At 45.3% G+C, this 54279-nt stretch carries 73 protein-coding genes and 2 pseudogenes (1 of these 75 only partly in view); 33 read left to right on the top strand and 42 right to left on the bottom strand.

The genetic code is table 11. The features are described from left to right. The 21 genes from AAC855_RS04075 to AAC855_RS03975 all read right to left on the bottom strand — a co-directional run. On the bottom strand, positions 1 to 419 hold the 5' portion of the coding sequence (locus AAC855_RS04075; RefSeq protein ID WP_340608340.1) for a TipJ family phage tail tip protein. It extends 2851 nt beyond the left edge of the window; the window shows 419 of its 3270 coding nt (coding positions 1–419); its start codon is at positions 417 to 419; its stop codon lies off the left edge, out of view. A 53-nt stretch (positions 420 to 472) separates the two neighbouring features. After that, entirely contained in the window at positions 473 to 1048 is a 576-nt protein-coding gene (locus AAC855_RS04070) for a tail assembly protein (protein ID WP_340608537.1), read from the bottom strand. After that, positions 1048 to 1752 carry a C40 family peptidase gene (locus AAC855_RS04065; protein ID WP_340608339.1) on the bottom strand — a complete coding sequence of 235 codons (705 nt, stop codon included), beginning with the start codon at positions 1750 to 1752 and terminating at the stop codon, positions 1048 to 1050. The genes AAC855_RS04070 and AAC855_RS04065 overlap by 1 nt, the downstream gene beginning before the upstream one ends. Positions 1753 to 1825: 73 nt before the next feature. Next, entirely contained in the window at positions 1826 to 2389 is a 564-nt protein-coding gene (locus AAC855_RS04060) for a hypothetical protein (RefSeq protein ID WP_340608338.1), read from the bottom strand. A 100-nt stretch (positions 2390 to 2489) separates the two neighbouring features. Continuing rightward, positions 2490 to 3227, bottom strand: a complete 738-nt coding sequence (locus tag AAC855_RS04055; protein WP_340608337.1) for a phage minor tail protein L — start codon at positions 3225 to 3227, stop codon at positions 2490 to 2492. Positions 3228 to 3238: 11 nt separating this feature from the next. Next, positions 3239 to 3571: a phage tail protein gene (locus AAC855_RS04050; protein ID WP_340608336.1), complete on the bottom strand. Its 333-nt coding sequence runs from the start codon at positions 3569 to 3571 to the stop codon at positions 3239 to 3241. After that, complete coding sequence (locus AAC855_RS04045; protein ID WP_340608335.1) at positions 3568 to 6921, bottom strand: phage tail tape measure protein; 3354 nt, start codon at positions 6919 to 6921, stop codon at positions 3568 to 3570. The genes AAC855_RS04050 and AAC855_RS04045 overlap by 4 nt, the downstream gene beginning before the upstream one ends. 227 nt (positions 6922 to 7148) lie before the next feature. Continuing rightward, complete coding sequence (locus AAC855_RS04040) at positions 7149 to 7496, bottom strand: phage tail protein (RefSeq protein WP_340608334.1); 348 nt, start codon at positions 7494 to 7496, stop codon at positions 7149 to 7151. After that, positions 7493 to 7957, bottom strand: a complete 465-nt coding sequence (locus tag AAC855_RS04035; protein ID WP_340608333.1) for a phage tail protein — start codon at positions 7955 to 7957, stop codon at positions 7493 to 7495. Before AAC855_RS04035 ends, AAC855_RS04040 begins: the two co-directional genes overlap by 4 nt. A gap of 18 nt (positions 7958 to 7975) precedes the next feature. Further along, complete coding sequence (locus tag AAC855_RS04030; protein WP_340608332.1) at positions 7976 to 8380, bottom strand: HK97-gp10 family putative phage morphogenesis protein; 405 nt, start codon at positions 8378 to 8380, stop codon at positions 7976 to 7978. Further along, complete coding sequence (locus tag AAC855_RS04025) at positions 8377 to 8763, bottom strand: hypothetical protein (RefSeq protein ID WP_340608331.1); 387 nt, start codon at positions 8761 to 8763, stop codon at positions 8377 to 8379. The genes AAC855_RS04030 and AAC855_RS04025 overlap by 4 nt, the downstream gene beginning before the upstream one ends. Continuing rightward, a complete protein-coding gene (locus AAC855_RS04020) occupies positions 8750 to 9076 on the bottom strand; it encodes a phage head closure protein (protein ID WP_340608330.1) in 327 nt (108 codons plus the stop codon). Before AAC855_RS04020 ends, AAC855_RS04025 begins: the two co-directional genes overlap by 14 nt. Positions 9077 to 9085: 9 nt before the next feature. Continuing rightward, complete coding sequence (locus tag AAC855_RS04015) at positions 9086 to 9388, bottom strand: head-tail connector protein (protein ID WP_340608329.1); 303 nt, start codon at positions 9386 to 9388, stop codon at positions 9086 to 9088. 83 nt (positions 9389 to 9471) lie between these two features. Next, entirely contained in the window at positions 9472 to 10686 is a 1215-nt protein-coding gene (locus AAC855_RS04010) for a phage major capsid protein (protein WP_340608328.1), read from the bottom strand. A 9-nt stretch (positions 10687 to 10695) separates the two neighbouring features. Beyond that, the gene (locus AAC855_RS04005) at positions 10696 to 11295 is read right to left on the bottom strand and encodes an HK97 family phage prohead protease (RefSeq protein WP_340608327.1); all 600 of its coding nucleotides are present in this window, start codon (positions 11293 to 11295) and stop codon (positions 10696 to 10698) included. Continuing rightward, complete coding sequence (locus AAC855_RS04000) at positions 11288 to 12511, bottom strand: phage portal protein (protein ID WP_340608326.1); 1224 nt, start codon at positions 12509 to 12511, stop codon at positions 11288 to 11290. Before AAC855_RS04000 ends, AAC855_RS04005 begins: the two co-directional genes overlap by 8 nt. Further along, positions 12501 to 12662: a hypothetical protein gene (locus AAC855_RS03995; protein ID WP_340608325.1), complete on the bottom strand. Its 162-nt coding sequence runs from the start codon at positions 12660 to 12662 to the stop codon at positions 12501 to 12503. Before AAC855_RS03995 ends, AAC855_RS04000 begins: the two co-directional genes overlap by 11 nt. Continuing rightward, positions 12659 to 14392 (bottom strand): terminase large subunit, encoded by a 1734-nt coding sequence (locus tag AAC855_RS03990; protein ID WP_340608324.1) that lies wholly within the window; start codon positions 14390 to 14392, stop codon positions 12659 to 12661. Before AAC855_RS03990 ends, AAC855_RS03995 begins: the two co-directional genes overlap by 4 nt. Before the next feature lie 2 nt (positions 14393 to 14394). Continuing rightward, positions 14395 to 14856 (bottom strand): phage terminase small subunit P27 family, encoded by a 462-nt coding sequence (locus AAC855_RS03985; protein WP_340608323.1) that lies wholly within the window; start codon positions 14854 to 14856, stop codon positions 14395 to 14397. 236 nt (positions 14857 to 15092) lie between these two features. Then, entirely contained in the window at positions 15093 to 15461 is a 369-nt protein-coding gene (locus AAC855_RS03980; protein WP_340608322.1) for an HNH endonuclease, read from the bottom strand. Positions 15462 to 15465: 4 nt separating this feature from the next. Continuing rightward, entirely contained in the window at positions 15466 to 15828 is a 363-nt protein-coding gene (locus AAC855_RS03975; protein ID WP_340608321.1) for a hypothetical protein, read from the bottom strand. An 82-nt stretch (positions 15829 to 15910) separates the two neighbouring features. Here AAC855_RS03975 and AAC855_RS03970 point away from each other — a divergent pair, with 82 nt between their 5' ends. Together AAC855_RS03970 and AAC855_RS03965 are read left to right on the top strand one after the other, a co-directional pair. Then, positions 15911 to 16057, top strand: coding sequence for a hypothetical protein (locus AAC855_RS03970; protein WP_169926692.1), 147 nt, complete (start codon positions 15911 to 15913; stop codon positions 16055 to 16057). A 417-nt stretch (positions 16058 to 16474) separates the two neighbouring features. Next, the gene (locus AAC855_RS03965) at positions 16475 to 17314 is read left to right on the top strand and encodes a hypothetical protein (protein ID WP_340608320.1); all 840 of its coding nucleotides are present in this window, start codon (positions 16475 to 16477) and stop codon (positions 17312 to 17314) included. Between the two features lie 80 nt (positions 17315 to 17394). Here the strand turns inward: AAC855_RS03965 and AAC855_RS03960 are convergent, their stop codons facing one another. The 13 genes and pseudogenes from AAC855_RS03960 to AAC855_RS03900 form a co-directional block, all read right to left on the bottom strand. Beyond that, on the bottom strand, positions 17395 to 17604 hold the full coding sequence (locus AAC855_RS03960) for a crAss001_48 related protein (protein ID WP_340608319.1): 210 nt from the start codon (positions 17602 to 17604) through the stop codon (positions 17395 to 17397). Further along, positions 17601 to 18062: a lysis protein gene (locus AAC855_RS03955; protein WP_340608318.1), complete on the bottom strand. Its 462-nt coding sequence runs from the start codon at positions 18060 to 18062 to the stop codon at positions 17601 to 17603. Before AAC855_RS03955 ends, AAC855_RS03960 begins: the two co-directional genes overlap by 4 nt. Beyond that, positions 18059 to 18493: a lysozyme gene (locus AAC855_RS03950; protein WP_340608317.1), complete on the bottom strand. Its 435-nt coding sequence runs from the start codon at positions 18491 to 18493 to the stop codon at positions 18059 to 18061. The genes AAC855_RS03955 and AAC855_RS03950 overlap by 4 nt, the downstream gene beginning before the upstream one ends. Continuing rightward, positions 18477 to 18809: a phage holin, lambda family gene (locus AAC855_RS03945; protein ID WP_340608536.1), complete on the bottom strand. Its 333-nt coding sequence runs from the start codon at positions 18807 to 18809 to the stop codon at positions 18477 to 18479. The genes AAC855_RS03950 and AAC855_RS03945 overlap by 17 nt, the downstream gene beginning before the upstream one ends. Positions 18810 to 19038: 229 nt before the next feature. Then, positions 19039 to 19764: a Thoeris anti-defense Tad2 family protein gene (locus AAC855_RS03940; RefSeq protein ID WP_340608316.1), complete on the bottom strand. Its 726-nt coding sequence runs from the start codon at positions 19762 to 19764 to the stop codon at positions 19039 to 19041. Positions 19765 to 19964: 200 nt separating this feature from the next. Then, positions 19965 to 20201, bottom strand: coding sequence for a hypothetical protein (locus AAC855_RS03935; protein WP_340608315.1), 237 nt, complete (start codon positions 20199 to 20201; stop codon positions 19965 to 19967). Between the two features lie 133 nt (positions 20202 to 20334). Further along, positions 20335 to 20744: pseudogene (locus AAC855_RS03930) on the bottom strand (antiterminator Q family protein). Further along, positions 20737 to 21600, bottom strand: coding sequence for a helix-turn-helix domain-containing protein (locus AAC855_RS03925; RefSeq protein ID WP_422824351.1), 864 nt, complete (start codon positions 21598 to 21600; stop codon positions 20737 to 20739). Before AAC855_RS03925 ends, AAC855_RS03930 begins: the two are co-directional and overlap by 8 nt. A 52-nt stretch (positions 21601 to 21652) precedes the next feature. Further along, positions 21653 to 21919 carry a hypothetical protein gene (locus AAC855_RS03920; protein ID WP_340608313.1) on the bottom strand — a complete coding sequence of 89 codons (267 nt, stop codon included), beginning with the start codon at positions 21917 to 21919 and terminating at the stop codon, positions 21653 to 21655. Then, positions 21916 to 23304: a replicative DNA helicase gene (locus tag AAC855_RS03915; protein ID WP_340608535.1), complete on the bottom strand. Its 1389-nt coding sequence runs from the start codon at positions 23302 to 23304 to the stop codon at positions 21916 to 21918. The genes AAC855_RS03920 and AAC855_RS03915 overlap by 4 nt, the downstream gene beginning before the upstream one ends. Then, the gene (locus AAC855_RS03910) at positions 23297 to 24148 is read right to left on the bottom strand and encodes a replication protein (RefSeq protein ID WP_340608312.1); all 852 of its coding nucleotides are present in this window, start codon (positions 24146 to 24148) and stop codon (positions 23297 to 23299) included. Before AAC855_RS03910 ends, AAC855_RS03915 begins: the two co-directional genes overlap by 8 nt. Next, the gene (locus tag AAC855_RS03905; protein ID WP_340608311.1) at positions 24141 to 24329 is read right to left on the bottom strand and encodes a hypothetical protein; all 189 of its coding nucleotides are present in this window, start codon (positions 24327 to 24329) and stop codon (positions 24141 to 24143) included. Before AAC855_RS03905 ends, AAC855_RS03910 begins: the two co-directional genes overlap by 8 nt. A gap of 123 nt (positions 24330 to 24452) precedes the next feature. After that, a complete protein-coding gene (locus AAC855_RS03900; protein WP_340608310.1) occupies positions 24453 to 24719 on the bottom strand; it encodes a helix-turn-helix transcriptional regulator in 267 nt (88 codons plus the stop codon). A gap of 97 nt (positions 24720 to 24816) precedes the next feature. Between AAC855_RS03900 and AAC855_RS03895 the strand changes: the two are divergent. From AAC855_RS03895 to AAC855_RS03810, 18 genes and pseudogenes are all read left to right on the top strand, one after another. Then, positions 24817 to 24981: pseudogene (locus AAC855_RS03895) on the top strand (helix-turn-helix transcriptional regulator); the annotation flags it as partial. A gap of 114 nt (positions 24982 to 25095) precedes the next feature. Beyond that, a complete protein-coding gene (locus AAC855_RS03890) occupies positions 25096 to 25812 on the top strand; it encodes a LexA family transcriptional regulator (protein ID WP_340608533.1) in 717 nt (238 codons plus the stop codon). Positions 25813 to 26065: 253 nt separating this feature from the next. Next, positions 26066 to 26239, top strand: coding sequence for a hypothetical protein (locus AAC855_RS03885; RefSeq protein ID WP_340608309.1), 174 nt, complete (start codon positions 26066 to 26068; stop codon positions 26237 to 26239). Positions 26240 to 26306: 67 nt separating this feature from the next. Next, positions 26307 to 26468, top strand: coding sequence for a host cell division inhibitor Icd-like protein (locus AAC855_RS03880; RefSeq protein WP_141554545.1), 162 nt, complete (start codon positions 26307 to 26309; stop codon positions 26466 to 26468). Positions 26469 to 26479: 11 nt separating this feature from the next. Continuing rightward, complete coding sequence (locus AAC855_RS03875; protein ID WP_340608308.1) at positions 26480 to 26686, top strand: hypothetical protein; 207 nt, start codon at positions 26480 to 26482, stop codon at positions 26684 to 26686. 15 nt (positions 26687 to 26701) lie between these two features. Then, a complete protein-coding gene (locus AAC855_RS03870; RefSeq protein WP_340608307.1) occupies positions 26702 to 26953 on the top strand; it encodes a hypothetical protein in 252 nt (83 codons plus the stop codon). A gap of 112 nt (positions 26954 to 27065) precedes the next feature. Beyond that, complete coding sequence (locus tag AAC855_RS03865) at positions 27066 to 27476, top strand: hypothetical protein (RefSeq protein WP_340608306.1); 411 nt, start codon at positions 27066 to 27068, stop codon at positions 27474 to 27476. A 71-nt stretch (positions 27477 to 27547) separates the two neighbouring features. Continuing rightward, the gene (locus tag AAC855_RS03860; RefSeq protein ID WP_340608305.1) at positions 27548 to 27886 is read left to right on the top strand and encodes a hypothetical protein; all 339 of its coding nucleotides are present in this window, start codon (positions 27548 to 27550) and stop codon (positions 27884 to 27886) included. Next, positions 27883 to 28179: an ANR family transcriptional regulator gene (locus tag AAC855_RS03855; RefSeq protein WP_340608304.1), complete on the top strand. Its 297-nt coding sequence runs from the start codon at positions 27883 to 27885 to the stop codon at positions 28177 to 28179. Before AAC855_RS03860 ends, AAC855_RS03855 begins: the two co-directional genes overlap by 4 nt. Next, the gene (locus AAC855_RS03850) at positions 28166 to 28354 is read left to right on the top strand and encodes a PerC family transcriptional regulator (protein WP_099123250.1); all 189 of its coding nucleotides are present in this window, start codon (positions 28166 to 28168) and stop codon (positions 28352 to 28354) included. The genes AAC855_RS03855 and AAC855_RS03850 overlap by 14 nt, the downstream gene beginning before the upstream one ends. A gap of 6 nt (positions 28355 to 28360) precedes the next feature. Continuing rightward, positions 28361 to 28837, top strand: a complete 477-nt coding sequence (locus AAC855_RS03845; RefSeq protein WP_340608303.1) for a hypothetical protein — start codon at positions 28361 to 28363, stop codon at positions 28835 to 28837. A 10-nt stretch (positions 28838 to 28847) separates the two neighbouring features. After that, positions 28848 to 29711 carry an ORF6N domain-containing protein gene (locus AAC855_RS03840; RefSeq protein ID WP_340608302.1) on the top strand — a complete coding sequence of 288 codons (864 nt, stop codon included), beginning with the start codon at positions 28848 to 28850 and terminating at the stop codon, positions 29709 to 29711. Then, positions 29708 to 30310, top strand: coding sequence for a hypothetical protein (locus tag AAC855_RS03835; RefSeq protein WP_340608301.1), 603 nt, complete (start codon positions 29708 to 29710; stop codon positions 30308 to 30310). The genes AAC855_RS03840 and AAC855_RS03835 overlap by 4 nt, the downstream gene beginning before the upstream one ends. Positions 30311 to 30322: 12 nt before the next feature. After that, entirely contained in the window at positions 30323 to 30667 is a 345-nt protein-coding gene (locus tag AAC855_RS03830) for a hypothetical protein (protein WP_340608300.1), read from the top strand. Then, a complete protein-coding gene (locus AAC855_RS03825) occupies positions 30664 to 30891 on the top strand; it encodes a hypothetical protein (protein ID WP_340608299.1) in 228 nt (75 codons plus the stop codon). The genes AAC855_RS03830 and AAC855_RS03825 overlap by 4 nt, the downstream gene beginning before the upstream one ends. A gap of 216 nt (positions 30892 to 31107) precedes the next feature. After that, positions 31108 to 31365, top strand: a complete 258-nt coding sequence (locus tag AAC855_RS03820) for a hypothetical protein (RefSeq protein ID WP_340608298.1) — start codon at positions 31108 to 31110, stop codon at positions 31363 to 31365. After that, positions 31362 to 31652, top strand: a complete 291-nt coding sequence (locus AAC855_RS03815) for a hypothetical protein (protein WP_340608297.1) — start codon at positions 31362 to 31364, stop codon at positions 31650 to 31652. The genes AAC855_RS03820 and AAC855_RS03815 overlap by 4 nt, the downstream gene beginning before the upstream one ends. Continuing rightward, positions 31642 to 31962 carry a hypothetical protein gene (locus tag AAC855_RS03810; protein ID WP_340608296.1) on the top strand — a complete coding sequence of 107 codons (321 nt, stop codon included), beginning with the start codon at positions 31642 to 31644 and terminating at the stop codon, positions 31960 to 31962. The genes AAC855_RS03815 and AAC855_RS03810 overlap by 11 nt, the downstream gene beginning before the upstream one ends. A gap of 135 nt (positions 31963 to 32097) precedes the next feature. Here AAC855_RS03810 and AAC855_RS03805 read toward each other — a convergent pair whose 3' ends face one another. Next, on the bottom strand, positions 32098 to 33348 hold the full coding sequence (locus tag AAC855_RS03805; RefSeq protein ID WP_340608295.1) for a tyrosine-type recombinase/integrase: 1251 nt from the start codon (positions 33346 to 33348) through the stop codon (positions 32098 to 32100). A 192-nt stretch (positions 33349 to 33540) separates the two neighbouring features. On the opposite strand from AAC855_RS03805, the gene AAC855_RS03800 reads away from it, so the two are divergent. The 4 genes from AAC855_RS03800 (at position 33541) to AAC855_RS03785 (ending at position 35815) form a co-directional block, all read left to right on the top strand. After that, complete coding sequence (locus tag AAC855_RS03800; RefSeq protein ID WP_340608294.1) at positions 33541 to 33903, top strand: hypothetical protein; 363 nt, start codon at positions 33541 to 33543, stop codon at positions 33901 to 33903. Positions 33904 to 34215: 312 nt separating this feature from the next. Further along, entirely contained in the window at positions 34216 to 34962 is a 747-nt protein-coding gene (ydfG, locus tag AAC855_RS03795) for a bifunctional NADP-dependent 3-hydroxy acid dehydrogenase/3-hydroxypropionate dehydrogenase YdfG (RefSeq protein WP_340608293.1), read from the top strand. A gap of 133 nt (positions 34963 to 35095) precedes the next feature. Beyond that, positions 35096 to 35464, top strand: coding sequence for a DUF1283 family protein (locus AAC855_RS03790; protein WP_340608292.1), 369 nt, complete (start codon positions 35096 to 35098; stop codon positions 35462 to 35464). Positions 35465 to 35497: 33 nt separating this feature from the next. Further along, positions 35498 to 35815, top strand: a complete 318-nt coding sequence (locus AAC855_RS03785; RefSeq protein ID WP_340608291.1) for a DUF1161 domain-containing protein — start codon at positions 35498 to 35500, stop codon at positions 35813 to 35815. A gap of 64 nt (positions 35816 to 35879) precedes the next feature. On the opposite strand, the gene bioD is transcribed toward AAC855_RS03785, so the two are convergent. The 3 genes from bioD to AAC855_RS03770 all read right to left on the bottom strand — a co-directional run bounded on the left by bioD (position 35880) and on the right by AAC855_RS03770 (position 38825). After that, a complete protein-coding gene (gene bioD, locus AAC855_RS03780; RefSeq protein ID WP_340608290.1) occupies positions 35880 to 36431 on the bottom strand; it encodes an ATP-dependent dethiobiotin synthetase BioD in 552 nt (183 codons plus the stop codon). 125 nt (positions 36432 to 36556) lie between these two features. After that, on the bottom strand, positions 36557 to 37777 hold the full coding sequence (gene mlc, locus AAC855_RS03775) for a sugar metabolism global transcriptional regulator Mlc (protein ID WP_340608289.1): 1221 nt from the start codon (positions 37775 to 37777) through the stop codon (positions 36557 to 36559). 145 nt (positions 37778 to 37922) lie between these two features. Beyond that, positions 37923 to 38825 (bottom strand): LysR family transcriptional regulator, encoded by a 903-nt coding sequence (locus AAC855_RS03770; protein ID WP_340608532.1) that lies wholly within the window; start codon positions 38823 to 38825, stop codon positions 37923 to 37925. A 176-nt stretch (positions 38826 to 39001) separates the two neighbouring features. On the opposite strand from AAC855_RS03770, the gene AAC855_RS03765 reads away from it, so the two are divergent. After that, positions 39002 to 40270: an MFS transporter gene (locus AAC855_RS03765; RefSeq protein WP_340608288.1), complete on the top strand. Its 1269-nt coding sequence runs from the start codon at positions 39002 to 39004 to the stop codon at positions 40268 to 40270. 129 nt (positions 40271 to 40399) lie between these two features. Here AAC855_RS03765 and AAC855_RS03760 read toward each other — a convergent pair whose 3' ends face one another. Then, complete coding sequence (locus tag AAC855_RS03760) at positions 40400 to 41032, bottom strand: helix-turn-helix domain-containing protein (protein ID WP_340608287.1); 633 nt, start codon at positions 41030 to 41032, stop codon at positions 40400 to 40402. Positions 41033 to 41362: 330 nt separating this feature from the next. On the opposite strand from AAC855_RS03760, the gene tus reads away from it, so the two are divergent. Next, entirely contained in the window at positions 41363 to 42289 is a 927-nt protein-coding gene (gene tus / locus AAC855_RS03755) for a DNA replication terminus site-binding protein (RefSeq protein WP_340608286.1), read from the top strand. A 56-nt stretch (positions 42290 to 42345) separates the two neighbouring features. On the opposite strand, the gene fumC is transcribed toward tus, so the two are convergent. Continuing rightward, positions 42346 to 43740: a class II fumarate hydratase gene (gene fumC, locus AAC855_RS03750; RefSeq protein WP_340608285.1), complete on the bottom strand. Its 1395-nt coding sequence runs from the start codon at positions 43738 to 43740 to the stop codon at positions 42346 to 42348. A 201-nt stretch (positions 43741 to 43941) separates the two neighbouring features. Here fumC and manA point away from each other — a divergent pair, with 201 nt between their 5' ends. The 3 genes from manA to add all read left to right on the top strand — a co-directional run bounded on the left by manA (position 43942) and on the right by add (position 47963). Next, positions 43942 to 45117 (top strand): mannose-6-phosphate isomerase, encoded by a 1176-nt coding sequence (gene manA / locus AAC855_RS03745; protein ID WP_340608284.1) that lies wholly within the window; start codon positions 43942 to 43944, stop codon positions 45115 to 45117. Between the two features lie 169 nt (positions 45118 to 45286). After that, positions 45287 to 46789 (top strand): YdgA family protein, encoded by a 1503-nt coding sequence (locus AAC855_RS03740; protein WP_340608283.1) that lies wholly within the window; start codon positions 45287 to 45289, stop codon positions 46787 to 46789. 172 nt (positions 46790 to 46961) lie between these two features. Further along, entirely contained in the window at positions 46962 to 47963 is a 1002-nt protein-coding gene (gene add / locus AAC855_RS03735; RefSeq protein WP_340608282.1) for an adenosine deaminase, read from the top strand. Positions 47964 to 48038: 75 nt separating this feature from the next. On the opposite strand, the gene AAC855_RS03730 is transcribed toward add, so the two are convergent. Both AAC855_RS03730 and AAC855_RS03725 read right to left on the bottom strand, forming a co-directional pair. Next, the gene (locus AAC855_RS03730; RefSeq protein ID WP_340608281.1) at positions 48039 to 49019 is read right to left on the bottom strand and encodes a bile acid:sodium symporter family protein; all 981 of its coding nucleotides are present in this window, start codon (positions 49017 to 49019) and stop codon (positions 48039 to 48041) included. 45 nt (positions 49020 to 49064) lie between these two features. Next, positions 49065 to 50105, bottom strand: coding sequence for an oxidoreductase (locus tag AAC855_RS03725; protein ID WP_340608280.1), 1041 nt, complete (start codon positions 50103 to 50105; stop codon positions 49065 to 49067). Positions 50106 to 50235: 130 nt separating this feature from the next. Here AAC855_RS03725 and AAC855_RS03720 point away from each other — a divergent pair, with 130 nt between their 5' ends. The 4 genes from AAC855_RS03720 to rsxC all read left to right on the top strand — a co-directional run. Then, a complete protein-coding gene (locus AAC855_RS03720; protein WP_340608279.1) occupies positions 50236 to 50676 on the top strand; it encodes a DUF2569 domain-containing protein in 441 nt (146 codons plus the stop codon). 118 nt (positions 50677 to 50794) lie between these two features. Further along, positions 50795 to 51376, top strand: a complete 582-nt coding sequence (gene rsxA / locus AAC855_RS03715; protein WP_340608278.1) for an electron transport complex subunit RsxA — start codon at positions 50795 to 50797, stop codon at positions 51374 to 51376. Further along, the gene (gene rsxB / locus AAC855_RS03710; protein WP_340608277.1) at positions 51376 to 51999 is read left to right on the top strand and encodes an electron transport complex subunit RsxB; all 624 of its coding nucleotides are present in this window, start codon (positions 51376 to 51378) and stop codon (positions 51997 to 51999) included. Before rsxA ends, rsxB begins: the two co-directional genes overlap by 1 nt. Next, the coding region (gene rsxC, locus AAC855_RS03705; protein WP_340608276.1) for an electron transport complex subunit RsxC at positions 51992 to 54279 on the top strand (2288 nt) is incomplete at its 3' end. The genes rsxB and rsxC, both read left to right, overlap by 8 nt.

Raw genomic sequence — 54279 nt, 5'->3', positions numbered from 1 at the left:
ATGCGGTAACCGACGGTATCCCCGTTTTCTTTCTGCGTCTGCAACTGGGGCCATGACAAGCGGATGCGCACCGCCGATAAATGGGTATTGGTGACCGATCTCACCCATGATTCAGCTAACTCCGTGCCCACTGTTAACTCATTTTCAACGGCTGGTACCCCTTTGATATAGTCCTGATGCGGGGTCCCGTGACGAAATTCCCACTTCACCCCCTCAAAGTTGGGATTACCGTCCGGCCCGATAATGGGCGTGTTATCCAGAAAGATATTGGTGCCATCCAGTCCCCCGGCGAATTCCCCTTCCCCCAGTGCCAGTAAGATTTTGGCATACGAGGTTGACTGTAACGAATCCGGCGATTCGACCGGGGTACGGGGACTGTCATTGCCGCCTTTACTGCCCTGAATTCGATGCTGTTCCATATTTCACCCGTAAAAAAAGCCGCTTTCGCGACCTGACTGAACATTGTGAAGCGTTATTGCTGATCTTCGGCGTAAATCCCCGCAGAGATAATGGCACCCCCTATGCGGCGTTTGCCGTACCCGATCGGCACCGGGTTACCCTGCGCGATGGAGTTGACCGGCCCACCAAACGCATAGCTGGGTTTATTGTCGGGATCTTCCCGTCGTGCCAGTCCGCCCGGCATCGGAGAAAGCATCTGCACCACGCCGCCGAGCATCATCCCCACGCCGGACATCACCATCGGCACACCAAACGGTGTCGCCCATAAGAACACGCCAGCCACCACCATGACTGCCCCGAGGATGGTTTGCAGTACCCCGGCTTTTTTGCTGCCAATGATCACCGGGACAATCCGAATATCGCCCTCCCCGGAAAAGGCCAGTTCATCCTGACTGATATTGCGCTTGCCGATAAACACCGCAAAGGTGAATCCGCGCTCTCTGGCGGTTAACAGGTATTTTTCAAAACCCTCAATCAGGACAGACAATGCCCGGATTGCTTCCTGCGGTGAAGATACGGCCAGTTGATATTCCCGTCCGAACTGCGTCCCGAGTGCGCCGTATAAGCGTATTGTGCGTATCGTTTCCATCATTCCCCCTGATATCTGACTCGTTTCACTGTGCGTTCCTGCCAGTAGCCACTGTAAGACACGCGGTTGCTGAGTTGCCCGTACATATGGTGTAACATCAGCCCGTCACCGAGATACACCCCGGCATGATTGGGTTCACGGGCCTGTACCTGCATGATGATCACATCACCGGTCTGGAGTTCCCCGCTGCACTCAATAAACCCCGCCGAGGCGTAGTGCTGCATATAGAGATTTTCGCCCCGGTTCCACCACCCATCCGTCCGGACAAAATCCGGTAATTCAATGTTGCGCTCCAGTCGATACCAGTCACGCACAATGGCGTAACAGTCCCAAATACCGTGGACAAACGGACGTGCCAGCAAAGGCTTAATCCCCGCCGTGGGCATCAGTGTACGGATATCCCCTTCCGGCCATGAGACAATCACCCACAGCACTTGTGACAGGTCACACTGAGCAATGTCTAACTGACTGGGCTGGGTGGTCGCATCCGGGTGACTGTGGACAATCGCCACTATGGTTCCGGTATCTTCGGCAGCGGCGTAATCTTCCGGGTGAAGGCTGAACTGTTCTGTTGGGACTGAGGCAGTATTGCGGCAGGGGAGATACTGTTGTTTGCGGCTGTTCTGAATGACCAGTCCACAACATTCATTCGGGTAGTCGGCCTGCGCGTGTGCTAGGATGGCTTGGATAATGTGAGGACGCATAAAGGCTTCCTTAGGCAATAAAAAACCCGCCGAAGCGGGATATTATGATTCACTCATTGTTATATGATTATATTTAGAATGGATTATCGTATTTTTCTGCTAATTTCCTAAGCATTGGCTCATCTTTCGCGAGTAACTCTGCGGGGTAGTATTCATAGCTTACCCATAATACATAAGGTATATGTTCTCCTTTATTAAGTCTTAATTTAATCGTCATTTGATTGTATTCATAGTCCTTGGCTAGTTCATGGTTATTCTGCTCATCAAGAACAGGTTTGCCATATTTATTATTTAGACCTGATGCAATCAGATTAAATTTCTCTTTTAAATTATCGTAATTTTTACCAGAGTCACTTACATCAAAACTAATAGACCTCAATCCTCTATTAAGAGGAAAGAAATCTAAAAAGTATGCACCATCATATTTGGCTTTTATGGGTACGGATTCTGCCCTTACTGTATGTATTAACTTATCTTGATACTCATCAAATTTTTTTAGGTTTAACTTTTTAACTTCATCAATAGCCATGCCCCACTTTAGCCCAAAGGGAGCTTGTGGCTCATTAATTGCCTGCCCGAACGCCAATTGATTCATGACAAAAAACGTCAGGATAACTAAGATGATTTTTTTCATCATAAGCTCTCTCACCTGTTAGTAAAATTGCAACAATGAAGAAAATTGAATCAATAATCAAGGGTTGACTATAAGCATATCCTATTAAGCGAAGTTTGCATCATTACCGTCTCAGCAAGGCAGAGCCGGGAAAACCACCAAACGGCAATGGCATATTTTCACCGAAGCGTAACTTGCAATCATTCATCAGGCCACCGCAGACATCCCTTGACGGATCGTCTGTTGGATCGCCCTCTTCATCAAAATAACGGTTACCTGTGTAGTTGCAGGGGGATTTGCGATACAACCCACGCATACACCATGTACACAGGCTGTGAATCTGGCGCGTGGGGATCTGAATCCCCTGCAAATCTGCCGGAGAAGACAGAGCAAAATGGACTTCGGTATTGTCTTCATGGGTTTTACTGTCGATGTAGAAAACGTCGATTTTTTCCTGTGTCGGGTCAGCCTCGGGATTGCCTTCGGGGAAGTTGCGCGCATCCAGATAATGGGTGAAGGTCATGTGAATGGTGATACGCGCCTGCGCCATATTATGGTAAGCCAGACACAGCGCACTGATCGTGCCGTCCAGATTGGCGACACTGAGTGTCGGCGAGACCGCCCGACCACCACCGTTAACCTCCAGTCCTTCGATTTTGACGGGCCACGGCTTATATTCTATGCCCTGCCACCAGAGGGATTTAGCCGGTAAATTGTCTGAATTTTCCAGCTCCGCCTGCGTGTACGCTATCGGGTGGTTATGGAAATACAGTTCTGGCCCACCGAAAGCGGAGCCATCAAGGGCAAACAATAAGACTTTACTCCCCGGCTCCAGTTGCTGGAGTGTCGTGTTTATCGTCATAATGATGTTCTCTACGGATGGTAAGTGCGGGTGAAGATCACGGACAGCGTGAAGTAAGCCCCATGCGCCTGTATATTGAATTTCCCTGCCTGATACAGTCCTAACTCCGATAACGGGTTACGCCATTTAAAAGAACGCCAACCCTGATGTTCACGCAAGAAAGCCATAATCGGCTGGATATCCGACAGGGAACCCACAAACGACAACGGCCAGCTTTCCCGCTGCGCATTGATGCCGTCACCGGTGGTTTGTTTGTATCCATCACCGAACTGGACAGAACGCACCACCGGTTCAAATTCCCCCGCCGCCCCGACCCGGGCGGGAAAATCAAACGTCTTTATCATCGCCGTCCTCCTTTAATCGCCACACTGAGTTCACCGCCCTGACCGAGACTCTTATGCAGCAGTGTCTTAAATCGCTGGTCGATAAACTTCGCAATATCCTGCCCGGCGGATTCAAAGCCGCTGGTTGTCTTCACTTCCTGATTGCCATCAGAATGAATTACGATACTGACATGATTAGTGGTCTGGTTGCTGGTGCCGCCGCTGGCCTCTACGCCCAACCGACCATCGGAACCACGCTTTAATGGTAAAATTGCTTCGGGACCGGCTTCCCCCATCACGCCACCGCCTTTCGCAAACGCAAACAAGGTCGGACTGCTGACAATCTGCCCGCTGTACTGACTTAAATTGGTCGACTGGTAAACCCCGCCTTTTGCATTCGGGATCGGACTTTTCCAGATGTCGGGGGTGATTGTCGTGCCGGAACCAATCGAACCCATATTTCCCCCGGCGGAAGCTAAGGCATTGGTCCCCATATTGGCCATACCGCCCCCACCGAAGAAGCCTGAGACGGCTTTGGTGATCAGTGCCTGCATCGCAATACGCACCAAATCCTGAATAATGGATTGGGCTAATGAAGCTGACAGCTCCCGCATGGACTCAGAGAACGACTTACTGCCGGTTAACATGCCGGTCAGGGCGTTACTTGTCCGTTGTTCAACCACATCCAACAGATTGATCTGCATCCGTTGAAAATCCCCCTGCGCCCCGTACAGTTCTTTGGCGGCGGCAAGCTGGGCATCTCTCGAACGAGTCCCCGCTGCTGTAGTCAACTGCTCATAACGCTCTTTACTGATGCGGTTATTACGATAATACGCTTCATAAAGGGCCGTTTGTTCTGTGAGCTGGTTTTTCAATTGGGTAACGGGATCAACCTCACCCGCCATATCAAGCCGGGGCGCAGCAAGTTGTCTGGCCTGTTCTGCCAGCTGATCTTTCACTGAGGTTTGTTGGAGGGTTTTTCTGGCTAAAAAATATTCCTGTTCAGTCAACAACCGTTCAGCATACAGGGCTTTCAGCTCTTTGCTCGCGTCCCGCTCTTGCCGGATAAGGGCTTTTGCCGGGGCGTAGCGCTCTGCCAGTTCCTGTCGCTGTTTCTGGTGGTTTGCCGCATTGAGGGCTTTCAGGCGTTCAATTTCATTTTGCGAGACTAAGCCGGATTTAGCGACTTCATCCAATTTTCTTTGTGTCTCCCGCTCACTGAGTAGAATGCGGCCTAAACTGGTGGTATGTGCCCGTTCAATATCAAAACGTAACTGCTGATACTGATTCAGGATTTGGGTGCTGCCCTTTTTCTTTTTGCTCCCTTTATCCTCACCGTCATCGCTGCCTGTCCACGGGTTATTATTACTCTCTTCGGGTTTAGAGGGTGCAGGTGGAGGAACATCAAATTTACCTACCGCTAGGGTTGAGCGCATATTCTTATCCCTTGCGGTTTTCGTTTCTAAACTCTTGACCAGATCTTCTCTCTGACTAAGTAGCTCACGCCCTTTCTTTTCAACCTCTTTAGGGTCTTCATAAAGAAAACTCAGCGCACCTTTCTGACGATTTTTTAAACTATTGATTCTTGTTTGGGAGTATCTTTCCAGTTGATTATCAACGCGTTCTAACTCGTCTTTCAGATTGTTAATATCATCCTGATTTTTATCAAGTTCAACTTCAATTTTAACTTTAGAAAGTCGTTGCAGTTCAGCAATGGTTTCAACCGTTTGATCCTTTAACTGCCGCAACCCCTCTTTAGCTTGCACACTGTGGTTATATAACCCATACAGCGCCGAGCCTGCCAGTACCGCCGCCCCGGTCCAGCCACCGAGCAAAGATAATGCCCCACGAGCACCGGCGACTGCGCCACTCAAGGCGCGGGTCGAATACGACAATCGACGGTTAGCGGCGTCCAATAGTCGGGTGGCCCGTTCTTTTTGCCTGATCGCTTCTGTCTCCTGCCGGTACAAGGCATTAATTTCTTTGGAGTAGTTAACAGACAATCCATGCTGGGCATTCACTGCCCGCATTCTTTCAATGTGCTCCCCCTGACGCTGGGTCAGTTGCATCGTGGCGTTCGCCTGCTCAATAGTGCGCCGGGCGGTTTCAGCCTTCTGCTTGGTGGTATCCCGCATGGCTTTTTCAGTGGCCCGCCATGCACTGACGTTTTCCCGCAATCCGGCGGTCATTTTTATGGCCATCACCGGGATAAGGGTATGCAGGGCAACCCGGGCTAGCGTATTAAAGTTCTCAGACAGACTGTTCACGACACCGGTCACATTCTGCACCCCGGTACGCAACGGCCCGTCTGCGCTACTCCCGACTTTAATCGCCAGTCCTTCAAAGGCTCTCCCTAAGACATCCAGATCGGCACTCAGGTTATTGGCCCGCTCTCCGGCCTGATCATAGGCCACCTGTGTGCCGGTCAGCGACTGTTTGAGTTCATCCAGCTCACGCCGTCCGGTGACCAACTGTGAAGCGGCACTGAGGTTAGCCCGCCCGAACAATTTCGCCGCCTGCGCCGTCGATAGCTGTTTGTTTTTCAGGTACTCCAGCGCGGCACTCAGGCCCACGACCGACGGTTTCAGGTTCTTATCGGTGGATTTCTCCAGCGCCAGCACCACGTTACGGATAGCGACTCCGGCTTCCGCGCCTTTGATGCCGCCTTTGGCTAATACCTGAATCGCGGCATTCAGCTCTTCAAACGACATCCCGGCTTGTGAGGCCATCGTACCGCCGTTCTTGATGGCTAAAGCGGTTTCATTGATTTCGGATGCGCCGTATTTGGCGCCGGCGGCCAGTACGTTGATATAGCGATCGGCCTGTGCCGCTGACGCACCGAACTGATTCAGGGACAGGGCTAGCGCTTTGGTCGCTTCCGGTAACTCAATGCCGGAGGCCTGCGCTAGCGTGATGGCTTTCTCAGTCGCCTGCGTCAGTGCTTGGGTATTTTTCAGCAACTCCGGTTTCGCCGAGGCCATCAGTTTCAGGGCCTGCGCAATGCCGGTGGCCCCGAATTCCGTGGTACGTCCCAGTCGCTGGGCGTCTTCGTCCAGTTTCTTAAGCTGTGCGCCGGTCGCCCCCGTGATAGCGGACAAATCAGACAAGGCCTGCCCGTATTTGCGCGTGTGGGAAATAATGGTACCCAGTGAGAACCCGGTGCCCGCCAGTAACGCCAATTGCCCGGAGACGGATTTGATCTGGTTCGCTAACGAACTGTAGGTCTTGGTGACCTTTTTCCCGTCACTCGCGGCTTTATCGGCAAAGCGTTCTGATTCCCGCCCGGCATACCGGTACGCATCCGCAATCTGGGATTTAAATGAGGTGGCATTCACCAGTAAGCCGACCGTCAGGTTAGATAAATTCGCCATACGTTAACCTAGTAATCTCATGACATCCTCGCACTGCGCCTGCACCGTATCAGAAGAGGTGGAAACAGGGGCAGGCGGCGGATTGTCGGAATGTTTGCGGTTCTTCAGCCGGTAGTAAGCCTGCCACTCATTAAGTGTGGAGGCCGGTAACGACAGGATACGATAGGGGTCAATTTCGCCGAGCTGTTCTGCCAGGGTAAAGGCAAAGTGCAGCGTCGGCGAATGGATTAGTTTTTTTCGGCCTCCTCCAGTGTGCCGATAGCATGACGTTTCACAATCTGAATGGCTTCAATGATCGTGGCGTTATCATGCACCGCCATCAGTTCCTCAGCACGGGGTAGCTCACTGACTGCAATAGCTTGCCCTTTATCGTCAACCAGACAATCGAGCAACATCTGAATATTGAGGCGAGAAGCCTCGCGCCCGTCTCCGGCCTGACTCAGTTTTTCCGCCTGCTCTTCCAGCGTCAGTAACTCAGCCGATGTCATCCGGCGCAGATTCACTTGAGTACCAAAGAGTTCGACCGCTTTGATGTGCGGGCGCGGGGTCAGTAATGCGGCTTTCAGGGCTTTCATGGTGTCACTCCTGTTTTCGTGGTCCCCCAGACGAGGTTATTTTGTTTGCCTTTCACGGTGATTTGGATGACTTCACTGGCCGGGGCGTTAATGTCGTTCATCTCCCAGCCGGACAGGGCTAATATCATGGTCGCGGTGCGCTTGTTCGGCAGGGCAATATAAAGCTGCACGACCTCATGATTCTGGGCTGCATTCAGAAAAGCGGCAAAATCCGCATCTTCGGGATTATCAATAAAGCCCAGTGACTTCTCCGGCCCTTCCGGCATATCGGGAATAAACTGCTTATTGGTATCCATCAGGGTGGTGCAGTCAACAAAGCTGCCGGTTAACCCGGTGGCACCCAGTGCCTTACAGTTTTCCAGCGGCTTCATCTGAGCGACGCTGTCACCGGGTTTGCCGAACTTCACTATTGTGCCTTTAGGCAGCACGGCATACTCGGGTGAGGATTTTCTCTCTGCCATGATTCACTCCAATCAGGGTTATTTGCTGTAACCGGATAAGGCCGCGCGGATTTCCTGCACAAGCACCTTCATCACGGCGGTTTTGTTGTAATCTAAGGCCGGGCGAATAAAAGGATTGGGAACCTGTTTAATCGTGCCCATTTCCTGCGCTAAGGCTTTCATCCGGTGTGCTTTGGTCGGGCCAACGGTGATCATCACCCCGCCCGGGTATTTCGTGGATTGAGTGGAACGCATTTTGATATTGTCCCGCAGGTGCGGCCCTTTGCTCTTCGGGTCATACCCGGCGTGAGCCTGCATATCTTCCTGCACAATTTCCATTGCTGTCTTACCCGCCTGACGCAGAATCTTTGTCTGGAGCGCAACCTCCAATTCCTGCAATTTACGGCCTAATTCCGCCAGACCGGATACGTGAGTTTTAATCATCGGTCAGCCTCCGTATACGCAATGATAAAGTCACGGGTAATGCGGTAGCGCTTGCGGTTGTTGGTTTCTTCCGCCATCTCCTGAAACAGTGCCCCGCGGGTGACTGACTGCACCGGGGTGCGACCGATAGCGCCATGCCGTATCGCTTCCCATGCCGTACGCAGCGTCGCCTCCAATTGCAGCGCCTGCGTGTAATTTTGGGTGATGATGCTGATTTGAAAACGCCCCTCAATCAATTGCGCTGGCGCTAACCCGGTATCAAAGGCCGGATCGCTGATGCGCTGGTAGGTCACCCCCTCTGAAACCGAGGACGGCAAGCGCAACGGATAAGCCGGTAATCGGGTGAGGCGTTCTAAATCGGCGTGAATATCAAGCTCGATCATGACGAACCTCGGCTTCGGTACTGATAATCGTACGGTCAGGCCGGTTGTTATCCACGGCACGTACGGTAAACCGCCGTCCCTGATGTTCAATCAGCCAGTCGATATCAATATCCCTGCGCGGTCTGACGGTGAATTCCTGTATTTCAATCACCTGCTGCTGGTCAGCGGTGCGGGTTTTGCGGTTCGATAACGCTTTGGCTTTTGCCCAGACCGTAGCCACATAATGGGGAGTAAGCGTTTCGGCCCCCAGTGCATCCCGCTCAATGACCGGGCGGAACAGCTTGATACGGTGTCGCAGTGCGCCTGCTCTCATCGTGTGCCCCTATAACGGAATAAAACGGTACGGCTCCAGTAAAGCCTTAAAGCCGGTGGGTAGCGCCTGCGCCTCGCGGTTTTCGTACCAGTAGCCCACGGTCAGCATGATCGCCAGCGTCACATCCTCAGTCACCATTAACCCGTCCGGGTCATCAGCAGGGACAGCAGCTTCATACAACCGCCGGTTCAGGTAGCTTTCCACCCGGTTAATAGCAGCACGGGAATAGGTTTTCAGTAGATCATCTTCGGCGGTGTTATCGTCATCGAGACGGCATTGCTGCCGGAGAATTTCCAGTGTGGGAAAAGACACAGCACCTCCTGAATGCCCGCGACCACCCCGGATCGCAGGCGCAAAAAAAACCGCACAAGGCGGCTGACGTGTCGGGTGTCCGGTTACGCAGACGGGGCCGTACCTTTACTCACCAGTGCCTTAATCGCCGCGGTATCTTCCAGAATGCAGTCAAAGCGGTGGAAGGCAAGGAACGCGGTCTGGTCGTACTCCGCATAACGTTCTACTAACCGTTTCAGAGTCATGTAGGCCACACGACGCACGATAAAGCGGCTGAAGTCACCGCAGTAGATAAACTTACTGCCCGGCCCCATATCGGCAATCGCCTGATCGATAACATACGGCACGCCTAATATCGTCGAAGGGACAACACCGGCAATTTCCGGCAACCACAACGGGCGGTTCTGCCCGTCTTCCATCTCGGTGATGATTTTCAGGGTGCTGTCATTGAAGGCCCAGCGGAAGGTCCCCGCGTTACGATAGGCCGGGTCAATCGCGTGTTTCAGGGCGTTCATGTCCTTCCAGCTGAATTTAGCCGCCGCTTCCACTATGCCGGTGACCGAGGCCGCCAGTCCTTTGGGTTGTTGGGGACTGCCCGTACCGGTACCCTTCACCAGATACTTGGCCTCACCCCGACCGATACGCTCGGCTATCCGTTTTGCCAGATAGGCTTCCATATCGATACCGGAATCCTGCAACAGCTCGTTGGAGACCCGGATAATTTTAGAGGACAGCTTTTTCGCCCCGAGGGACGCGGTGCCGAACTCGGTGTCTTCTTCGCTGGCGGCGGTGTTTTCACCCAGCAGCTCACCTTCTTCTGCCGTGCCGTCGGCAGTGGCCCACTCGATAGTTTGCCCGGTGGAGGTGCTGAGAATTTGCGCCACACTGGCAATCCCGCCGTAGGCTTTCATGGACTCCACCACTTTGTTTAACATCTGGGTCGGGACGGTGTAGCCGCCTTTCTCGTCCGGGGTCGTCCCCTGTGCCCGCAACTCACGCAGCGCCTGACGCTCTTCCGTCGTCATTTCCCCCAGCCCGTGACGCAGGAACTTATCAAAGGCCGCCGCCCGGCGTTCCTGTTGCTCCGTTTCCGGTTGTTGACGCTGCTCCGGTTCGGTGTTGTCCACCAGTTGTTGGTCCAGACTGCGCAGGGATTCCTCACGCTGAATGTGCGCATCAATGCCGTCCAGCTCAGTTTTGGCCTTGTTCCATTCGGTGCGCTGCTCATCAGTCCATGCGGTCTCCCCGATGGTGTCGTGCAGGGTGCGCATTTGAGCTGCGATAGTGTTACGGCGTTGTTTCAGTTCATGCAATTTCATGATCCCATCCTAAATATTCAGTAAAGTCAGCAGGCGCTCACGCGCCTGTTTTTGGTTGATAGCTTGCCGGAAAGCGCCACTGTCACGGGCTTCTTTCCATTGATTCAAAGAGCGTACGGCGGAATCCGCTTCCTGATACGCCGGATAAGTCACCGGACTGACATCATAGAGCCGGGAGAAACGGTGAATTTCCCGGATAACAATCCCTTCCTCGTCTTCGTACCAGTGTTCACCGTCCCGGGCGACCCGGAAGGCAAAGGAGGACTGGGTAATATCGCCCCGCTGTAAGGGAGCCAGCACCAGATCCCGGATGGTCGGATTATCCGGGGCCTGAATGGTGTATTGCAGCCCGCGTTCATCCACGGTCAACGTGAGTGTCCCTGCCGTGCTGCGGCCTAAAATAAAATTGGGGTCATGGTTAAACAACCCACGCACATCATCGTTGAGTACCTCATCAAAGGCCCCGGGCTTGATGATTTCGCGAAAGCCCCAAAGGGGTTCTGAGCGACTGTTAAACACCGAGCCGTAACCGACAATGCGGGTCGATTGGTTCTCCGGGGTTTCCGTGCGCACTTCACCGGGGTAACAGCGCATTTCTCGGTCACACATCGGTTTGATCCTCCTGTTCAGGCGGTTGAGAGTTAACAATGGGATTGGCGGCATTGACGCTGACCAGCATGTCATCCAGCCCGTCAACCGGGTTCATGTCTTCAAAGGCCCGCGCTTCGTTGCGGCTCATCCAGCCATCAGTGATGGCAAAATGGTAGAACTGGGCGCGCTCCTGTGGGGTGCCGCGCAGTAAGCCCGCCAGATTAAAACGCACATAAAAACCCGCCATGCGTTCCTGTCGGGTAAAGAGGCGGCGGTTCAACTCCTGCTCCCAGTTGGTTATCCACGGCATCACGGTATGGCGGACAAACTGGATAGATTGCTCTGAGATATTGGAATAGGTGGCTTTTTCAAGGTCGTTAATCATGTGGGCCGGCACATTGAACAACCCGGCAATCATGGAGCGGTTGAGTTTCATCATGTCAATCAGCTGCGCATCCACCGGTGAGACAGTCAGGGCCTTGTAATCCAGCTCTGCCGGCAACAGCATGGTCTTGTTTTCTTCACTGCGCAGGGCCGCTGACGCTTTACGCCACATCAGTTTAAGCCGTTCCCAGCCCTTATCATTGATTTCTCCTTTTACGGAGACAATCCCGGCTGGGCGGGCATTACCGCCAAAGAACGCACTGGTGTACTTCTGCCCGCTCATGCCCATACCGATGGTTTCCGCATGTTGCAGGATGGGGCTTAAGCCCATTTTCTGGTTATTGCCCAGTGCCCGGATGTGGATCATGTCGTCGGGACTGATGGCAAAATTGCCCTCTTCGTTATAGACCCCGTAGGTGTAGCGTCCGCCGGTCTTTAACAGCGTGGTCTGCCACGGCATACAGGCTTCCATCGTAGTCACCTCGCCCTTCCGGTTACGTTTGACCCATGTATAGCCATTGCCCCAGCCGAGGATGTGGCGCTGTTTCAGCTCACGCCATTTGTAACTGGTCTGCCAGTCGTTCGGCTCGTCATGCAGGAGATAAAACACCGGGTGCTCCCGCGCCATCTCCACCGCCTTGCCGGTCTTGCGCATCACATGCACCGGCATCTGCGCCACCGAGGAAGACAGCACATAAATACAGGCATACACCGCCGCCAGTTTCATGGAGGTTTCCGGGCTGACACAGACATCGGCACGGAACAGGCCATCGCTCTCTGCCGACTCCACCGTCAGCGGTATTTGGGGATTTTCCAGCGGTTCACTGCGAAACAGCGCATCAAGTAACATGGGGCCTCCTGCGGACAACCGCCAGCGCGTAGCCGATTAACAGGCTACCGCCGATAATCAGGGTATTGGCCAGCCCGTATTTCAGGTAACAGCCGACCAGCACCGCCCCGACGCCGGTCAGGGCGATGATATCCATCAGTAAATTTTTCATAGCATTAAGAAATCGTCCGGGTCGAGGTTAGACAGGAAGTCAGGTGCATCACCGCCATTGACCAGTAAGCGGCTCAGGCCGGTAAATAACGCCACAGGGCCGTCTATCTTGGCTTCCGGCGTGGATTTATTCGGGAAAATATTGTCGTTTTTGTCCGGTTTCACGGTAACGTTTGACATCATCCAGTTCATCACCGGGTGGGCGTTATGGTGGAATTTCCCGCTGTAGACCAGCGCCTCCAGTGTTTTCATCGCTTCCGACAGGTTACGCACGGTCTGAGCGACTTCCACTAAGGGAATACCTTCTTCCGCTAAGGCGAGACTGAACTGCACCGCGCTCCACGGGTCAAAGCCGAGTTCTTTCAGGTTTTCCCCGCTAATCCAGTGCAGCAGCTCTTCTTTTATCTGCGCATGATCGACCACCTCCCCATCAGTCAGGGTCAGGATGCCCTGCTCCCCCCATTTGCGGTACAGTTCGGCCATCTGGCGGGAACAACGTTCAATGCGGCCTTCGGGCAACCAGAACCGAAAGTCGGCATGCACATGTCCATTGCTGCCCTGCCACACTTTGACGGCCGCACAGATATCAATTTTGTTTGCCAAATCCACCCCGACCCACATCGGGTAAGTTTTCAGCTCATGCGCCGGGGCAAGGGGTTCGCAGTCATCCCATTTCAGCATATCCATCCATGCCGATTCCGCCGTCACCCACAGATTCATATGCTTAGTGAAAAAGTTATGCCGGGCGGAGACCTGCTCTTTGGCCTTTTTCGCCAGTCGCCGTAAGTCGTCCCAGCGTTTGCAGATCCCGAGGCCGGGGTTGGCTTTCTGCCAGACGGTTTCATCAAACGGGTCGTCGTCTTTATCCAGCGTATAAATCAAGGCAAAAAAGGTGTCATCCGGGGCCTGCCCACGCAAGACCTTGATGGCATAGTCACGCAGTTCGTAACAGATGCCTTCTTTGTTAAAGCCCGCCGTGGTGATCCCAAACAGCAAGGACTGTAAGCGAGCACCGGTGGCGGTCTCCAGTACATCCCACACATCACGGGTACGGTGCGCATGCAGCTCATCGACAATGCCGCAATGAATATTGAGGCCGTCAAGGTTATTGGCGTCACTGGACAGCGGCTCAAACTTGGAGGAGGACTGTTCCTGATAAATCGCCAGCTTATTAAACTCAAACAACCGGCCTAACGTGGGTCGGGCCTGCTTGATCATGCTCTTTGCATCCTCAAACACGATACGGGCCTGATCACGGGTCGTCGCCGCCGAATAGACCTCCGCCCCGCCTTCACTGTCGGCCCCGGTCATGTACAACCCGATACCGGACGACAGCGTAGACTTGGCATTTTTACGCGCCACTTCGTTATACGCGGTACGGAAACGGCGCACCATCACCGGTCGCCCACTGCCGTCATTGCGCAGCACCACTTCTCCGGTGGCTTCATTCACCAACGGACAGACAAAGCCGAACAGGTTAATCAGGATAAAGATATGCCAGTCCATCAGTTCAATGGGCTTGCCGGTCAGTGCCCCTTTGACATGCGGGACAAACTTGTAGAAATTCAGGATATGCTGAGCACGGGGTTCACTGAAGGTAATTCCCCGGGCTTCTCCGGTTTTCAGGTCAGTCAGGAAGCGCTGGCAGGCCAGTCTCACCAGTTCCCCGGCAACAATCTCACCGGCCACCACCCGCCCAGCATAGCGAATGCCGTCAGCCACTTTTGCCATCGTTAATCCCTCATCTGTAAGAATTCTGCCAGCGGATCAGCCTTGTCTTCCCCGACCATATTGACTTTCGTCCGGCTGGAGGGGGACATCCCGAACGCACTGAGCATGGCGTGAATGCGCTTCCAGGCATCGGCTTTCATGCCGGCGGCCGGATGCGCTTTAATCAGGCCCTGATCGGTGCGGTAGGTGTAACCCTCACTTTCTAACGTGTCGCAGTGGGTGCGGTACTCGACATAGGCCTCAATCAGCAGTTCAAGGGCTTTCGCATCCAGACTGGTTAACACACCGACTTTATCCAGTTCCCCGGCGATCCGTTCATGCCAGTAGCGGCCCATTTTGCCGAAATGCTTCGGGATCGGGGGCACCCCTTTTTCCGGCTTTGGTTCGCTCGCGTTTATCGGGCGTTTTGATGGGTTACCCCTCACCAAACGTAGGTGAGTCGGGGTTGGCGGTCGTCCTGCCATGTGATTTCTCCTGTCAAACGGTGCAGTTGGGGCACCCCAAAAAAAGGTTTACATTTCGCGGCGATCTGAAAAGAGGTAAGGCGGCGGTCCTCAGGGCGCGAGAGGGGTAGCGATTTTCCCTCCCCCCTCCCCTGATGTGACCATGACAGCGGTAATGGTTTCAGTTGAAAATTAAATCATCCGACCATTGTTCCATTGAGATAATGCCATCCGATATATTTACACATGAGGATTGATTACCTGTCTTCGAGTGACTCTCTCAGTCGCTCCGTGGCAGTCTTACGGCTATGGCAGGCTTCGCATAATAATTGCAGATTTGATAACGCATCCGTCCCGCCATGTGCCTTGGGTGTAATGTGGTCTACCGTTGTGCCTGTCGTGGCTCGCCCCTGTCGTAGGCATTGCTGACACAGGTGCTTATCCCGTTGCTTGATAGTGGCTCTGAGTTTGTCCCATTGGCTGCCATAACCGCGAGCATGTCGGCTCTTGCCTTGTTGGTGAGCCTGCCAGCCGGTATGCAGATGGTCAGGACAGTAGCCGCTGCGATCAGTTGTGGTCTTGGGGCAACCTTGTTTGCGACAGGCTCGGGGGATGCGAGGTGGCATGGCGTCACCACTTAGAGAGCAATCCGCCGCGCTCACTCTCACGCGCAACGAACTGACGTAGTTCTTCACGGACTATCTGACGGAGGTGATCATCGTTGATTATTTCAGTGGTCTGTACAGGACCATATATCGTCTCTCTCAGTGGAGGAATGGCTACTCGGCGTTTCTTTTCTGAATCAAATAGCTTGAAGCTCTCGGCAACAACACCTTTATCTACTGCCAGTGTCATATCCTCGTCATAACGCCGACCATGAATGCGATCTAATAACTCAACGATATGTTCCAGTTGTGATTCAAGTTGGCTTAATGCTCCAGTGTCGTATTTGATGGCAACGGTGATGTCGTGTGTACCTGCGCTTTGTGACATGTCTATCCCTCATTGTGTTAACCCAATATCCGATAATCGGACTTTGCTTTTCTGTATGGCAATCGTGACTCTGTGAATCAGGATGGCAATACAGGCCGTCTCTCCGGCTGTCACATCACTTTGCCTGCCTACAGCGGATGTTGCTGATAATGACCTGTTATTCTCAGGGGCATGGGTTATTTTTGATTCTGTCAGTACGCTCGATGAAAAGGAGACATGTCATAGCTAATACCGACAGACGGCGATAACCCGGCGCAAAGGGATATCAGTATCGATGTACCTGAAGAGGTGCGCACAAAATAAAATAGTTAAAACAAGAAATTAAGTCGTTTTGTCCAGTACGTTATGTCCAAGTAATTCATTGAAATACAGTGAATTTACTGCATTTGTCCAGCATATAAATTAACCCTAGCCATATCTCTACAGTCGAAAATAAAAATGCCACCAGTCCGTATGCGTTGGGTACGCGGTGAGAACGAAGTGGCAGCATGGGTTATTCGTATTCCTTTAGCCACTCAGGGAATGGGTAAAGAAATATTGGGTTTAGTTTCAAGTGTTAATCAATTGTTAAGAATTATTCGCTTATTTGTTAGAGGGAGTAGGCTTATTATCAGGGGTAAATATATAAATTTTGTTAGGGGTGTCTATGTCCGTTCTTAAATTGGATGAAGTTTTTAAGGAATTAATGCGTCATAGAAATCCCAGTGGTACACCTGTGTTACAGGAAGTTACTCACAATGGAACAAGAACATTGTTTATTCGTTTTGACAACCCAAATGTAAGAAAAAATTTCACCGAGAAAGCTGGAGTATATAATTATCGTCGTGGTAGTAATGGTGGTGTTCATTATTATCTAAATATCTTTACGGCGCTGGGGTTCGAATCTACCATACCATGGCACGAATCGAGTGGGAGGCCGAAATTAGAATTCAGGTTAACCGACCATCCGGGATATGATGTAACAATTAATGCGTATCAAAACATACTACTTCTTAGTTATTCACCTGAAGAAAGTAACCAGATCAACCGATTTAAAGAAAGACTGGATGAAAAAAATAAAAGATACCAACACATCCGAGACGCTTTAAGGAATTACCAAAGCCCTACGGCTTCCCCAGCAAGAGGCCCTCAAGCTATACAGCAGAGTCGTATTATGGCTTATCAACATGGCGATATACCTGGGACTTCTAATTTCTTACAAATTGCTCAATCTGGTGGTCCTGTTAGGAGACTAGCTCCTTCAACATCACAACGTTCTGCTCCATATCAACAACCACAAAGAAGTTCATCTCTGCGATCTTCTGTTTACACATCAGTACCAGATGTCATTCCTCGTCCTCACGCCCCGAGGCCACCAGCTCGGCCGCAAACGCCATATTTATCTCAACCATCGACTTCTTCTGAGGGTTTAATTAATCTCTCCGCAGATGATGTAGATCAGTTTTTTAGTGGAATTTCAGGACGCCCACCCAGCAGAAATAGATAATAAAGTGCATCTCAATGTTCACCCACACTGCACCCTAACATACTCCTGTAACCCCAGAATTAGTTGCTCTGGGGTGATAACTAGAATCGTTTAATGCGTTTATGCAAAATCTCAGAATAGGCTTTCATTGCTGATAGCTGCATACCCAATAGCGTCTGGCCAGTCTCTTCCAGCGATTTATAAATTGCACCACCGATAAAATCAGATAGCTTTGCAATCCTTCCATCAAGTTCTGCTAATTCGTCAATAACACGTTGTTGATGTGGTTGTAACGTTTGTTGGTTGTTCATTTCGTCACCTTATAACATTCAGTTTTAATGTAATCCTGCAAATAGCTCAGTTTTGCCCGGTCGTGGATGATACCTTCTCGGATATCGAGAACAGTTGATTCAGTTTCTCTAGGGAGTTCGACGGTGGTTGCATTGACCACGCTGCCGGAGGCAGTGGCTTCAGACACAGGACAGGTGGCTTGGATGCGCAGCTTGCGACGACCAGCGGCAACATCAGCCCGAAGAGTATCGATTTCAGTTTTGGCATTGGCGAGTTCCTGAATGTGTTTGCTGTCTAGCTCATGCAGCATGTCAATGTGCGTGTTCTGATAGTTAATTCGGTCGGTCAATTGCTGGATTTCGGTTAGCTGGTCGCTATTGATACCGAGCTGTTTCTTATATCCAGAGCGATAGAGGTAGGCTGCCCCCGAAGCAATAATCAACGCAATGACCACACCGTAGGTAAAGTTGAGCTTCATGATAAAAACATCTGGCGCTCAGATGCCCTACGCTTAGTCAGACCATTCATCACCTTACCTGCTGCTTTATTCCATCTCTGGAACTCATCGGCTGCACCTTGATAGTCACCTGCATTGAGTTTCTTCAGCAAGGTAGAACGAACAAAGTTACCCGCACCACAGTTGAAGATGAACGAGCACAAGGCATCAACCTGACCCTGAGTCAGTGATACCTTCACAGCGGATTCAAGGATGATGTAGGTAAGCTGAAGGTCATCATGCAGGAATGTTTCGGCCTGCTGTTCGGTGATCACTTGCCCCAGCTTGACGTCTTTTGTGTGACCGTAGCCAATCGTCCACGGAATACCACCCGTCGCCGGATCGGGATAGGCTTTCAGTTTCAGGCCTTCATATTGCTTAATGCACTCCAGACCTTTAGTGCTGATTTCCATCAGAAGTGCCTCCCGCTTTCTTCTCCGCCGCCTTACGCAGTAATTGACCAATGAAGTCTGTCCCCAGATAACCAATCACTACACTACCGATGTAGGCCAAATCAGGATTCAGACCAAACAGATTTAATACATCACGAATGAACCAAGCGAACATGGCACACATAAAGGCATCGATTGACACCTTTAACCAGCCGCCGCCGTGATAGCGACCGCGAAGAAATGCCATCGTTCCTGCAAGCGTCGCCAAGATACCTTGCTCTCTTACCGACACGAGCCAGTCACTGAGGTGTACCCAGATATTAGGATCTTCTTTCATCTTCATATTTCCACCCCATCAGAACAATGGGCGTCCGTGGGGTGAGTCTGTGGTCGCCCCTGTGAGTAAATAGTTAATGGGAGGTCGTTACCGGAATTCCGGCATCGGATATCTTTCAATTAGTTAGGTTGCCAGCCGCAATAGGAGACATTGAGGTTAGGAGAGTGATTGCAGTGGCAGATATGAAAAAGACCACGCCAAGGCGTAGTCTTGAATTCAGGGTGTAGGTTTATTTCCAGCTGAGGCAAAAGTGCTTGGTTTGACCCGTTTTCTGAAAGACTTCACCTAACTCCTCTGCCGTATTATTCAAATAATCAACGACACAAGTATTAGTGACACGACTTCCGGAGGGAGTGGTAGATCCAAGATTGTAGTTTACTCCATCAACAGTGACATAAAGATTTCTCTTAAGTAATGTCATCACATCTTGATATCTATTCTGTTTAGCGTGTACAAACAAGTATATATCTCGATTAAAGTCTGAAAAATAAAATCCTGAGACATTTCCAATAGCTGTGCTAGTTTGCAACCCAGTTAAAGAACCAAAGCCCCCCTGACCAGACATATAGCCCCACCTTGAATACTGCAGAGTATCATGAGATTTACCAGTTCCTAACATGAGATAAAATTCCAGCATGCAGTTATTTGATTTCAGTAAATTCCAATCACAAGCTACCATATCTTCTTGTTTCGGACTCCAGCATGCCCATTGATCATGTTTATCGTGCTCTTCTATATAACCTAATCCTTCATTAAGCCGTAAATATTGTTTAGGAGAACTCCAATCTTTACGGTTCACTAAATTACCTAAATTCAATTGGATTATTGCCCATGCAAAAGAGCCTATTGGGGCAGTAACGTCATTACTCAGCTCAACTGTGGTCTTATATGTAACTTTATACTGCTCAGGATCAAACGAACACTGTTTATCATCCAGCTTATTAACATCAGACATAAACACCTCACTTTATTATTCGTTAAAGGTCATTTCATCCTACTGCTAACTTGCCAGTTAATATTACTGAGGTCAGGTTCTTATCTCAATTGAATAGCCTGTAACAGAATCAATACGCCTTAAAATAAGGTGGCACATGATAAAGTTTATCTGTTAGTCGAGTGCGTGATTCAGTGAGGTGTATATTTGAAGTTTGGTGCTTACCTTTTAAAAGGTGATTCGCTAGTAGCGATATCATAATACGCAATAAAAAAACCAATAATTGATACCAGTAAGCACAAAAGTAATTTTTTACAAAGGGTTTTTAATGATGCAATGAAATCACTTTTGCTTCTCGGGAAGCCTTTTCTGCACGCATTAATTAAACTCCAAAGAATAACTAATATTCCTAACGCAATCCCTATATAACTCAACAATATTCCACCGAAAAGCAACATAATATCTTCCTGTTATTTGTCCGGTGTATTGTAACAAAAAACCCCGCACTGGGCGAGGTCTGAAATTAATAAGCTGTGTGACATTGCTATCACTCTTATCACAATAGCGTGTAAATTTCGTTACGAAAAGTCTTTATGCTACTTTTTCTGTTGGCGTCACTTTATGTGTCCAAGCATCCATTTCCAAAGTAACCCCTGCCATAATTAAACAGGCTTCCACAAAAGTTTCTGCGACCATCAGATTTTGCCGTATCTTTCCTTCAGAGCATTTCTTCTTTCTGGCTATGTCTGACTTAGAAATATCGTGAATGTAATGTAATGTAATTCAATTAACTCGAATTCATCTATCCGACCTGATTTTCTTAATTGACCTACAGCGCTATCTACCGCAATGCCGTCATTATCACAGCAAGAAGGTCTTGATTTTGATGTGTAAGGCAATAAGCCTTTAAAACCTGCCGCGATAGGCGAATAATTAATGCCGCTATTTCCGCTTGCTGCCCATCCACCCCAGCGTTCCAATACCATCTGAATATCACGCATCTGCACACTCTCCCACCAGATTGAGGATAATCCTGTCGGTCAGCTCACGATCATGGAACCGCTCTTCCCCTAATACCCACTTACAAACCTCAATCGCTTCCTGACGACTCACAGGTTGGATGGTGGCAAGTTTCTTTTCGATATACTCTTCCCGGTCATAGATATAGTACCGATCAGCATCACCGAATCCGTCCGGATACAACTCTTTATCCGCCACATTGCGCATCTGATATAACCAGCTCCAATACAGACACTCACGGACCACATCAGACAAGGTGTGCGGTTCAGGCAGCTGCTCGGCAAAGCCTTTTGCTGTAGCCTGACGCAATTTCTCAGTTTCGATAATGCGATCACCATGCATACACCCTTCCGCCAACTCCTTTTCATTCCAGTAGTAGCCGGACTCATAAATTTCAGCCAGCTCACCGACCAGCATTAATTTTTCCGGCTCGGTCAGTTCCAACGCTGCTTCATAAGTAGCAAAAACCCCCCTGACCTGACTGGCTTTCTCAACCTGTGCTTTCGCCCGATCAAGGTAGCTTTGCGGGTTATCCATGCCGATAGAGCCAAAAGCAACCTGAAACGGGTGCGCACCGGTTTTCATCAGATAGTCAGAATATTTCTGCTGTGCCTCTTTCGGGGTAATTTTCAGTTTTTTTAATGCAGCTTCGGCAGCCTCAAAGTGGGCGGGTTCGTTGGTCTTAATGACCGCCAATACCCACAGGTAAGCATCCACCTGTTTGTTACCCGTGATCTTACGCTGAACGGGTAGCGGTTTGACCGTGGCTAGTTCAGTGCTGTAAGTCGGTTCAGGAATAGTAAAAAGTGCTTTGTGTACTAAGTTGTCCGTCATTATGCTGCCTCTCACGGCTTGATGACTATAATGTTTAGTTTGTATGGTTTCGTCTTCACATCAGCTGTGTTTCTGAAACTTTTCCGTCATCATCCATTGGGTAGAATGCGATCAATTCATACTCCCAGCCATTATCAGTAGCACCATCTTCATGCTTAAAAGAGAAAGTGAACAAATAATCTCCCTCCCTTTTTATTTCTGGCGCGAGTCGCATAAATCCCTCCAGATCTTTTAGTTCATCAATGACCGTTTCACCTTCCACATAACAAATGAATGGATGAATTTCTTTTTGATAATGGACTTTTAAGGTAATCTTCCTCATACATTTGCTCCTTTAGCAAAACGTTTGTGTGGCTTGTTATCGGTGTTCTGGCAGACTTTGGCGGCCTCTTCCTGATCAACCGAAACAAAGTGACCATTACGGAATCGTTGGTAAACCGTACCAAGCTGACCAAACCTATTCTTTGTAACGATAATCTCTGCGTAGGGTGCTGCGGGGGAGTTCTCTTCGTATACGGCTTCGCGGTACAACATGATGATGCTATCCGCGTCCTGCTCAACACTGCCAGAATCGCGTAAGTCAGCGTTTACCGGACGTTTATTGGTACGCTTCTCGACATCGCGGGACAGTTGACTCAGAGCAATAACAGGTGTGTGAGTGTCTTTTGCCAGCCGCTTTAAACTGGCTGAGATATGAGCGACTGCCAGATCATTTCGCTCTGCCTTTGGCTTATCAATCAGGCCTAGATAATCCACCATGATAAGAGACAGTGCCGGATGTGCTTTCTTGTGGCGCTTAGCAATAGACATAATCTGCTCAACCGTTAGTTTGCTGGCATCGACAACCCAAACATCTAAACCTTGCAGCCTGCCAATGCCGCCAGCCACTCTCGCCCAGCCTTCGTCGTCCATTCGGGCAGGGTTTCGCAATGCTGAGACTGCCAGACTGGATGCTCCTGCTAACTGACGTTCGATGATTTGCTGAGAGTCCATTTCCATTGAGAAGATCAACACGCCGCGTTTCTGGTCAGTGCCGGTGACTGTCTGACTTGCAACCCCCTCCGCGACTTTCAGAGCGAACTCTGTTTTACCCATACCTGGACGCGCAGCAACAATCACCAGATCAACGGGGTTGATACCGCCGGTTATCTCGTCCAGCTCCTCAATGCCGGTCTTCAAGGTATCGGACTGCTCGCCGTTCTTGAGCCGTTTCTCCAGTACTTCGGTGTAATCGTCTAATAGCTCAGAAACATGCAGTGGCTTGATTTCATCACGGGGCTTTCGGACTTCCATCGCCTGAGAGATAAACCAATCCATCGACTCAGCCGCATTCTCAATCGTGCCAGTCAAAATGCGTTCTCTGGCTTCATCCATCAACTCAATCATTCGCCTGCGTTCATGATTAGCTGAAACCATGTTCGCATAACCTTTTAGGTTAGCAGCACTGGGACAATTTTTAGCTGTCACCATGACGTTGACGAAGTGATCTTCTCCCATCGCATCAGCTACCATCAGGGAATCAATCATTCCCCGTGTTTTTGCTTGTGAGCGAATGATCCTGAACATGTCACGGTAGAATTTTGAATAAAAAACTTCCGGCTCCAGTGTTGCCAATACATCGCTGGCATCCTGTGATAATCCACTAATCAGCAAGCCGCCAATCACGCTGGCTTCGTACTCATGGTAGTTTTCGATATAATCAGTCATCATCTTTCCCCGCAAATTTCCCTTCACGAACGCCTGTCAGCGTTGTTTCTCTTAGCAAAAAGTCAATATCAGCCGTCCAGCCCCGATTACTCTCCCCGAAGTAAAATGGTCGAGCCATGCCAACAAATGCCCTGACGTAAGCTCTCCAACCGTTAACATTCGGAGTGGCTAGCTTTGGAATGATTTTATTTAAGGCTCTTTGGCGCTTGGTATTGGCCTCTACAGCGTGAGGGAGTCTGTCACCGACCTCTTCGTTGTAAGCATTGAGATACTCGTCGTAGTTGATTTTTGGGGTAGGTTTTCGCTTTTTAGGTTTAGCAAACTCATCCACATTCCCCTCGTGAGGGGTAAGGGGTGTATTATTATCTTTCTTTTCTTTTGTAATAGTTTCTTTTGTGTGTCCCTGTTTTGGTGACAACCCTGTCACGTTTTTGGTGACACTTTTTGTCACGGTTTTGGTGACAAAGTCACTATTCTGGTGACAGTCTGGAATTTCCCATTCAGAAAGGTTCTTGTTTGGCCCTATCATCATTCCAACTTTTACTATCACTTTCATGTTGATAAGTTCATTCTTTGCCTTGTTTACTTTCTGTCTTGGTAGTCTGGTTAACTGGCTCAACTGACTATCTGAAATTCTGTCTACTTTTTTACTGAAGCCGTATGTTTTTCTGCAAATAGCATGAGCGACTTTAGCTTGGTTTCTGGTTAGATTTGCTCCAATTAATTCTTCATAGAGATTATTTGCAAGCTTCGTATATCCATCGTCTATATTGGCCACTCGACTCTCCATCTCAAAGGTTGCTGGCCTCAACTGAATGACGTTATTTAATGCCGGGCTACCCATTTGCAACCTCCGGTCTGAAGGTTCCGAGAATTTCGTTGAATTGATCTACCGAAAAATCTTCTTTAAGGAGATCTTCAAGAAATTGGTTTGGAATGAAGGTAAATCCGTCTTCTTTTGGCAAGTGCAGCAAAAGCTCTTTAGCTCTCTGCTTGTAATCCTCAATTTTTATAACGTTACACATGACACCCTCCAGACAACTTTTATCGATGTTCTTTTTGTAACCTTCCCAGTATTTCCTGTATCCATGCGCCATCGTCAGGGTCAAAATGCGATGGCATGGTCACTTTGGTGTAATCAGGAAACATCATTCCCTCTCAGGTGGCGGGAAGACTTTAGGCAGATCAGGGCGTAGTTCGTGGGCTTGAACGACTTCATCTGCAAAAAGTTGATCCAGACTGCATTTCACCCCTTTTCCCTCCAGAGCATGAATTAATCTTTTAGAAATAATTATGTCTGGTACTCTAATTCCTGTTTCATAATGACTGATGGCAGAAGGTGTTAATCCAACTAACTCAGCTAAATCCTTTTGTTTTAGCTTTGCTATTTTTCTGTATTTTTTTATCGAGTTCATAATTTTCCTCCATGGTGAGGATAATATACGCCATTGTGTGTATAATAAATACATAATGTATATTGAGATATTCATAAATCAAAAAGAGAATTAATACATGAAAGAAATATGGTATGAGCTGGCAAAGTCCAGAATGAGAAAATTAGGGATATCCCAAGAAAGACTGGCTGAATCTTTGGATGTTACCCAAGGAGCGATTGGACATTGGCTAAACGGAAGGAGAATACCCTCTGTTGAAGTGATTATGGCGTTAATGAAAGCTATAGGACTTGATAATGTTAGTTTTGATTCAAAAGGCCTAGTAACTCACGCAGAAGAAAGCGAACCAACACTAAACGCTCATTTTGATATCGATCATAGAAACAAAACTAACCTATTGAAAGATAGGCTAAAAACCATCCTATTCAGAGAAAAATTGAACCAAAGAGAGTTAGCAGGATTATTAAATGTTAGCGCTCAAACGGTAAGTAACTGGTTGAGTAGGAATTCTATTAGCAGGGAGGCGGCGCAAGATATCAGTGAACAGCTTGGATATTCTCTTGACTGGCTTTTAAATGGCGTTGGTGAACCAAAACTAAGTGATGCATCAAGGCATCATCCTGCATCAGAAATCCCTCCAGAAAGTGAGTGGACAACTATCGCGCCATGGGATAGCGAAACTCCATTAGATGGCGATGAAGTAGAAGTCCCGTTCTTAAAAGATATTGAATTTGCGTGTGGCAGCGGTAAATGCGTAGATATGGATTACAACGGCTTTAAGTTAAGGTTTTCTAAAGCAACGCTAAGACGAATCGGTGCACCCAGTGATGGCTCCACAATCCTTTGCTTTCCTGCGAGAGGCGATAGTATGGGGCCAATAATACCAGATGGCGCAACTGTAGCTATCGACACAGCAAACAAAAATATTATTGACGGAAAGATTTATGCGATTGAGCAAGATGGATTAAAGAGAATCAAATGCTTGCATCGAAAACCGGGTGGAAAGTTACTTATCCGAAGTTACAATCGTGATGAATATGAAGACGAAATAACCGACCAGAATGACGTAAATATTATCGGGAAGATATTTTGGTACGCTGTAATGCTTAACTGAACACCCCGCCTTTTTTACATCACTTATCGTTTTATATAACCCTCATATTGAGGGTTTTTTATACCCTTTAACTTATTTATGTGATGAAAAGCACATTTATAACATTATCCTCAAAGATCTTATCCTTAAAAATCAATTAACTAAGAATTCTTGTGTATTTTGAGCATAAATACTTGTTGATCCATCTAAATACAATACGTATTATTTATACACACATAGAATGAATCGTATTAGTTTTTTTTGAGGGCATATTATGTTAACCAAAACTAAAGAAATTGAAAAAAAAGCAGCTCAATCCAGCACTATATTAGCAATGTTATCTAAACATAATAAAACAATGGAGCCTACTGATATTGCTGTCTTGATAGATTTAGTCAGCGAACTCAGTGCTGATATATCTAGCTGGTTTCTTGAAGAGGAGAATTAAAACCATTTAGAAATTAAATAAAGGAGCGTACAAATATAACCAGAAAAACACAATAAGGCTAATCAACATGAAAATTTTCCTCTTCGCAGCAATTGAGCGCGCCAACAAAGAGCAAACACGCCCTATATGCGTTAAAGCTCAGGCACTCAATGAACAAGAAGCAAAAAGGTTATTAGCACCCGTATATGTAATCTATGGCTGGATGGGACAAATAGTTAATAAACAATAAGGCCAATCAACATGAAAACAAAAATATCAGCTGTTGATAAAATCCGTTTACAAAATGCACTAGAGATTAATGCAGAAATGGAGGTTTTACTAATACGATTATTGCCAGAATTAAAAAAGTTCATTAAGGATGATAGTTACTTTTCGTTACGAACATTAAAGCGATTATTAACCTGTCAGTTTGAAGATCTTACTGAATTAAATAATAACTTCGAATAAAGTTTAGGGTGGAATATGTCAAACAAACTACAAACCGCCGTCGAAATTGCAGAAGAGATTAAATTACAATTAATTCCAATGATGGTGGAAATTGAAAATGAAGGTGAAGAAGATACATATATAATGTGTCGAGGGATTTATCGCCAAATGAAAGGGTTAATTGAAAATTTAAAAGAAGTCTCAGGGGGGGTAATAATAATTGTAGCAATAATAAAAATGAGCTGGAGAAAGCTCAGAAGCTATCCGAAAAATTACAATCACTATTAGTTCTCTGGATGTTTGGTCGTTTGAGTGAAGATGATGCCAATATTTTAAATATAGCAACTGAAATTAATAGCGATATATTACAAAAAATAGAACGAATCAGAGGTGAAGAATTATGACAACATTAAAACCCATAGAAGTTGCCACTAATGCTGACATCGTGATTGAAATACGTGAAGTCTATGTTGTTGACGGTGCTAGCCGGGCTTATTTAAGTGAAAGCGGTGCACTGAATAAATTAGCTTATATTCGGGCGCAAGAACAATTCGATAAAGAAAAGAAGCCAAGTAATTTCCCTGCCGAAAAAGTCATTCAGGAAGATGGCACTTCTACATTACGCCGTGGAAAGATGCGCCCTGAGTTTATAGAACGACATACTCAGGTACTGGAAGAACTGAAAGCTGATGTTAGGCAAGTAAGAGAAATTGCTCGACTTAAAAAGGAATGCAAGAAAGCAAAAGAAAAACTTCTAACAGTCTTGGATGATTTAGAAAACGCAGAATATAAATACAGAAACCAAAAATAAAAACAACAAAACAAATTTAATTACAGCGCCATCGCTGGGGACTCGCTTACTCAAAAAATGGGGAATATAGAATGACTGAATTAACCTTGCTTGAAAGAAAGCGAAAGGCTCTTATTAACGCCAAGCTGGATGCATTAAAAAAGAAATACGGTTGTCACTCTGTAATAGTCAAAGTGGGTAGAACTAATTGCCAACTGGATTTAGACGAAGAAATATTAACAAATGCTTTGATTCATCACTTTGAGAAAAGTGTGATTTTAAGTCTAGGCGGGCGTTTTGTTGCCGAAAGTGCCCTTATAAAAATATACGACAACTTTTATACCAAATACGGAAACTTAACTGAAGAAGGTGAAGCATTTATAAATGAGCTTTTAGAAAACGTTGCACAAAAAACGGAGCCAATAAAATGAAAAAGAAATCCTATTTAGATTTTTCTAATACCGCCATTCAAATGGAAAAAGAAGAAAAGTATGACATCGCTGCCGAATATTGGGGGAAAGCTAATAAATTAGCCACCACGCTGAATACCCAACTCTGGTCTGAATATCGCCAAGAGCATAATGAAAAAAGATATTCATTGCATCATAGCCATAGCACCGAATTAAGAAGCACTGAAATAGCAACCCGAAAAGAAAATCGGCGCATAGCTTCTGAATTAAAAAAGCACATGAATAAACAGGCGGTGAATAATGACAGTATATGAACAGGCAGGCGAATTAGCACGGAATTTAGAATCGAAAGGTTTATTTCGTCGTGCTGCGAATAAATGGGGTGAAGCTCTTTCATTATCTCAAAACCTTAAACAAGAACAGGAATGTATTAAAAACGGAAATCGCTGTATTCAAAAAGCAAAAGTAATTATTCGTGAGGGATGGTAATTAATCATGACAATAAGAGAAATGATCGCCATTTTAAAGAAAAGTAGATTCAAGTGCCCTGATTTTCTTTTAGATGAAGAAAGAATAATAGCTAATGACCCACCATTAACAGATGTAGAAAGAATGGAATGGGCTGAGTTTTCGGTTAAGCAAAATAGAGCTAGGGTTGCCAAAGAATACTTAGTTTCATGTGGTGAGCGCTTTGGAAGGCTTGAAAATGGAGATTTTATATTTACCCACGGAAATTGCACAGTCGAATTAGATTCTGAAGTTATTGAAACGCTACTTATTCACCAAATAGAAAAGCCAATTTTAGAAATTAACCCAGTCGAAAAATATATCGCGTTGTGGCGCTTTTATTCCAACAACGAAAAGGATGAGAAAGAAAATAACTCTTCATGGATGCGTGATTTTATCGACGGGGTATTTATCAACGGATTCAAATTATTTACGGCTGAACCAGCATCACCCAGCACACATTGAGAGACGAGATATGAGTAAGAAAAATGAATTAGTTCCAGTATCCGCTAAAGAATTACAGATTGTTGAGTATCGCGGTCAGCGTGTTGTGACTACTGAGCAGTTAGCTTCGGGTTATTGTGCTACTGAAAAAATGATTACCAACAATTTCAGTAGAAACAAAGAAAGATTTGTTGATGGTAAGCACTATTTTTGGGTTGAAGGTGATGAGTTACAGTCACTTAAGAACTGCCCCTCTTTAAGAGGTTCAGTTAACAAACATGCAAGAAACCTCATTCTCTGGACAGAACGCGGTGCAGCGAACCATTCCAAGATGCTAGAAACCGATCAGGCATGGAACTACTTCGATGATCTGACTGAGTTCTACTTCACCCGCCGCGACAGCATCACAACGGAAGCTGAGTTGTTAGGCAATCCGGCTAAGTTACGTTCCATGCTGTCTGTGTATGCCGAAAACGTCGAGCGCCTTGAGGGTGAGAACAAAACCCTGAGTGCAACGGTTGGTAGTCTAGAAAAACACTTTACCAAAGGCATAACCCTTCCTGCTTTCTGCAAAGGCCTGAACGGGGTGAATACCGCCAAAATCATGTGGTGGGCGATGGAGCGGAACTGGCTCTACAACGAGCAGAAAGACCCGGAGAAAAAACCGCGCTGGCGTGTCGCTTCCTACGCCCGTGATCGCTACCTCACCGAAGACGAAAACGAGATAAAGCCGCATGGACAAGATCCCTTTATCACCCGTACTGCTGTGCTACTGGAAAAAGGCTGTCATCGTCTTTACGCCCTGTACATGAAAGGCGAGCTTCCCATGAAGAAGAGCTGGAACGGTGAATACCAGCACGACAAAGCGGTTTATACGCCGGAGGTCAAACAATGACAAAGCCTCATCACACTGAAACGGTATTTGATTACGGCAAACATGGCGTGATTGTCATCACTGAGGCGGCTAACATTGAAATTATCAGTTATGTAGAGGCGCTGAAATCATTGGACGCGGGTCAGTATGACCGCGATTTATTGCTGGGTTTTGATTTGGTACTGGCTATTCTTCATGGCTGGAAAGCGGGTTTTTATGAACCCACCAGCGAACAGAGTGTGATGCTGTGGCGGTGGATTGTCTCAGCCTCATTTATCCGGGAGCAAATGGACAGAAACGGCACGCGTGAGGTTGATAACGACGAAGGCGGCACTGATACCGCAGCTATTTATCTTAATGGTGCCTCAGCCATCACGGTTTACCCATTTTCAGAGCGCCTGATGCTGGCAGCCCATGTTGAGGGGATCGCCTTTGAGCAGTTCGGTAGAGAAGCAGGCGCAGATATGGCCATCAGAATGTACATGGACTTCATCAATATGCAGCCAGAAAGCGGGAACTGGTTATCTGAGAAAGGACGTGAGGGGCTTTCTATGTTGCACGATGACTTAATCAAGTCAGTAGAAGCCGGTGAGTTTGGCGATATCCCCGTTATTCATTAATAGGAGGCTCACATGATAACAAAAAACTTTCGTCTCAACGCACTGGCGAACAGCTATTCAGCCGCTATCTATAACGATGTAGTGACCCGTAACGGTGGCGCTCACTTCACGATGCAAGTCGGAAAAACAGAAATCAATATTGCTATTGTCGAAGGGGCAAAAGGCATTCGTGAACTGGTGGACAGTTACGCACTGGAAGCATTACAGCAAAGTTACCCGGCATGGGAAGTTATCGCCATTGCTCTGATGGAGAAATGTGTCGTTAATGGCAGCCTGACAGTCTACGGACGTGAGATATGGCAAAGCATGATTAATGACATGGGTGAGACGCTGGCAGCTAAGGGGATGTTTCAATGAAAATTGAATATATCGACGAAGGTATGTCTTCAAAAATCATTGTGAGTAGTGTCATTACTGCACATCGACGTCATAACCGTTGTATTGATGCTGCTCTGCTGGCTACACCTGTTCGGGCTTCTACTTCTGTCGGCTTCCTTTTCAGGATGACCATTGTTACAGGCAAAACACCTCACGTACTACGTGCTTACAAAATCATTTGTGAGGAGGAGCGCCGTGACTGAGGAACACCGCCAGATGGTGGACATCCACGACGAACTGGTCAGAACAATAGTCCACATCGACGACGGTAGGGATTGGACGCAAAGGCATATCCATACCATGAGACGCAACTTTTACATTCATGAGGGCATCTGCCCTCCTCTTCCACCAGCACCCAAAGTGTCGGTAATGAAGATAACACCAGCGAAGAAAAAGCATAACAAACGGGGTAAAAAATAATGAGCAAATGCAAAAAGAACGAAAACAAATTAACTACCTGTAACGGCTTAACAAAAGCACTTCAATTCGGCACACCAACAAAAAAGAGTAAGGGTTTATACCTGCCAATGAGAATCAATGTGCTAACCGGAAAACCCGGAACCGATATCGTTCAGCTGCATTCGGGTGAGTTTGTCGGCTCCGGCGTCATGCTGAATTTCTGCCCTTTCTGTGGGGAAGATATAGACACCGTTAGTCATCAAGGAAAAGAACAATGATAAGCATCGATAACGCACAAAATGACATTGGTTTACCCGAACAAATCGACGACGGGCGTGAGTGGGCGGATTGGTTACTGAAGAAAGCGGCAGAGTCAAACACAAGCAGTAAAAATGAAATGACGATGGGAATAGATGAGCTACTTGAGAACGAAAAGGCATTGCATATCGTAGCTAAATCTCTTGGGTACTCAAAGGCACAATTTATTGAAGAATTACAGCAAGCGCAATCGGAGGGGCTTCAATATATTAAATTCGAAAGTGACGAGGCGAACCATGATCAATAACTCATTCCACCTGACTCAGATTGTTGCCTCAGTCTGGGGTGATCCGTCAGATATCACTGATGTAGTCTGGCATTCTGGATATCGTAAACCAGAACGAGAAGCAAAAGAAATAGCCCAGCTCACTATCGACATTATGGAAGGGGTGCCCGATGGGGTGCCCTACTCCGCAAGACCGAAGAATTTGAACGATGTTCTTTTTGATGAACTGAACAACATTATTTTCGATGCAACGTGGAGTGATAAGGCAACACCGGCGAGTGTGGCGAGGGTGACATTGGAGAGCGGGTATCAGAAAGGAGGGGAAAAATGAATCAGTCACCTTACATTAAAACTCAGGAACTGGCAGAACGATATGGCGTGAAACCACACACTATAAGATTATGGTGCGGTAATGGGAAGCAGCGGCGTGAAGGCTTCCCAAAACCCAAATTTAAATCCAATCAGCTTAATTTTTTGCGGCAGGATATTCTTGACTGGGAGGACGGGAAACAATTTTAGTCAGTTTATCCCACCAGCGTTCATACGCTTCTCTCTGCTCATTTAGGTAGGTGTGCTTATCGTACACCTGCCAAATGCCCGGCAATTTATGACCCAGCATTATCTCAGCGACATGAGGTGACGTTAATTCAGATATCTCGGTGCGCATGGTTCTACGTAAGTCATGAATTGAAAAAGGTTTATAATTAGGAAGGAAAAGAGACATTTTTTTGTTTAGGATGGTCATTATGCTTGCGTGCCCTCCAACGGGTAAAAATGGATTGCCATTTTCCACAACAAATAAATATTCGCTCCCACCGTTCAACCTCCGAGCTTGCTCAATTAACTCTTTAGCCGCCGGAATGATGGGTCTAATGATATTTTTTTTAGATTTCCTTCCTGTCTTGTGGTTTTTTGGAGGAATAACCCAAATATCTTTTTCATAATCAAAGTCGTTCACTTTGGCTTTTAGTAGCTCACCGATGCGACAACCAAATAAAAGGCATAATTTTATTATTAGTGCATTTCGTGGGTTGTACTTGGGAGCATTAATAATCTGAAAGAGAATAGCAAGCTCCTCTTCATTCAAGATCCGCTCACTGATCTCATTATCGACATCTGCATTTTTTCCAACTAAATCAATTTGTTCCACATCAGATAACGGGGAGATATTGGTTATCCCTCTCCGAACCGCCCATTTATGAGCAGTCTTGGAGTACGTTAATACTCGGGCACCAGTTGTTGGTGCCTGTTTAATAATATCTTCAATTAAAGAAAGCCATACATGAAGCATTACCTCGTCATGGGGAAAGTCACCAATTTTTGGAAAAACGTAAATCTCAAAAGAGCGCAAAACCTCACCAGCTTTCACCTTCGAGCCTTGCATGGTTGCCACCCACCATTCCCTGATAAGTGTTTCCACGGTGACTGCGTTCAAGGCGGATTCTTTACGAACACGCTTGACTATTTTTGGATTGCGATTCTGTTCCAATTCCCCGCGATAGAAAATCACAGAGTCACGGGCATCTTTTAAGCTGGTTGCTGGATAGGTTCCAATATCAATTCGATCCCCTTTTCCATTCCAACGATACCTGAGTTGAAAAATGATTTTTCCTTTGGGTGTTACACGAACAGACAGTCCATCCCTATCTGATTTGGTAACTATTTTTTCTTGAGGCTTACCATTGGTGGAACGTAGCCATGAATCAGTAATAGCCATATCACTTTCCTCGAAAGATAACACAGCTTTTAATGTAGTTTATGTACATTCATATGTACATTTTTTTCATGACTCTGCATGAATACATATGTTTATTCTTGACTATAGACAAGAATAAATAAGATTTAATTAGATTAAAATCAAATAATTAAAATGATATTTGTGAATAAGCATGACTATAAATGATGAGCAATGATAAGTAAGTCATACTTTTTAACAGAATACGATGAAAAGTTCACTCCTGAGACCAAAGCTGATGAAAACAACGATACTGTAAATACGGTACTTGATTACACTCTTCCTGAACCGAAATTTAAACATGCTGATGTGCAGAAAGAGGCAGAAAAATTAGTTTCATTATTAAATCAGTTTAAATCTTCTGATAATCCGGATGATTACGATAAACTCAGAGAAAAAATTGACCAAGCATCCACGAGTTTGTATGAAACATACCAAAAAGATGCCACAAAGAATACAGTAGAAGAACATAAATATTTTGATAAGTTCGTCTACGAAATCAATCAGTTTCGTCGTTTTGGGGTATTCATTAAATAGTTCAAGCGATTAAAATTAAGAACCAATGTCCCTGCTGCAATCCGTAGGGACATTAGTATTGTATTTCCATGATTTTCTATAATTCAAAAAATAACTAATTATAGTTAATAATCGGAATAAATCTACTGTCTTACCAAGATAAAAATACATTAATATCATGTAATTACATTAACCAGTGGAATATATTAGCCCCTCATTTAGTCATCACAACTAAAAAACTTATGAAATTCTTTCTTGACTAAAGATAAATAACTTTCTCTAATTAATAGTTAAATAGGAAAATTAGTTAATCATCGATAAAAGGGGACGACTATGATTGTTTTTGTGACTGGAGCAACTGCTGGTTTTGGTGAAGTGATTGCACGAAAATTTATTGAAAACGGTTCTATCGTTATTGCTACCGGGCGTCGCAAAGAACGTCTGGATAAATTAAGGGAAGAATTAGGTGAAAATTTTTATCCTATACAACTGGATGTGAGGGACCGTGCTGCAATAGAGAAAGTTATGCAGGATTTACCTGATAACTTACGTAATATCGATATTCTCGTAAATAATGCCGGTCTTGCATTAGGGCTGGAACCCGCTCATCAGGCTAACCTTGATGATTGGGAAACGATGATTGATACCAATACAAAAGGTCTAGTGAATATGACCCGCGCCTTATTACCTAACATGGTAAAAATGAATCACGGCCATATTATTAATATTGGTTCTGTCGCGGCAAGCTGGCCATATGCGGGCGGTAACGTTTACGGTGCCACCAAAGCATTTGTAAAACAGTTCAGCCTGGGTCTTCGTGCTGATTTACAAGGGAAAAAAATTCGGGTTACTGATATTGAACCGGGTTTGGTCGGAGGAACGGAGTTTTCTCAGGTTCGCTTTAAAGGTGATGGTGAAAAAGTGAATAAAACCTATGAAGGCGCAGATGCCCTGACTGCGGATGATGTTGCAGAAGCCGTATTCTGGGTTGCTAATCTGCCGGGTCGCGTCAATATTAATACATTAGAAATGATGCCCGTTTGTCAGACATTCGCTGGTCTGAGTATACACAGAGCTTAAAAATTTAATCTGTTGATCAACGGGTAATGGTATAGGTGTTATTTTATACCCGAAATAATAAGGTGGTTCTTTAAAAGAAGTTTCAATTATTTCGGGTATCATCCAATGAATACTTTGTGAGAGAGGTTAAAGCATGAATATTCATAATACCTTAATAAATAAGTACTTCCCGACCATTACCCTTCTGTTACTGCTATTTTGGCAGACTCCCGCGCTATCCAGATCTAACCCTTGCACATCAGATAACTGTGTCATCATTAATGGGGGCGGTGAGAGTTCTGTGACCAGAGAGAATGCCAGACAGGATAGAGAAGAGTGGAACGAACAACGTGCTTTGCGTAATAAAATTAATAAACGCAAAGAAAAGAGATTTGAAGAATATGAAAATGACGTTGACAATGAGGATGCTTGTTTGAAAAACTCTAACCTGAATGCTTATTGGGAACCAAAAACAAAGCGCTGTCTGGATGTCAATACAGGTCGCCCTATTAATCCTGAATAGGCTATATCTATACCAATAAAACAAGGAGATAAGGTGAGAAAATTCTTACTAACCGGGGCTGTTTTAATGACTGCTGCTACATCTTTTGTCACTCAGGCATCACAGGATCAACATCTGCAATCCAACGTAGTGGCAAATAAAGTGGTAACATGTGATGCTCTAAAAGAGCAAATAGAACAGAAAATTATTAACAACGGTGTTAAACAAGCAGACTTCAAACTTGAAGTTATCGATAATGATCAAGTGGTTAACAATGGTGAGAAAGTCGTTGGGAGCTGTAATCGAGGCAAACAAAAAATTATATATACCCGACTTCTTCACGCTAATGACAAAAACCAATCCACTCACTAATCTATCGCCACAAGTAATGACATCACAAGGAGGGAGTGAGCATAATGACACCCCCTTCTTGTATTCACAGATGATCAAATGTCGATATAACAGTGCTATCCAGATAATGAGATAATTCCCGCTCTTCCGGCCTTAATAAATAAGGAATTTCGCCCAGTTGAGGCGCGGGTATGTGACAACGTAACCGCTCCAGTACTTCAGCGTAATGTGCTAAACCAGGATTAATGCGATTGGCTACCCAACCAAGCAATGGTACTCCGTCATTGATAATGGACTGAGCAGTCAAAATGGCATGATTAACACACCCGGCTTGAATACCTACCACTAAAATTACGGGCAGTTTTTCTTTCACAACCCAGTCAGAATAGAATGAATTATCTTGTAATAACGCCCGCCAGCCACCATTTCCGTCAACAATCACACGGCCTGCCTTATGACTCAGCTTATTAAGACAGTCAGTCATTTGTGCAAAATCAACCGAAGTTCCTTCCCCCGTTATAGGTTCATACCCTACAGCAATTTCTTTTTCATGATTAAAAAATTGTAGTAATGCGCGGGTAACAACCGTTTTACCGATATTGGTATCCGTGCCTGTAACAAATAAGCGCGTTAACATAAATTTATTTCCGTAATAACCGATTAGACTGGTTACTCTTTGCTGTAACTAGAGAACTGAATTGAAGTGTAGGTGATGTGTTTGAGATAAGGATTGCGTTAGCTCAATGTTTTGCCTGATGGGCGCTATCCTTGCATAATCTCGAGCAATAAATGACCGCTATACAGGGATTGCGTGATCAATGATGCGGCCGGCAAAGTGCCTGAATTGGCAAATGCAGTCGCTGTTATATTGACTCTTTGACTGTATCCGGGGAGTGAAAGTTGCGTTATTTTCTGTTGAATAACAGGGTAAAGGATATGTTTCGCTTCATTCAACGGTGAACCAATCAATATCTTATCGGGATTGAAGATATTAACCATAATCGCCACAATGTGCCCTATCCTTTCCCCTACATCCCGGATAATTTCTGTTGCCAGAGGATCACCCTGATTAGCTGCCAGACAAAGCCATTCCACTGTCAGAGGTATTGCCGGAGATATTAATGAGCCAGGATATTGGCTGGCTAATTCTCGTGCTTTCAGCAAAATGTTTTTAATACCGACAACGGTTTCCAGACAGCCCGTATTGCCACAATAGCAACGCTCGCCATCAGGTTCGACCTGAGTATGCCCAATTTCAACTACACTTTTATTTCCTGCATGAAGCATTTTCCCGGCGATCATAATGCCAACACCAACGTTATCATCAATGACAACCTGAATAATGTTCTGGCAACCCTTCCCTGCACCATATAAAGATTCGGCTATTGTCCATGCCGTAATGCCATGTTGCAAAAAAACCGGTACGCCGATACGTCGGTATAAAAATGTGCTGAGTGGAAGATTCTGGATATTGTAATGCGGTGAGTTATGAATAATTCCATTAATCGGGTCAATAATCCCGTCAGTGGTCACACTGAGAGCGGTTAAACGCTCAAGGCGGGACTGATGCCGGAAAAAAAAATTATCGATTAGTTCAGTAAGACAATTCAGAAAAGACGAGTTTTCAGAGGCTGATAAGGGTAACTCTTCTTCAAGAAGAAGGTCATTGCCCAAATCTCTTAGCCCGAATACAACACTATCTTTATCAATCCGTATACATAAAAATTGCCACCCTTTGCTGTCGGTTTTTAACCCGATTGCCGGACGCCCACGAAACCCTAACTCAGGAAATTCGACTTCTTTCACTAAGTGAGCATCGAACAGTTCCCGGGTGATTTTGGTAATACTGGCAGGTGCTAACTGAGATTTTTTAGAAAGTGCAATACGTGAAATAGGCCCATATTGGTCTATCAGACGGTAAACCAGACCAAGATTAATTTGTTTGATTTGGTCAACATGGCTTGGTTGTACATCTATACTCACTGAGCCTCCCGCGATTTAATTTGCACCTCTAAATAATTAGTAACGATTATGTCGTTGTTTAAATTTGAAGATATCCGTTTAGAACAAAAATGTGATCTTTCACACGAATTTCTCGTGATTATTACGTTTGTTTAACCATTATCTGTCAGCTATATATATTTGAGAGCAATAGATCAGTTAACCGCTCTGCTGCCGGGCTGTTCTGCCGTTTTTTGTGATTAACCAGCCAAACTTCAGAATGAACCGAAGTATGAGCTAACGGTATATATTGCACCCCATCGATTTTCATCCGTATAAATGATTCCGTCACAATGCTAATGCCCAAACCCGCAGCAACAAGGCCAAGTATAGTCATCGCTTCACCCGCTTCCTGTGAAATCATAGGAGAGACTCCGGCACTGATAAACAAAGCAATAATTTCATCATACAGAGCCGTTCCCACATCTCGCTCAAAAAACACCAAAGGATATTCAGATAACATTTTTATTGTGATCCCTTCGTTTACACACTCCAGCAAAGGATGACCATCGTACACAGCGAGCATAAAACGTTCACGAAACAATAGCCGGTGCTGCAAATTATCGGGTAATAATGTATTGCGCATGATCCCGATATCAATCCGACCAGTCTGCAATGGAGCAATCTGAGTTTTGGTGTTCATCTGGTGCATGTGAACTGATACATCAGGGTAACGTTCCCGAAATTGACGTAAGCTGAGTGCCACTTTATGCATAAAAGGTGTGGTGGATGTGAAACCGATTGATATTTCGCCTAATTCTCCCTGCTGCATTCTGGCTGCTTTAGTTGCCGCAGCATCCACTTGAGACAATATCTGATAGGCCTCTTTGAGGAACATATGACCAGCGGGTGTAAGGGTGACTGTACGATTATTACGTGCCAGTAATTTAGCTTTAATATTTGCTTCGAGGGACTGGATCTGCTGGCTTAATGGTGGCTGTGAAATGTTCAATCGCTCCGCTGCGCGCCCAAAATGCAGTTCTTCTGCAACCGCAATAAAATAACGTAAGTGCCTTAATTCTATATTAATACTCATCATCCACCATCAATTGATATATTTAAAATATCATTTGTTATTATTAATATATTAGACAAAATATTGACAACTTCCTACTCTTGTTCTGGAACTTTTTTATGAAACAAAACATTAACGTTTTTTTAGCCTCTTAGTATAAATCCTGAATGAAGGGATTTTAAGGAAGTAGAATGAGTACAATCTCTGATATCAGTAGAAATTCAGTGGGTGCTGATGTTACACGAGATACTGAAAGAGAAGTTCGTTATAGGGAACATAGTGGCTACATACAGAGCAGAGATCCTGCCTACCTACGTGTTACGCTATCATTTTTTGCAGTCGGATTAGCAACTTTTGCCCTGCTTTACTTCATCCAGCCTATATTACCTATTTTATCGAAAGAGTTTTCAGTTTCACCAGCTAACAGCAGTTTAGCTCTCTCATTATCTACTGGCATGTTGTCACTGGGGCTATTAATCACAGGCCCTCTTTCTGATGCAATTGGCCGTAAAAATGTGATAGCTATCTCTCTGATTTTCGCTTCCTTACTGACACTTTTAAGCAGCATGACTACCAGCTGGTATGGTTTTTTAATTATTCGGGCTTTGGTAGGTTTATCTTTAAGCGGTGTAGCCGCCGTTGCAATGACCTATCTAAGTGAAGAAATCCATCCGAGTTGTGCAGCCTTATCGATTGGACTATATATCAGCGGAAATTCATTTGGTGGAATGAGTGGACGATTAGTAACCGGTGTAATGACTGATTATTATTCCTGGCACTTGGCGGTCATTTTATTAGGTTCATTTTCACTTATTGCCGCGATCGTATTTTGGGTGATGCTTCCCTCCTCCAAACACTTTAAATCAAGTTCTCTCAAACCTAAGACATTATTTATTAATCTGAAATTACATTGCCGCGATCAAGGATTACCCCTTTTATTCGCTGAAGCTTTCTTATTGATGGGAAGCTTTGTCACAATGTTTAACTATATTGGTTATCGGTTATTAGATGCTCCCTATCATCTGAGCCAGACAGTAGTGGGATTATTATCTGCTGTTTATCTGACAGGTGTTTACAGTGCAACAAAAGCCGGCTCATTACTGAGTCAGCATGGACGGGGAAAAGTGTTACTCATTGCGATCAGTATGATGCTGATTGGTAATTTAATCATGGTCTTTTCCTCTCTCTGGGCTTTGTTCCTCGGTATGACAATTTTGACAATGGGCTTCTTTGCCGCTCATACCGTCGCCAGTGGGTGGATAGGTGCGAGAACTAAACGAGCTAAAGCACAGGCTTCATCACTTTATCTGTTCTGTTATTATGCGGGTTCGAGTATATCAGGAACATTAGGTGGAGTATTTTGGTTTTACTATCAATGGAACGGTGTCGCTATTTTTATTTCACTATTAACAATCATAGCTTTTTATATAGGTATAAAGCTTAATAAACTAGCAGTATAACAAAATATATCCAGTGGATTTTGAGAGGGTTTCGCCTCTCAAGATCCAGAGATAATCATATGTTATAAAAGCGATAATTGTTAGGTGAAGCCAATAAAAAAGTAACTTGAAAAAGGACATATATGATTATTAATAATATGATTCTATTGGTAAAGAAATAACCTTCACTAAATAACCATCAATAATCTCAATACTTTTACTTTTTTTCAGAGAAGCTAATATGCGTTGAATACAACTTCGTGAAAGTGTACATCGCTGTTCTATATATTTAATAGCTGAAATGTTTTCTCTAAATTCATCAGGTAACGTGATAAGACGGGATAATAGGCTACATACTATATCTTCAGCACCATGACGGAATATACTCATATCTCTGGCATATAAAAATGCCATTTTATACGAAATCACCCTCATCCACTCTCTATAAAGATCATTCTTTTTTATAGAATTCAATGCACTAACGCGAGGGAGTTGATATATCTTACAATCAGGGCCAAGTTCGAGTGAATAATAGGTTTCTGAGCCAGAATAAAAAGACAACCCTAAGATATAAGGAGAAAAAACAGTCGCAATAATTAAATTATCCTCTACCCTACGTATATTCACATATCCCTGTACTAATAAAAAGAATTTGGCAAATTCATTTTCAATTTTAATTAATGAACCTTGCGTAGGTAAATCGGATAGAATCACTTCAGCAGAAGGTAGTAATGCATCAATAATTTTACTAAAAGAATTCACTGGCTTAATTAATTTATTCATATCAAACCACCCCCGAATAAAATTCATAAAAAAAATCAGAATCTTTCTCATCCGTTTTAAAAAATGAAGAGCACTTTACTGAGCTAAGTTTAAAAAATTCTTCTAAGAGCGAAGTTATCACACAAAGATAGCAAGCACCTGTTTTAGCTTTTATCATAATGTAGAAATAATTGGCAATAACCAATTTAAAAGATAATTTTCCATGAACTTCCCTATTTGGCTTTATTTTCTTCTATTTTTGATATTTGCACTGGATTTTTTCTGTTCCTATAAGTATGTTGTAACTAAAATAAATGAAATCCACTAGAACATGAATGTGGGCGTTTGAATATGAATAAATACCTTTCAATAGAGTCACTTACTTCTTGTTTTAAAAAACAGGAACAAAAATTAGCTGAATTGGCTGAACTGTTAATGGAATACCCTCTTATTGATGCCCGGGTATACCAATTGCCACAAATTGAAAAAGGCGATGAACATGAGCAAGTTACTGAAATTGAGGTCACTCCTCTACAGGGAAAAGACGCTCTTAATTTAGGTTTGCGTTTTTATCAGAAGTTATTCATACATCATAATCACCCCAATATCAGCAGCAAAGCCGCAAGCCGGTTACCGGGTGCATTATGCTTTTCTGTCAGTCAGCAGCAATATAAAGCAGCCATGAGTGTTATTGATGAAATCAACCAGTTAAAAACAGAACTGGAAAATATAGTAACTAAGGAGTCAGGCATCAGCAAAGAACAGCGGTTTGAATTCGTGCATGATCATTTACGCGGTTTAATTACCTTAAATGCCTATCGAACGATTACCCCACTCGTAGATCCGGATACAATTAACTTTGGCTGGGCCAACAAAAACATCATTAATAAAGTGACAAAGCAACAAATCCTGGAAAGACTGGAAAAAAGTCATAATGCTGGTCGTGCAGTCCCACCCTACTCCAGCGATCAGTGGAGTGCATTAGTCGCATTGGAAATCACCGATATTAAGAAGTTGCCTGATGATGTGGTCTTGAAAATTAAACGACCAGTAAAGGTACAGCCTATCGCTCGTGTCTGGTATTCAGAAATACAAAAACAGGTTCAATATGCCTGCCCTCTCCCCATCATCGCTTTTTATACAAAAGATAGTGGCGTAATCCCAAAAGTAGGCTCACTGCCAAATTATGACGCCAATACAATCAAATACCGCCACAAACCCAAAGCTAAACCACTTGAGTTGGTCATTCCCCGTTTACATCTTTATCGGGAAATATAAAACAAAAAACCGGAGGAAAAACCTCCGGTTCCACATCAGCCATTGATAGGCAAGAGTTACTTCATACTGCCAACCATATCTTCCGGACGTACCCAAGCGTCAAATTCAGCTTCAGTCAGATAACCCAACTGCATTGCTGATTGCTTCAGAGTCAGACCTTCTTTATGTGCTTTTTTAGCAATTTCTGCTGCTTTGTCATAACCAATATGGGTATTCAGAGCAGTTACCAGCATCAAAGATTCATTTAGTAATTGAGTAATGCGCTCACGATTAGGCTCAATACCAATAGCACAATGCTCATTGAAGCTGCGCATACCATCAGCCAACAGACGGACGGACTGCAAGAAATTATGAATTACCATTGGGCGGAATACGTTCAGTTCAAAGTTACCGGACGCACCACCAATATTGACAGCCACATCGTTACCCATGACCTGCGCGCACAGCATAGTCATAGCTTCACACTGAGTCGGGTTTACTTTACCCGGCATAATGGAGCTGCCCGGCTCATTTTCAGGGATAGAAATTTCGCCGATACCACAGCGAGGGCCGGAGGCCAACCAGCGAACATCGTTGGCAATTTTCATCAATGAAGAAGCCAGACCTTTCAGTGCGCCATGGGAATGAACCAGTGCATCACAAGTGCCTAATGCTTCAAATTTGTTTGGTGAAGTGATAAAAGGCTGACCAGATAATTCAGCAATTTTTTTCGCGACACGAACGGCATATTCAGGATGAGTATTCAGACCTGTACCAACCGCTGTTCCGCCCAGTGCCAGTTCACAAACATGAGGAATGCTGTTTTCGATGTGTTTCAGATTATGAGCCAGCATCGCTGCCCAACCTGAAATCTCCTGACCTAAAGTCAGTGGTGTTGCATCCTGTAGGTGAGTACGGCCAATCTTTACGATATCTCTAAATGCTTCGGCTTTATCTGCCAGCGTTTTTTGCAGAACTTCCAACTCAGGTAACAAATGCTCACGTAATGCGATAACGGCCGCAACGTGCATCGCTGTCGGGAAGACGTCATTAGAGCTTTGGCTCTTGTTAACATCATCATTAGGGTGGATCAGGCGTTCATTACCTCTTTGACCACCAAGGATCTCACTACCACGGTTCGCCAGCACTTCATTCATGTTCATGTTACTTTGAGTGCCAGAACCCGTCTGCCAGATAGCGAGAGGGAATTCTGTCGGGTGTTTATCTTCCAACACCTCTTTCGCCGCAGCGATAATTGCATCACCGCGTTCCTTAGGTAGAAGGCCCAGATCCATATTAACACTGGCCGCAGCCTGCTTGGTTAACGCGAGAGCATGAATCAATGCAACAGGCATTTTTTCCTGAGAAATGCGGAAATGCTCCAGTGAGCGCTGAGTTTGCGCTCCCCATAATTGGTCAGCAGGTACTTCGATAGGTCCCATTGAGTCTTTTTCAATGCGAGTGGCTGCCATTACTATCTCCTTAGCACACAGAATAATTGAATACGCCGGATCCAACTGTTTTTAACTCACCCAACAGTGCAGATAAATTAATCGGCATCTCTTTATAATGCCATAAATTTATTATCGATAATGCGACCTAATCGTGTTTATTGTATTGTTGTCATATAAAGTTGTTGTATAAATAAGTTTTTTTATTACAGGAAACCCGCCATGCTGAAAATGACCAACCAAATCCAACATTATGATTGGGGAAGTAAAACCGCACTGACCGATATTTATGGTATCGCGAATCCGGATAATCAGCCTATGGCAGAGCTATGGATGGGCGCACATCCCAAATGCAGTTCTCAGGTAGCTGATCCTGAAACGGGCCAGCCTATTGCCCTGAATCAGCTTATCGCTCAAGATCCAGAAAAATATCTGGGCAAAAAAGTCGCCACACAGTTTGGGCGGTTACCCTTTTTATTTAAAGTCTTGTGCGCAGCTCAACCACTTTCTATTCAGGTACATCCGGATAAATTATCGGCAGAGGAAGGTTTTGCCAGAGAGAATACTGCAGGTATCCCTCTGGATTCACCCCAGCGTAATTATAAAGATGATAACCATAAGCCTGAATTAGTGTATGCACTGACACCATTCAGAGCGATGAATGCTTTCCGGCCTTTATCAGAAATAACGGAGCTACTGAGTTATGTCTCGAACGCACATCCCGATATCCAGCCATTTATTCAACATCCTACAGAACAGGGTTTATCGTTCCTTTTTGCTCAACTGCTAAATATGCAGGGTAAACAGAAAAATTTAGCGATTGCAGTATTGAAATCTGCCCTGAATAGCCGTCAGGGAGAGCCATGGGAAACGATTAAAAAAATGACAGAATTTTATCCCGACGATAATGGTCTGTTTACTCCCCTCCTGCTCAATATTGTGGAATTACAACCGGGTCAGGCCATGTTTCTTTATGCCCGTACTCCTCATGCTTATCTTGAAGGTGTTGCATTAGAAGTGATGGCAAATTCAGATAATGTCCTTCGCGCTGGCTTAACCAGCAAACATATCGATGTTCCTGAATTGATGGCAAATCTGGAGTTTACCTCTCAACCCGCCGCCACTCTGTTAACTATCCCAACACAAGAAAAAGAAGCGCTGAATTATTCTGTTCCAGTCAACGATTTTCATTTTTCTATTTATGCTGTTTCAGGGCAGCCGATAACGCTGGAAAATGATTCTGCATCGGTTCTATTTTGTTCTGGTGGTCAGATAACAGTCAAATCTGCTGAGCAGGAACTGGAACTCTATGCTGGTGAATCCATTTTCTTAGCCGCAGCAGATAAAACTGTAACAATTTATGGTAATGGGAAATTTGCCTTAGTATCTAATAAATAATTATGATTCATGTAGTTATAAAATCACCCATCAGTAGTTAATCACACTTTTATTGAAAAGTGATTAAAAGTTCTCTAGTTAATCTATACAATTAACAACTATTTTTTACACAAAGACACATCGCATATGACAATAATGTCGTATGCGCAAAAAAGGATGGAATTCCCACATGAAAAAATCGCTAGTAGCTGTAGGTGTGATTGTTGCTTTAGGTGCAGCATGGACAGGTGCGTCCTGGTACACAGGGAAGCAAGTTGAAACACGTATGGATGAAGCACTCCAAAAAGCAAATACGAAACTGGCCGAAAAAATGCCGGATCTTGGATTAGAGTTGCAGAAAAAAGATGTGAAACGCGGCATCTTTAGCACGGATGTCCTACTTGCTCTCACTAGCAAACTTGATAAGAAAGACGGTATTGTTATCGCATCCAATATTGAGCATGGGCCTTTCCCTCTTTCCGATATTGCTAAATTTAAACTTGGCCCTAAATTAGCATTAGTCCATTCTGAGCTAAAAGACGGTGAATTACTGAAAGAACTATTCGAAATCACCAAAAATAAATCCTTATTTAATGTGGATACCCGTGTCGCATATGATGGTAATTTATCTTTTGGTATCAATGTTATTCCTGTTGATTACACCACTGAAAAAGGCCTCCATTGGGTCATTTCAGGAGCAGATATAACTATAGATACTAATAAGGACTTCAGTGAAATCACATCCACAGGGAAAAGTGATGAATTCAAATTAGTTGATCCTACCCAGCAAGACACCTCATTTAAAATGAAAGACTTAAGCTTTTCATTTAATGGGAAAAAAAACCAATTCGGTATCTATCTCGGTGATACTTCATCAAACATCGCTGAAACTAGCCTAAGTGGATTCGGTGAAGATATGCTGTCCATTAACGGTATCAAATCATTTTCTACCTTTACTGAAGGCGAAAAGAACAATCTGGATGGAAAATATTCTCTTAGCGTTGATGGTATCAAAGTTAAAAACCAGGATTTTGGTTCAGCCAAATTTGTGTTAGGCATGTACCATCTTGATAATCAAGCCTACAGTAAGGTAGACCGGGCAACTTATGAAGCTCTCTTCAAAACAATTAATTCTTTTGATATGGAGAAATATTCTCAGATTACAGATGCTGCGCTGATAGAAAACTTGCCAGCGTTGTTGCAACATAATCCAACATTCGCCCTCGAAACCCTGAGCTTCAAAAATAGCAAAGGCGAAAGTACAGCTAACTTCACAACGACCTTAAATAGCCTTCCTGACGATTTCAGTAAGCTACAGAATAGTAATCCAGAAGAAATCATTCGTAGTCTGATCAAAAACTTCTCACTCGACATTAAACTATCAAAACCAATGCTGACAGAATCTATCGCGTTGTCTGCGATGGCTAAAGGTGAAGACAGAGAATCAGCCGATGCTACCGGAAAAAGTGTTATGCAGGTGATTGAAGCACAGGCTACAGCACTTAAATTATTTACACATACTGAAGACTCCATTGACATGAATCTCAATTATGCCGATGACAAAGTCAAATTTAACGGTGAAGAGTTCAACCTGCATAAATTCCTGCTTGATCATAACCTCATCGACTCCTATGATGATGCCGATGAGCAAAATCAGCATGATGGTGAAGCTAACCTTCCTGCGGCTGAGTAACACAATACCCCATCAAGGTTCTCTATAAGAAAGTACATGCTGAGGCTGGAAAAGCCTGAACAGCAAAAAATCGCAAAAAAACCGATAGAGAGTACTTTCATTGCCAGTCAATGCGTTGACTGGCTTTTTTGTATACTTTTTATGATAACTTTATAAAATAAAAGGATAAAAAATGATTGATACACAGCTTCCGCTGACCGATTTACACCGCCATCTTGACGGTAATATTCGTCCCGAAACAATTCTGGATCTTGGTCGTCAACACAATATCGCGCTTCCTGCCTACGAACTGGAAGCATTGCGCCCCCATGTACAGATCATTAAAAGTGAGCCGGATCTCGTCAGCTTCCTGCAAAAACTTGACTGGGGTGTTGCTGTATTGGCTGATTTGGACGCCTGCCGCCGGGTTGCTGTAGAAAATGTAGAAGATGCCGTTAATGCCGGGCTGGATTATGCTGAGCTGCGTTTTTCTCCTTATTATATGGCAATGAAACACCAGCTTCCTGTTGAGGGAGTCGTGGAAGCGGTCATCGATGGCATTCATTCCGCCAGCAAGCAGCACGATATTCAAATCCGTCTGATTGGTATTCTGAGCAGAACGTTCGGAGAAAAAGCCTGTTCTGAGGAGTTAGCCGGTCTGCTCGCTCATAAGCAACATATTACAGCAATGGATTTGGCGGGTGATGAACTGGGTTTCCCCGGGCATTTATTTGAACAACACTTTATTCAGGCCCGTGATGCAGGCTGGAATATCAGCGTACACGCCGGAGAAGCAGCAGGTGCGGAAAGTATCTGGCATGCTATTCGTGAACTGGGCGCAACCCGAATTGGTCATGGTGTTAAAGCCATTACCGATCCGGTACTCATGGATTATTTAGCAGAGCACCGTATTGGTATTGAATCCTGCCTGACATCAAATCTGCAAACCAGTACTGTCAGCGCCTTATCCGCTCACCCACTGAAAAAATTCCTTGAGCATGGCATTCTGGCATCCATCAATACTGATGATCCGGCTGTTGAAGGAATTGAAATTCGCCATGAGTACCATGTTGCTGCCCCTGCCGCTGGTTTGTCACCGGAACAAATCCGACGGGCACAGATCAATGGGCTGGAAACTGCATTCCTCAGCGAAGCAGAGAAACAAGCATTAAGAATGAAGGTCGCGAACCGTTAACAGGCAACTTAAGCTGATATCTCACTGATGATATGAGGGTATAAAGGCAGAAATTACTCTGCCTTTTTTGAACAATTAGACTTTTTTTGAACGTCTGGCATATCGATTGGCAAGTACAGCGCAAACCATTAGCTGGATTTGATGGAATATCATCAGTGGCAATAGCATAATGCCCACCATCGCGGCCGGAAATAGCACATTTGCCATCGGCACACCATTAGCAAGGCTTTTCTTCGAACCACAAAAAACGATTGTGATCTCATCTTCTTTACTGAACCCCAGTAAGCGTGAGCTATATACATTAATGGTTAATACCACAGCAAGCAGAACACAGCAGACAATGCCTATCATGATCAGTGAATAAGCATCAATTTTATGCCAAATGCCTTCGACAACAGCTTCGCTGAATGCAACATAAACCACCAGCAAAATAGATGAACGATCGGTAATATTAACCAGTTTTTTATGTTTTTCGACCCAGTTAGCAATCAATGGACGTGACAGATGGCCAACAATAAAAGGTATCATCAATTGCAGGATAATATCTTTTATCGCCTGCCATGTATCAGGATGGCTTCCGCCATCATTTGTCTGGATAAGATAGCCGACAAGTAGAGGTGAAAGAAATATTCCCAGTAAACTGGAAGCAGAAGCACTGCATATCGCTGCGGCAACATTTCCTTTGGCAACAGAGGTAAAAGCAATGGCTGACTGCACCGTTGCGGGTAACGCACAGAGATACAGAAAACCCATGTAAACAGACGGCGACATCCATTCCGGCACAATGAAGTGTAACCCCATACCCAGTATAGGAAACAAAACAAACGTGCTCAGAAAGATAACCAGATGCAAACGCCAATGCCCTATTCCCGCCAGAATGGCCTCACGCGAAAGTTTGGCTCCATGCATAAAAAATAACAGTGCAATGGCTGCCGTAGTCAGGTACTGAAACCACGTTTTTACTTCCCCTTCACAGGGAAAAAACGATGCAATCATGACTACAGTAAGCAGTGTTAACAGAAAAGGATCTATTTTTAATTTTTGCAACCAATTCATCAGTACCCTTCCTCTTACCTTAGGATTACCTCATCACGAAATCAGTCAATCGATGACGACTGTGCGTTGCTCTTCCGCTGATTTTTCACCTGCTTCAATCAGTTTCATAATCAGGATAGCTTCCTCCGCAGTCACAGGATTTGGTTTTCCCGCCAAAATAGCATCACGGACAGCAGCATAATACGCGCCATAATTACCCGGTAAATTAGGAACAGTCTGCGTAATCAGATGATCATTTTGTGACACTGTCACATGACCATCACGCGCATCATATCCCCAATTTTCTTGTGTCAGACTTTCCCCAGCCTTCAGACAATCTTCCTGTGTATCTAAACCATATTTTACGTAACTACCAGACATACCATGTAAGGTATAAATAGGAGATTCCGCGGCGACAAGCATTGATGCATGTAATACCACTTTCAGCGTAGGATATGTGAGCTGAGCATGAAAGTAATCAGCCGTTTCAGCATTTGGACGTATTATACCCAAATCGGTTGTAATGGCCTGAGGTTTGCCAAAAAGCTGTACCGCCTGATCCAATAAATGAGGGCCTAAATCATACCAAATCCCGCTGCCTGCACCTGCCGCTTCTCTCCAGCGTTGACGTACAGCCGGACGATAGCGGTCAAAATGAGATTCATAATACTTTAATTCACCCAATACCTTGTCTTTCAGTAGTGACTGAACGGTCAGAAAACCCGAATCCCAGCGACGATTATGAAATACTGACAATAATAAATTAGCCTCTTCTGCCTGTTTTTTGAGTGCTTCGGCTTCTGCCACAGTAATCGTGAAAGGCTTATCAACCACAACATGCTTTCCGGCAGACAACGCTTTTTGTGCTAATGGAAAATGTGTATCGTTAGGCGTTGGGATCACAATAAGATCAATGTCAGGATCGTTAAATAATGCTTCTGGAGAAGAGGCAACATGAATAGCCGGCCAGTCTTTTTTGACTTTCTCTGCATTACTGCTGGAAATAGCAACTAATTCGACATTCGGCGTTCCTGCAATCAATGGCGCATGAAACGTTTTACTGGCATAGCCATATCCAACCAGACCAACCTTCAGAAGATGACTCATTAATGACCTCTCAACATTTACAAAAAGGATAAGAAAATATCACCTGCGGTGACTCATTAGCAAATAATCCTACTTCCTGTGTTACTATCTTTTTTATATTTGAATACCCATCATGGAGAGAATGTGTTGTATGTATCAATCCAATGATTATTACCGTATTAATGGTTGGCTATTAGCCCCTGCTGCTTATTTAGTCATGACATTTATTGCTGCCAGTACAATGTTAGTGTTATATGGAATAACCTATTCCTATCAAAGTACGTTAATTCATCAAATAAGTGGAGATTTCGCAGCCCAATGGTATATATCCGTATTAACCACGACTATTATGTGGTGTTTTACGCTTTGGGTATTAAAATTGCTTTTTATTCGTTCAAAACGATTCCCGCGTATTTTTATCATCTGGCTGACAGTTTCTGTGCTTATTGCTGTCAAAGCTTTTGCATTCTCCCCTATTTCTGACGAACTTGCAGTCAGTTCATTATTGTGGTCGCTATTAGCGGCTGCCGTTTTTGTTCCTTATATTAAGCGCTCTTATCGGGTAAAAATGACTTTCACACAAGATCGATAACATCCCCCACAATTGGTTGTTATCATTGCCCCCACTTGCCTCACCGCAACGTGGGGAGTTTCTGTCACTTTCACGACGATATTATTTTCATCAAATAATCTTATTTTCAGGTATAGCAATGACTGAATACCTTTTGTTATTTATTGGCACGGTTCTGGTCAATAACTTCGTTTTGGTGAAGTTTTTGGGCCTATGTCCGTTTATGGGTGTTTCAAAAAAACTTGAAACTGCTATTGGTATGGGAATGGCGACCACATTTGTTCTGACGCTTGCTTCCATCAGTTCATGGCTGGTAAATACTTATATTCTTATTCCATTGGATTTGGTTTATTTACGCACATTAAGTTTCATTCTTGTAATTGCTGTTGTCGTTCAGTTTACTGAGTTAGCCGTCCGTAAAACCAGCCCCTCACTCTACCGTTTATTAGGCATTTTCCTGCCTCTGATAACAACAAACTGTGCTGTACTCGGCGTAGCTCTGTTGAATGTCAATCAATCGCATAATTTTTTACAGTCTGCTGTCTATGGTTTCGGCGCTGCGGCCGGGTTTTCACTTGTCATGGTGCTGTTTGCCGCCATTCGTGAACGTCTGGCTGTTGCCAGTATTCCTGCCCCTTTTCGTGGTTCATCGATAGGGCTTGTCACTGCGGGGTTAATGTCCCTTGCATTTATGGGCTTTAGTGGTTTGGTGAAATTCTGATGATATCTTTATGGATTGCTATCGGCGTACTCAGTGTACTCGGGTTAATTTTCGGATTAATTCTGGGGTTTGCAGCTCGCCGCTTTAAAGTGGAAGAAGACCCGATAGTTGAAAAAGTTGATAACCTATTGCCACAAAGCCAGTGTGGGCAATGTGGTTATCCGGGCTGCCGGCCTTATGCCGAGGCGGTTATCAATAATGGAGAGATGATCAACAAATGTGCTCCGGGCGGAGAGCAAGTGATGCTCAAAATGTCTGAATTGCTCGGCGTTGATCCACAACCGCTGGATGGCGATGAAAGCATACAAAATCCGGCCAGAAAAGTCGCTTTTATTGATGAAGAAAACTGCATCGGCTGCACAAAGTGTATTCAGGCTTGTCCTGTTGATGCAATCATCGGCGCAAACCGCGCAATGCATACCATAGTTGAAGATCTCTGTACTGGCTGCGACTTATGTGTTGCGCCATGCCCGACCGATTGCATCACGATGATCCCTGTTGCCACTACCACATCTAACTGGAAATGGGATTTGAATTCAATTCCGGTCAAAAATATTCCTGCTGAACCAAACTCCCTGTTTATGTCATCTGCTAAGCCTGTTGAGGTTAAAGCCAATGTTTAACCTACTCAATTTGCTTACCAACAAAAACAAAATATGGGATTTCGATGGTGGTATCCATCCACCGGAAATGAAGCTGCAATCCAGCCGGACACCATTACGCTATGCTCCGTTACCAGAAGAATTAATTATTCCCCTCCAGCAGCACATTGGCCCTGAGGGTGAATTACTGGTGAAAACCGGAGATAACGTATTGAAAGGCCAGCCACTGACACGGGGTGCTGGTAGAACCGTCCCTGTTCATGCTTCGACTTCCGGTACAATCACAGCCATTGAACCCTGCGTTACCGCACACCCATCGGGCCTGAAAGAGTTGTGCGTCCGTCTGCTGCCGGATGGTCAAGATCAATGGTGCGAACAAGTTAAGACATCAGATTACACATCCCTTGATGCTGATACTTTACTGCAACGTATTCATGCCGCTGGTATTGCCGGTCTTGGCGGAGCAGGATTTCCGACAGCAGCAAAATTGAAAGGCGGCGGGAACTACATCAATACATTGATCATCAATGCCGCCGAATGTGAACCTTATATCACAGCAGATGACCGTCTGATGCAGGAACATGCCAGCGAGATCATTGAAGGTATTCGCATTCTGATGCACCTGCTCAATCCGAAACTGGTTCTGATTGGTATCGAAGATAACAAACCCGAGGCAATCAACGCGCTGAATCTTGCTCTGCAAGGTGATAAGTCGATTTCTGTGCGTGTTATTCCGACAAAATACCCCTCCGGAGGTGCAAAGCAGTTAACCAAGATACTGACAGGCAAGGAAGTCCCGTCTGGTGGCCGCTCTTCCGATATTGGTACCCTAATGCAGAATGTCGGTACTGTGATGGCTATCAAACGGGCTATTATTGATGGGGAGCCATTAATTGAGCGCGTTGTTACCCTGACAGGAGACGCGGTTGCTTCACCGGGTAATTTCTGGGCACGTTTAGGAACACCCGTTAAGTTTCTGTTGCAGCAGGCAGGGTTTATGCCTCAGTCAGAACAGATGGTCGTTATGGGTGGCCCGTTAATGGGTTTTACCCTGCCTGATTTGAATGTACCTATCGTCAAGATCAGTAACTGTATACTTGCTCCCTCTGTAGAGGAAATGGAGCCAAAAAGTACGGAAGAAGCCTGTATCCGTTGTGGTTTATGTGTTGATGCCTGCCCTGCCGAGCTACTACCTCAACAGCTTTACTGGTTCAGCCGGGGTCAGGAACATGAAAAAGCCAAAAACCATAACTTATTTGACTGTATTGAGTGTGGGGCCTGTGCTTATGTCTGTCCTAGTAATATCCCGCTTGTTCAATACTACCGACAGGAAAAAGCCGAAATACGTGCCATTGATGCTGAAACCCGTCGAGCTGCCGAAGCTAAACTGAGGTTTGAAGCCAAACAGGCACGTATGGAGCGCGAAAAACTGGCTCGCGAAGAACGTCATAAAAAAGCCGCTGTTCAGGTGGACAGTCAGGATAAAAGTGCTGTACAGGCCGCACTGGCTCGCGTGAAGGAAAAACAATCCTCTGTGGGAGAGGAAGTCACCGTACAAGCCGGCCAGTTGCCTGATAATGCAGCAGCGATTGCAGCACGTAAGGCAAGAAAAGAACAATTACGCGCCCGTCAGGCAGAAAAACAGACAGCGAATGCAACTACACCAGCAACCGCAAATTCTGTCGAAAGCGAAGAAGATCCACGCAAAGCGGCTCTTGCAGCCGCGATTGCCCGCGCCAAAGCGAAAAAAGCCGCTCAGGCTCAGCCTGAACCGACTTCCGTGCCAGACGTGCAGCCTGCGGTTTCGGAAGAAGCCGACCCACGCAAGGCTGCTGTTGCGGCCGCGATTGCCCGTGCCAAAGCGAAAAAAGCGACTCAGGCTCAACCTGAACCAACTTCCGTGCCAGACTTACAGCCTGCTGTTTCGGAAGAAATCGATCCGCGTAAAGCCGCTGTTGCAGCCGCGATTGCTCGTGCCAAAGCGAAAAAAGCGACTCAGGCTCAACCTGAACCAACTTCCGTGCCAGACGTGCAGCCTGCGGTTTCGGAAGAAATCGATCCGCGTAAAGCCGCTGTTGCAGCCGCGATAGCCCGTGCCAAAGCGAAAAAAGCTGCTCAGGCTCAGCCTGAACCGACTTCCGTGCCAGACGTGCAGCCTGCGATTTCGGAAGAAGCCGATCCGCGTAAAGCCGCTGTTGCGGCCGCGATTGCCCGCGCCAAAGCGAAAAAAGCCGCTCAGGCTCAGCCTGAACCGACTTCCGTGCCAGACGTACAGCCTGCGGTTTCGGAAGAAATCGATCC

The sequence above is a fragment of the Xenorhabdus bharatensis genome, assembly GCF_037996705.1.
GTDB classification, from domain to species: Bacteria; Pseudomonadota; Gammaproteobacteria; order Enterobacterales; family Enterobacteriaceae; genus Xenorhabdus; species Xenorhabdus bharatensis.
This window is presented reverse-complemented; position numbering and strand designations above follow the sequence as displayed.

Bases quoted from the DNA above. Each gene is read 5' to 3' on its own strand.
- AAC855_RS04070 (WP_340608537.1), bottom strand. From the start codon at position 1,048: ATGGAAACGATACGCACAATACGCTTATACGGCGCACTCGGGACGCAG.
- AAC855_RS04065 (WP_340608339.1), bottom strand. From the start codon at position 1,752: ATGCGTCCTCACATTATCCAAGCCATCCTAGCACACGCGCAGGCCGAC.
- AAC855_RS04060 (WP_340608338.1), bottom strand. From the start codon at position 2,389: ATGATGAAAAAAATCATCTTAGTTATCCTGACGTTTTTTGTCATGAAT.
- AAC855_RS04055 (WP_340608337.1), bottom strand. From the start codon at position 3,227: ATGACGATAAACACGACACTCCAGCAACTGGAGCCGGGGAGTAAAGTC.
- AAC855_RS04050 (WP_340608336.1), bottom strand. From the start codon at position 3,571: ATGATAAAGACGTTTGATTTTCCCGCCCGGGTCGGGGCGGCGGGGGAA.
- AAC855_RS04045 (WP_340608335.1), bottom strand. From the start codon at position 6,921: ATGGCGAATTTATCTAACCTGACGGTCGGCTTACTGGTGAATGCCACC.
- AAC855_RS04040 (WP_340608334.1), bottom strand. From the start codon at position 7,496: ATGAAAGCCCTGAAAGCCGCATTACTGACCCCGCGCCCGCACATCAAA.
- AAC855_RS04035 (WP_340608333.1), bottom strand. From the start codon at position 7,957: ATGGCAGAGAGAAAATCCTCACCCGAGTATGCCGTGCTGCCTAAAGGC.
- AAC855_RS04030 (WP_340608332.1), bottom strand. From the start codon at position 8,380: ATGATTAAAACTCACGTATCCGGTCTGGCGGAATTAGGCCGTAAATTG.
- AAC855_RS04025 (WP_340608331.1), bottom strand. From the start codon at position 8,763: ATGATCGAGCTTGATATTCACGCCGATTTAGAACGCCTCACCCGATTA.
- AAC855_RS04020 (WP_340608330.1), bottom strand. From the start codon at position 9,076: ATGAGAGCAGGCGCACTGCGACACCGTATCAAGCTGTTCCGCCCGGTC.
- AAC855_RS04010 (WP_340608328.1), bottom strand. From the start codon at position 10,686: ATGAAATTGCATGAACTGAAACAACGCCGTAACACTATCGCAGCTCAA.
- AAC855_RS04005 (WP_340608327.1), bottom strand. From the start codon at position 11,295: ATGTGTGACCGAGAAATGCGCTGTTACCCCGGTGAAGTGCGCACGGAA.
- AAC855_RS04000 (WP_340608326.1), bottom strand. From the start codon at position 12,511: ATGTTACTTGATGCGCTGTTTCGCAGTGAACCGCTGGAAAATCCCCAA.
- AAC855_RS03995 (WP_340608325.1), bottom strand. From the start codon at position 12,662: ATGAAAAATTTACTGATGGATATCATCGCCCTGACCGGCGTCGGGGCG.
- AAC855_RS03990 (WP_340608324.1), bottom strand. From the start codon at position 14,392: ATGGCAAAAGTGGCTGACGGCATTCGCTATGCTGGGCGGGTGGTGGCC.
- AAC855_RS03985 (WP_340608323.1), bottom strand. From the start codon at position 14,856: ATGGCAGGACGACCGCCAACCCCGACTCACCTACGTTTGGTGAGGGGT.
- AAC855_RS03980 (WP_340608322.1), bottom strand. From the start codon at position 15,461: ATGCCACCTCGCATCCCCCGAGCCTGTCGCAAACAAGGTTGCCCCAAG.
- AAC855_RS03975 (WP_340608321.1), bottom strand. From the start codon at position 15,828: ATGTCACAAAGCGCAGGTACACACGACATCACCGTTGCCATCAAATAC.
- AAC855_RS03970 (WP_169926692.1), top strand. From the start codon at position 15,911: ATGGCAATACAGGCCGTCTCTCCGGCTGTCACATCACTTTGCCTGCCT.
- AAC855_RS03965 (WP_340608320.1), top strand. From the start codon at position 16,475: ATGTCCGTTCTTAAATTGGATGAAGTTTTTAAGGAATTAATGCGTCAT.
- AAC855_RS03960 (WP_340608319.1), bottom strand. From the start codon at position 17,604: ATGAACAACCAACAAACGTTACAACCACATCAACAACGTGTTATTGAC.
- AAC855_RS03955 (WP_340608318.1), bottom strand. From the start codon at position 18,062: ATGAAGCTCAACTTTACCTACGGTGTGGTCATTGCGTTGATTATTGCT.
- AAC855_RS03950 (WP_340608317.1), bottom strand. From the start codon at position 18,493: ATGGAAATCAGCACTAAAGGTCTGGAGTGCATTAAGCAATATGAAGGC.
- AAC855_RS03945 (WP_340608536.1), bottom strand. From the start codon at position 18,809: ATGAAAGAAGATCCTAATATCTGGGTACACCTCAGTGACTGGCTCGTG.
- AAC855_RS03940 (WP_340608316.1), bottom strand. From the start codon at position 19,764: ATGTCTGATGTTAATAAGCTGGATGATAAACAGTGTTCGTTTGATCCT.
- AAC855_RS03935 (WP_340608315.1), bottom strand. From the start codon at position 20,201: ATGTTGCTTTTCGGTGGAATATTGTTGAGTTATATAGGGATTGCGTTA.
- AAC855_RS03920 (WP_340608313.1), bottom strand. From the start codon at position 21,919: ATGAGGAAGATTACCTTAAAAGTCCATTATCAAAAAGAAATTCATCCA.
- AAC855_RS03915 (WP_340608535.1), bottom strand. From the start codon at position 23,304: ATGACTGATTATATCGAAAACTACCATGAGTACGAAGCCAGCGTGATT.
- AAC855_RS03910 (WP_340608312.1), bottom strand. From the start codon at position 24,148: ATGGGTAGCCCGGCATTAAATAACGTCATTCAGTTGAGGCCAGCAACC.
- AAC855_RS03905 (WP_340608311.1), bottom strand. From the start codon at position 24,329: ATGTGTAACGTTATAAAAATTGAGGATTACAAGCAGAGAGCTAAAGAG.
- AAC855_RS03900 (WP_340608310.1), bottom strand. From the start codon at position 24,719: ATGAACTCGATAAAAAAATACAGAAAAATAGCAAAGCTAAAACAAAAG.
- AAC855_RS03885 (WP_340608309.1), top strand. From the start codon at position 26,066: ATGTTAACCAAAACTAAAGAAATTGAAAAAAAAGCAGCTCAATCCAGC.
- AAC855_RS03880 (WP_141554545.1), top strand. From the start codon at position 26,307: ATGAAAATTTTCCTCTTCGCAGCAATTGAGCGCGCCAACAAAGAGCAA.
- AAC855_RS03875 (WP_340608308.1), top strand. From the start codon at position 26,480: ATGAAAACAAAAATATCAGCTGTTGATAAAATCCGTTTACAAAATGCA.
- AAC855_RS03870 (WP_340608307.1), top strand. From the start codon at position 26,702: ATGTCAAACAAACTACAAACCGCCGTCGAAATTGCAGAAGAGATTAAA.
- AAC855_RS03865 (WP_340608306.1), top strand. From the start codon at position 27,066: ATGACAACATTAAAACCCATAGAAGTTGCCACTAATGCTGACATCGTG.
- AAC855_RS03860 (WP_340608305.1), top strand. From the start codon at position 27,548: ATGACTGAATTAACCTTGCTTGAAAGAAAGCGAAAGGCTCTTATTAAC.
- AAC855_RS03855 (WP_340608304.1), top strand. From the start codon at position 27,883: ATGAAAAAGAAATCCTATTTAGATTTTTCTAATACCGCCATTCAAATG.
- AAC855_RS03850 (WP_099123250.1), top strand. From the start codon at position 28,166: ATGACAGTATATGAACAGGCAGGCGAATTAGCACGGAATTTAGAATCG.
- AAC855_RS03845 (WP_340608303.1), top strand. From the start codon at position 28,361: ATGACAATAAGAGAAATGATCGCCATTTTAAAGAAAAGTAGATTCAAG.
- AAC855_RS03840 (WP_340608302.1), top strand. From the start codon at position 28,848: ATGAGTAAGAAAAATGAATTAGTTCCAGTATCCGCTAAAGAATTACAG.
- AAC855_RS03835 (WP_340608301.1), top strand. From the start codon at position 29,708: ATGACAAAGCCTCATCACACTGAAACGGTATTTGATTACGGCAAACAT.
- AAC855_RS03830 (WP_340608300.1), top strand. From the start codon at position 30,323: ATGATAACAAAAAACTTTCGTCTCAACGCACTGGCGAACAGCTATTCA.
- AAC855_RS03825 (WP_340608299.1), top strand. From the start codon at position 30,664: ATGAAAATTGAATATATCGACGAAGGTATGTCTTCAAAAATCATTGTG.
- AAC855_RS03820 (WP_340608298.1), top strand. From the start codon at position 31,108: ATGAGCAAATGCAAAAAGAACGAAAACAAATTAACTACCTGTAACGGC.
- AAC855_RS03815 (WP_340608297.1), top strand. From the start codon at position 31,362: ATGATAAGCATCGATAACGCACAAAATGACATTGGTTTACCCGAACAA.
- AAC855_RS03810 (WP_340608296.1), top strand. From the start codon at position 31,642: ATGATCAATAACTCATTCCACCTGACTCAGATTGTTGCCTCAGTCTGG.
- AAC855_RS03805 (WP_340608295.1), bottom strand. From the start codon at position 33,348: ATGGCTATTACTGATTCATGGCTACGTTCCACCAATGGTAAGCCTCAA.
- AAC855_RS03800 (WP_340608294.1), top strand. From the start codon at position 33,541: ATGATAAGTAAGTCATACTTTTTAACAGAATACGATGAAAAGTTCACT.
- ydfG (WP_340608293.1), top strand. From the start codon at position 34,216: ATGATTGTTTTTGTGACTGGAGCAACTGCTGGTTTTGGTGAAGTGATT.
- AAC855_RS03790 (WP_340608292.1), top strand. From the start codon at position 35,096: ATGAATATTCATAATACCTTAATAAATAAGTACTTCCCGACCATTACC.
- bioD (WP_340608290.1), bottom strand. From the start codon at position 36,431: ATGTTAACGCGCTTATTTGTTACAGGCACGGATACCAATATCGGTAAA.
- AAC855_RS03765 (WP_340608288.1), top strand. From the start codon at position 39,002: ATGAGTACAATCTCTGATATCAGTAGAAATTCAGTGGGTGCTGATGTT.
- AAC855_RS03760 (WP_340608287.1), bottom strand. From the start codon at position 41,032: ATGAATAAATTAATTAAGCCAGTGAATTCTTTTAGTAAAATTATTGAT.
- tus (WP_340608286.1), top strand. From the start codon at position 41,363: ATGAATAAATACCTTTCAATAGAGTCACTTACTTCTTGTTTTAAAAAA.
- fumC (WP_340608285.1), bottom strand. From the start codon at position 43,740: ATGGCAGCCACTCGCATTGAAAAAGACTCAATGGGACCTATCGAAGTA.
- manA (WP_340608284.1), top strand. From the start codon at position 43,942: ATGCTGAAAATGACCAACCAAATCCAACATTATGATTGGGGAAGTAAA.
- AAC855_RS03740 (WP_340608283.1), top strand. From the start codon at position 45,287: ATGAAAAAATCGCTAGTAGCTGTAGGTGTGATTGTTGCTTTAGGTGCA.
- add (WP_340608282.1), top strand. From the start codon at position 46,962: ATGATTGATACACAGCTTCCGCTGACCGATTTACACCGCCATCTTGAC.
- AAC855_RS03730 (WP_340608281.1), bottom strand. From the start codon at position 49,019: ATGAATTGGTTGCAAAAATTAAAAATAGATCCTTTTCTGTTAACACTG.
- AAC855_RS03725 (WP_340608280.1), bottom strand. From the start codon at position 50,105: ATGAGTCATCTTCTGAAGGTTGGTCTGGTTGGATATGGCTATGCCAGT.
- AAC855_RS03720 (WP_340608279.1), top strand. From the start codon at position 50,236: ATGTATCAATCCAATGATTATTACCGTATTAATGGTTGGCTATTAGCC.
- rsxA (WP_340608278.1), top strand. From the start codon at position 50,795: ATGACTGAATACCTTTTGTTATTTATTGGCACGGTTCTGGTCAATAAC.
- rsxB (WP_340608277.1), top strand. From the start codon at position 51,376: ATGATATCTTTATGGATTGCTATCGGCGTACTCAGTGTACTCGGGTTA.